The sequence below is a fragment of the Corynebacterium riegelii genome, assembly GCF_016728505.1.
GTDB classification, from domain to species: Bacteria; Actinomycetota; Actinomycetes; order Mycobacteriales; family Mycobacteriaceae; genus Corynebacterium; species Corynebacterium riegelii.
On sequence record NZ_CP068159.1, the window covers coordinates 115,344 to 172,275 of the forward strand.

Annotated in this window: 54 protein-coding genes, 7 tRNA genes, 3 rRNA genes and 1 pseudogene (2 of these 65 only partly in view); 16 read left to right on the forward strand and 49 right to left on the reverse strand. The window is 59.1% G+C overall.

Annotation, left to right across the window (positions count from 1 at the left end):
• Positions 1-508 carry the 3' portion of an isochorismatase family protein gene (locus tag I6I71_RS00570; protein ID WP_236587333.1) on the forward strand. The gene continues 29 nt to the left of window position 1, outside the view, so 508 of the gene's 537 nt are visible here — the last part of the coding sequence; its start codon lies beyond the left edge, outside the window; the stop codon is at positions 506-508.
• Here I6I71_RS00570 and I6I71_RS00575 read toward each other — a convergent pair.
• Positions 505-1,089 carry a DUF305 domain-containing protein gene (locus tag I6I71_RS00575; RefSeq protein WP_201821488.1) on the reverse strand — a complete coding sequence of 195 codons (585 nt, stop codon included), beginning with the start codon at positions 1,087-1,089 and terminating at the stop codon, positions 505-507. The two genes, I6I71_RS00570 and I6I71_RS00575, sit on opposite strands and share 4 nt — an antisense overlap.
• Positions 1,090-1,100: 11 nt before the next feature.
• Positions 1,101-1,376, reverse strand: a complete 276-nt coding sequence (locus I6I71_RS00580) for a DUF3618 domain-containing protein (protein WP_052203222.1) — start codon at positions 1,374-1,376, stop codon at positions 1,101-1,103.
• Positions 1,377-1,448: 72 nt separating this feature from the next.
• On the opposite strand from I6I71_RS00580, the gene bcp reads away from it, so the two are divergent.
• Positions 1,449-1,919 carry a thioredoxin-dependent thiol peroxidase gene (gene bcp / locus I6I71_RS00585; protein WP_201821490.1) on the forward strand — a complete coding sequence of 157 codons (471 nt, stop codon included), beginning with the start codon at positions 1,449-1,451 and terminating at the stop codon, positions 1,917-1,919.
• Between the two features lie 7 nt (positions 1,920-1,926).
• On the opposite strand, the gene I6I71_RS00590 is transcribed toward bcp, so the two are convergent.
• Positions 1,927-2,011 (reverse strand) — tRNA-Leu (locus I6I71_RS00590).
• A gap of 66 nt (positions 2,012-2,077) precedes the next feature.
• Between I6I71_RS00590 and I6I71_RS00595 the strand changes: the two genes are divergently transcribed.
• Together I6I71_RS00595 and I6I71_RS00600 are read left to right on the forward strand one after the other, a co-directional pair.
• Positions 2,078-2,515 (forward strand): hypothetical protein, encoded by a 438-nt coding sequence (locus I6I71_RS00595; RefSeq protein ID WP_101734837.1) that lies wholly within the window; start codon positions 2,078-2,080, stop codon positions 2,513-2,515.
• Positions 2,512-2,901 carry a DUF3817 domain-containing protein gene (locus tag I6I71_RS00600; protein WP_201821492.1) on the forward strand — a complete coding sequence of 130 codons (390 nt, stop codon included), beginning with the start codon at positions 2,512-2,514 and terminating at the stop codon, positions 2,899-2,901. Before I6I71_RS00595 ends, I6I71_RS00600 begins: the two co-directional genes overlap by 4 nt.
• Positions 2,902-3,287: 386 nt before the next feature.
• Here I6I71_RS00600 and rdgB read toward each other — a convergent pair whose 3' ends face one another.
• The 8 genes from rdgB to clpS are packed head-to-tail and all read right to left on the reverse strand — an operon-like array spanning position 3,288 to position 9,024.
• Positions 3,288-3,920 carry an RdgB/HAM1 family non-canonical purine NTP pyrophosphatase gene (gene rdgB / locus I6I71_RS00605; RefSeq protein WP_201821500.1) on the reverse strand — a complete coding sequence of 211 codons (633 nt, stop codon included), beginning with the start codon at positions 3,918-3,920 and terminating at the stop codon, positions 3,288-3,290.
• On the reverse strand, positions 3,917-4,654 hold the full coding sequence (rph, locus tag I6I71_RS00610) for a ribonuclease PH (RefSeq protein ID WP_201821502.1): 738 nt from the start codon (positions 4,652-4,654) through the stop codon (positions 3,917-3,919). Before rph ends, rdgB begins: the two co-directional genes overlap by 4 nt.
• Positions 4,655-4,669: 15 nt before the next feature.
• The gene (locus tag I6I71_RS00615) at positions 4,670-5,443 is read right to left on the reverse strand and encodes an MBL fold metallo-hydrolase (protein WP_052203215.1); all 774 of its coding nucleotides are present in this window, start codon (positions 5,441-5,443) and stop codon (positions 4,670-4,672) included.
• A 29-nt stretch (positions 5,444-5,472) separates the two neighbouring features.
• Positions 5,473-6,297 carry a glutamate racemase gene (murI, locus tag I6I71_RS00620; RefSeq protein ID WP_201821504.1) on the reverse strand — a complete coding sequence of 275 codons (825 nt, stop codon included), beginning with the start codon at positions 6,295-6,297 and terminating at the stop codon, positions 5,473-5,475.
• The gene (locus I6I71_RS00625; RefSeq protein WP_414017439.1) at positions 6,298-7,137 is read right to left on the reverse strand and encodes a rhomboid family intramembrane serine protease; all 840 of its coding nucleotides are present in this window, start codon (positions 7,135-7,137) and stop codon (positions 6,298-6,300) included.
• Between the two features lie 11 nt (positions 7,138-7,148).
• Positions 7,149-8,126, reverse strand: a complete 978-nt coding sequence (locus tag I6I71_RS00630; protein ID WP_201821506.1) for a P1 family peptidase — start codon at positions 8,124-8,126, stop codon at positions 7,149-7,151.
• Between the two features lie 16 nt (positions 8,127-8,142).
• A complete protein-coding gene (locus I6I71_RS00635; protein ID WP_052203212.1) occupies positions 8,143-8,682 on the reverse strand; it encodes a DUF2017 domain-containing protein in 540 nt (179 codons plus the stop codon).
• 3 nt (positions 8,683-8,685) lie between these two features.
• Entirely contained in the window at positions 8,686-9,024 is a 339-nt protein-coding gene (clpS, locus tag I6I71_RS00640; protein ID WP_101734831.1) for an ATP-dependent Clp protease adapter ClpS, read from the reverse strand.
• 133 nt (positions 9,025-9,157) lie between these two features.
• Between clpS and I6I71_RS00645 the strand changes: the two genes are divergently transcribed.
• Together I6I71_RS00645 and I6I71_RS00650 are read left to right on the forward strand one after the other, a co-directional pair.
• Positions 9,158-10,522 (forward strand): nicotinate phosphoribosyltransferase, encoded by a 1,365-nt coding sequence (locus I6I71_RS00645; protein WP_201821508.1) that lies wholly within the window; start codon positions 9,158-9,160, stop codon positions 10,520-10,522.
• 2 nt (positions 10,523-10,524) lie between these two features.
• Positions 10,525-12,501 carry an ATP-dependent DNA helicase gene (locus tag I6I71_RS00650; RefSeq protein WP_236587334.1) on the forward strand — a complete coding sequence of 659 codons (1,977 nt, stop codon included), beginning with the start codon at positions 10,525-10,527 and terminating at the stop codon, positions 12,499-12,501.
• Between the two features lie 4 nt (positions 12,502-12,505).
• On the opposite strand, the gene I6I71_RS00655 is transcribed toward I6I71_RS00650, so the two are convergent.
• From I6I71_RS00655 to nrdF, 4 genes are all read right to left on the reverse strand, one after another.
• Positions 12,506-13,237 (reverse strand): aminoacyl-tRNA hydrolase, encoded by a 732-nt coding sequence (locus tag I6I71_RS00655; protein WP_236587335.1) that lies wholly within the window; start codon positions 13,235-13,237, stop codon positions 12,506-12,508.
• The gene (gene serB, locus I6I71_RS00660; protein WP_052203207.1) at positions 13,234-14,487 is read right to left on the reverse strand and encodes a phosphoserine phosphatase SerB; all 1,254 of its coding nucleotides are present in this window, start codon (positions 14,485-14,487) and stop codon (positions 13,234-13,236) included. Before serB ends, I6I71_RS00655 begins: the two co-directional genes overlap by 4 nt.
• Positions 14,488-14,581: 94 nt before the next feature.
• The gene (gene ctaD, locus I6I71_RS00665) at positions 14,582-16,336 is read right to left on the reverse strand and encodes an aa3-type cytochrome oxidase subunit I (protein WP_052203206.1); all 1,755 of its coding nucleotides are present in this window, start codon (positions 16,334-16,336) and stop codon (positions 14,582-14,584) included.
• A gap of 267 nt (positions 16,337-16,603) precedes the next feature.
• A complete protein-coding gene (gene nrdF, locus I6I71_RS00670) occupies positions 16,604-17,626 on the reverse strand; it encodes a class 1b ribonucleoside-diphosphate reductase subunit beta (protein ID WP_052203205.1) in 1,023 nt (340 codons plus the stop codon).
• Positions 17,627-17,778: 152 nt separating this feature from the next.
• Here nrdF and I6I71_RS00675 point away from each other — a divergent pair, with 152 nt between their 5' ends.
• A complete protein-coding gene (locus I6I71_RS00675) occupies positions 17,779-18,492 on the forward strand; it encodes a FadR/GntR family transcriptional regulator (RefSeq protein ID WP_052203203.1) in 714 nt (237 codons plus the stop codon).
• Between the two features lie 174 nt (positions 18,493-18,666).
• Positions 18,667-19,881: an IS1249 family transposase gene (locus tag I6I71_RS00680; protein WP_201821510.1), complete on the forward strand. Its 1,215-nt coding sequence runs from the start codon at positions 18,667-18,669 to the stop codon at positions 19,879-19,881.
• Positions 19,882-20,029: 148 nt separating this feature from the next.
• On the opposite strand, the gene nrdE is transcribed toward I6I71_RS00680, so the two are convergent.
• From nrdE to ykgO, 4 genes are all read right to left on the reverse strand, one after another.
• A complete protein-coding gene (gene nrdE, locus I6I71_RS00685) occupies positions 20,030-22,192 on the reverse strand; it encodes a class 1b ribonucleoside-diphosphate reductase subunit alpha (RefSeq protein ID WP_201823068.1) in 2,163 nt (720 codons plus the stop codon).
• Between the two features lie 58 nt (positions 22,193-22,250).
• Positions 22,251-22,781 (reverse strand): class Ib ribonucleoside-diphosphate reductase assembly flavoprotein NrdI, encoded by a 531-nt coding sequence (gene nrdI, locus I6I71_RS00690; RefSeq protein WP_083278902.1) that lies wholly within the window; start codon positions 22,779-22,781, stop codon positions 22,251-22,253.
• 19 nt (positions 22,782-22,800) lie between these two features.
• Complete coding sequence (gene nrdH, locus I6I71_RS00695) at positions 22,801-23,034, reverse strand: glutaredoxin-like protein NrdH (RefSeq protein ID WP_052203200.1); 234 nt, start codon at positions 23,032-23,034, stop codon at positions 22,801-22,803.
• Positions 23,035-23,405: 371 nt separating this feature from the next.
• Positions 23,406-23,528 carry a type B 50S ribosomal protein L36 gene (ykgO, locus tag I6I71_RS00700; RefSeq protein WP_005288826.1) on the reverse strand — a complete coding sequence of 41 codons (123 nt, stop codon included), beginning with the start codon at positions 23,526-23,528 and terminating at the stop codon, positions 23,406-23,408.
• A 122-nt stretch (positions 23,529-23,650) separates the two neighbouring features.
• Between ykgO and nadE the strand changes: the two genes are divergently transcribed.
• Positions 23,651-24,481 (forward strand): ammonia-dependent NAD(+) synthetase, encoded by an 831-nt coding sequence (gene nadE, locus I6I71_RS00705; RefSeq protein WP_330910994.1) that lies wholly within the window; start codon positions 23,651-23,653, stop codon positions 24,479-24,481.
• On the opposite strand, the gene I6I71_RS00710 is transcribed toward nadE, so the two are convergent.
• The 5 genes from I6I71_RS00710 to I6I71_RS00730 all read right to left on the reverse strand — a co-directional run bounded on the left by I6I71_RS00710 (position 24,478) and on the right by I6I71_RS00730 (position 27,098).
• Positions 24,478-24,891, reverse strand: a complete 414-nt coding sequence (locus tag I6I71_RS00710; protein WP_052203198.1) for a PIN domain-containing protein — start codon at positions 24,889-24,891, stop codon at positions 24,478-24,480. The two genes, nadE and I6I71_RS00710, sit on opposite strands and share 4 nt — an antisense overlap.
• Positions 24,884-25,243, reverse strand: coding sequence for a type II toxin-antitoxin system Phd/YefM family antitoxin (locus tag I6I71_RS00715; RefSeq protein WP_052203192.1), 360 nt, complete (start codon positions 25,241-25,243; stop codon positions 24,884-24,886). The genes I6I71_RS00710 and I6I71_RS00715 overlap by 8 nt, the downstream gene beginning before the upstream one ends.
• A 70-nt stretch (positions 25,244-25,313) precedes the next feature.
• Entirely contained in the window at positions 25,314-26,075 is a 762-nt protein-coding gene (locus I6I71_RS00720) for a fructosamine kinase family protein (protein ID WP_070494247.1), read from the reverse strand.
• Positions 26,068-26,538 carry a methylated-DNA--[protein]-cysteine S-methyltransferase gene (locus I6I71_RS00725; protein WP_236587336.1) on the reverse strand — a complete coding sequence of 157 codons (471 nt, stop codon included), beginning with the start codon at positions 26,536-26,538 and terminating at the stop codon, positions 26,068-26,070. The genes I6I71_RS00720 and I6I71_RS00725 overlap by 8 nt, the downstream gene beginning before the upstream one ends.
• Positions 26,539-26,834: 296 nt before the next feature.
• The gene (locus I6I71_RS00730; RefSeq protein WP_201821519.1) at positions 26,835-27,098 is read right to left on the reverse strand and encodes a hypothetical protein; all 264 of its coding nucleotides are present in this window, start codon (positions 27,096-27,098) and stop codon (positions 26,835-26,837) included.
• Positions 27,099-27,650: 552 nt separating this feature from the next.
• On the opposite strand from I6I71_RS00730, the gene I6I71_RS00735 reads away from it, so the two are divergent.
• Positions 27,651-28,865 carry an IS1249 family transposase gene (locus tag I6I71_RS00735; RefSeq protein ID WP_201821510.1) on the forward strand — a complete coding sequence of 405 codons (1,215 nt, stop codon included), beginning with the start codon at positions 27,651-27,653 and terminating at the stop codon, positions 28,863-28,865.
• 169 nt (positions 28,866-29,034) lie between these two features.
• Here the strand turns inward: I6I71_RS00735 and I6I71_RS00740 are convergent.
• The 4 genes from I6I71_RS00740 to pgm form a co-directional block, all read right to left on the reverse strand.
• Positions 29,035-29,107 (reverse strand) — tRNA-Ala (locus I6I71_RS00740).
• A 137-nt stretch (positions 29,108-29,244) separates the two neighbouring features.
• Positions 29,245-29,985, reverse strand: coding sequence for a DsbA family protein (locus I6I71_RS00745; protein WP_201821521.1), 741 nt, complete (start codon positions 29,983-29,985; stop codon positions 29,245-29,247).
• Between the two features lie 44 nt (positions 29,986-30,029).
• Positions 30,030-30,491, reverse strand: a complete 462-nt coding sequence (locus I6I71_RS00750) for a MauE/DoxX family redox-associated membrane protein (RefSeq protein ID WP_330910982.1) — start codon at positions 30,489-30,491, stop codon at positions 30,030-30,032.
• Positions 30,492-30,501: 10 nt separating this feature from the next.
• Entirely contained in the window at positions 30,502-32,160 is a 1,659-nt protein-coding gene (gene pgm, locus I6I71_RS00755) for a phosphoglucomutase (alpha-D-glucose-1,6-bisphosphate-dependent) (RefSeq protein ID WP_201821523.1), read from the reverse strand.
• Positions 32,161-32,263: 103 nt separating this feature from the next.
• Between pgm and I6I71_RS00760 the strand changes: the two genes are divergently transcribed.
• Entirely contained in the window at positions 32,264-32,605 is a 342-nt protein-coding gene (locus I6I71_RS00760; protein WP_201821530.1) for a fluoride efflux transporter family protein, read from the forward strand.
• Positions 32,598-32,981 (forward strand): fluoride efflux transporter FluC, encoded by a 384-nt coding sequence (locus I6I71_RS00765; RefSeq protein WP_201821539.1) that lies wholly within the window; start codon positions 32,598-32,600, stop codon positions 32,979-32,981. The genes I6I71_RS00760 and I6I71_RS00765 overlap by 8 nt, the downstream gene beginning before the upstream one ends.
• Positions 32,982-32,999: 18 nt before the next feature.
• Here I6I71_RS00765 and I6I71_RS00770 read toward each other — a convergent pair whose 3' ends face one another.
• From I6I71_RS00770 to ramA, 7 genes are all read right to left on the reverse strand, one after another.
• A complete protein-coding gene (locus I6I71_RS00770) occupies positions 33,000-35,570 on the reverse strand; it encodes an ABC transporter permease (protein WP_201821541.1) in 2,571 nt (856 codons plus the stop codon).
• Complete coding sequence (locus I6I71_RS00775) at positions 35,570-36,295, reverse strand: ABC transporter ATP-binding protein (RefSeq protein ID WP_330910983.1); 726 nt, start codon at positions 36,293-36,295, stop codon at positions 35,570-35,572. Before I6I71_RS00775 ends, I6I71_RS00770 begins: the two co-directional genes overlap by 1 nt.
• 255 nt (positions 36,296-36,550) lie before the next feature.
• Positions 36,551-36,668 (reverse strand): 5S ribosomal RNA (gene rrf / locus I6I71_RS00780).
• A 115-nt stretch (positions 36,669-36,783) separates the two neighbouring features.
• Positions 36,784-39,865 (reverse strand): 23S ribosomal RNA (locus I6I71_RS00785).
• 413 nt (positions 39,866-40,278) lie between these two features.
• A 16S ribosomal RNA gene (locus tag I6I71_RS00790) occupies positions 40,279-41,789 on the reverse strand.
• The 16S, 23S and 5S rRNA genes sit together here, the layout of an rRNA operon.
• Positions 41,790-42,318: 529 nt before the next feature.
• Complete coding sequence (gene murA, locus I6I71_RS00795; RefSeq protein WP_201821544.1) at positions 42,319-43,590, reverse strand: UDP-N-acetylglucosamine 1-carboxyvinyltransferase; 1,272 nt, start codon at positions 43,588-43,590, stop codon at positions 42,319-42,321.
• Between the two features lie 14 nt (positions 43,591-43,604).
• On the reverse strand, positions 43,605-44,450 hold the full coding sequence (gene ramA / locus I6I71_RS00800; protein WP_414017440.1) for an acetate metabolism transcriptional regulator RamA: 846 nt from the start codon (positions 44,448-44,450) through the stop codon (positions 43,605-43,607).
• 196 nt (positions 44,451-44,646) lie between these two features.
• Between ramA and cysK the strand changes: the two genes are divergently transcribed.
• On the forward strand, positions 44,647-45,588 hold the full coding sequence (cysK, locus tag I6I71_RS00805; RefSeq protein ID WP_201821546.1) for a cysteine synthase A: 942 nt from the start codon (positions 44,647-44,649) through the stop codon (positions 45,586-45,588).
• 89 nt (positions 45,589-45,677) lie between these two features.
• A complete protein-coding gene (gene epsC, locus I6I71_RS00810; protein WP_201821548.1) occupies positions 45,678-46,268 on the forward strand; it encodes a serine O-acetyltransferase EpsC in 591 nt (196 codons plus the stop codon).
• A 71-nt stretch (positions 46,269-46,339) separates the two neighbouring features.
• Here epsC and I6I71_RS00815 read toward each other — a convergent pair whose 3' ends face one another.
• From I6I71_RS00815 to I6I71_RS00855, 9 genes and pseudogenes are all read right to left on the reverse strand, one after another.
• A complete protein-coding gene (locus tag I6I71_RS00815) occupies positions 46,340-46,627 on the reverse strand; it encodes a GNAT family N-acetyltransferase (RefSeq protein ID WP_201821550.1) in 288 nt (95 codons plus the stop codon).
• Between the two features lie 77 nt (positions 46,628-46,704).
• A tRNA-Phe gene (locus tag I6I71_RS00820) sits at positions 46,705-46,777 on the reverse strand.
• Positions 46,778-46,805: 28 nt separating this feature from the next.
• A tRNA-Asp gene (locus tag I6I71_RS00825) sits at positions 46,806-46,879 on the reverse strand.
• Positions 46,880-47,082: 203 nt separating this feature from the next.
• A tRNA-Asp gene (locus tag I6I71_RS00830) sits at positions 47,083-47,159 on the reverse strand.
• 1 nt (position 47,160) lies between these two features.
• A tRNA-Glu gene (locus I6I71_RS00835) sits at positions 47,161-47,233 on the reverse strand.
• Positions 47,234-47,301: 68 nt separating this feature from the next.
• Positions 47,302-47,715, reverse strand: coding sequence for a YccF domain-containing protein (locus I6I71_RS00840; protein ID WP_201821557.1), 414 nt, complete (start codon positions 47,713-47,715; stop codon positions 47,302-47,304).
• A 25-nt stretch (positions 47,716-47,740) separates the two neighbouring features.
• Positions 47,741-48,573, reverse strand: a pseudogene (zupT, locus tag I6I71_RS00845) (zinc transporter ZupT).
• An 87-nt stretch (positions 48,574-48,660) separates the two neighbouring features.
• A tRNA-Lys gene (locus I6I71_RS00850) sits at positions 48,661-48,733 on the reverse strand.
• Positions 48,734-48,830: 97 nt separating this feature from the next.
• Positions 48,831-50,333 (reverse strand): acetyl-CoA hydrolase/transferase family protein, encoded by a 1,503-nt coding sequence (locus I6I71_RS00855; protein ID WP_070494502.1) that lies wholly within the window; start codon positions 50,331-50,333, stop codon positions 48,831-48,833.
• Between the two features lie 166 nt (positions 50,334-50,499).
• On the opposite strand from I6I71_RS00855, the gene dusB reads away from it, so the two are divergent.
• Both dusB and I6I71_RS00865 read left to right on the forward strand, forming a co-directional pair.
• Positions 50,500-51,639, forward strand: a complete 1,140-nt coding sequence (dusB, locus tag I6I71_RS00860) for a tRNA dihydrouridine synthase DusB (protein ID WP_201821559.1) — start codon at positions 50,500-50,502, stop codon at positions 51,637-51,639.
• Positions 51,629-52,300, forward strand: a complete 672-nt coding sequence (locus tag I6I71_RS00865) for a phosphate signaling complex PhoU family protein (protein ID WP_201821561.1) — start codon at positions 51,629-51,631, stop codon at positions 52,298-52,300. Before dusB ends, I6I71_RS00865 begins: the two co-directional genes overlap by 11 nt.
• A gap of 56 nt (positions 52,301-52,356) precedes the next feature.
• Here the strand turns inward: I6I71_RS00865 and pstB are convergent, their stop codons facing one another.
• The 5 genes from pstB to mshD all read right to left on the reverse strand — a co-directional run.
• Positions 52,357-53,130, reverse strand: coding sequence for a phosphate ABC transporter ATP-binding protein PstB (gene pstB / locus I6I71_RS00870; RefSeq protein WP_052206230.1), 774 nt, complete (start codon positions 53,128-53,130; stop codon positions 52,357-52,359).
• A 37-nt stretch (positions 53,131-53,167) separates the two neighbouring features.
• Positions 53,168-54,109 (reverse strand): phosphate ABC transporter permease PstA, encoded by a 942-nt coding sequence (gene pstA / locus I6I71_RS00875; protein ID WP_201821563.1) that lies wholly within the window; start codon positions 54,107-54,109, stop codon positions 53,168-53,170.
• 18 nt (positions 54,110-54,127) lie between these two features.
• Positions 54,128-55,192, reverse strand: coding sequence for a phosphate ABC transporter permease subunit PstC (gene pstC / locus I6I71_RS00880; RefSeq protein ID WP_052206226.1), 1,065 nt, complete (start codon positions 55,190-55,192; stop codon positions 54,128-54,130).
• Positions 55,193-55,371: 179 nt separating this feature from the next.
• Positions 55,372-56,520: a phosphate ABC transporter substrate-binding protein PstS gene (gene pstS, locus I6I71_RS00885; RefSeq protein ID WP_201821566.1), complete on the reverse strand. Its 1,149-nt coding sequence runs from the start codon at positions 56,518-56,520 to the stop codon at positions 55,372-55,374.
• 189 nt (positions 56,521-56,709) lie between these two features.
• Positions 56,710-56,932, reverse strand: partial view of a mycothiol synthase gene (gene mshD, locus I6I71_RS00890; protein ID WP_201821568.1) — the final stretch only. It continues 596 nt past the right edge of the window; only the last 223 of its 819 coding nucleotides appear in the window; the start codon falls outside the window, past its right edge — the gene reads right to left on this strand; its stop codon occupies positions 56,710-56,712.

The window sequence follows — 56,932 nt, forward strand, 5'->3', positions numbered from 1 at the left end:
GGGCGACCAGGTAGCTGCGGGGATCGCGGAGCTTGTAGCGAACGCGAACAACGATGAGTATTCCCACATCCTTGCCACCCAGGATTGGCACATTGATCCGGGCTCACACTTTTCCGAGAACCCGGACTTTGTAGATACCTGGCCGGTCCACTGCGTCGCAGATTCAGAAGGGGCCGCGCTTCGTGCGCCGCTGGACGCGCACAGAGACAAGATTGACGCTTTCTTCCGCAAGGGGGCGTTTACGGCCGCCTATTCGGGCTTTGAGGGCCGTGTAGGCGATGTTGAGGCTGGCGCCCTACTCGCGGACTATTTGCGCGCTGAGGGCATTGACACCATCGACGTGGTTGGCATCGCCACCGATCACTGCGTTCGCGCCACGGTCCTGGACGGGCTGAAGGAAGGTTTCACCGTGCGGGTGCTGCCGGAGCTTTGCTCGCCTGTCGACGCCGCACGTGGCCAAGCCGCACTCACCGAGATGCAAGTGGCCGGCGCGGAAATCGTGGACTAACCGGCAGCTTGCAGCTGCTCCATCTCGCGCATCTCAGCGGTTTGCACCGCAATCATCTCTTTCGCCATCTTCTTCAGGGGGGCGTATCCGCCGTTGTCCACTTCGCCCTGCGTCATCGCGATGACCTCGGCATGGTGGTGGTGCATCATCTCAAGAAACGCTGCTCGAAGCTCATCGCCGGAAAGGTTGCGGAACGCTTCAAGCTGCGAGGGTATGAACATGCCGTTGGCAATGTGGTGGGAGTGAAGCTCCATGTCGTCTTCGATCCCCCACTCGTCGGCCCACGCGAGCATCTGCTCGTTCTCCCGCTCCTGGCCTTCCTTAATACGCTGCGCGAGGTCACGAACAGCCGGGTCTTCCACATCGGAGGCGAGCAACACATCGGACATTTCGATGGCCTGATCGTGGTGCGGGACCATCATGCCAATAAAGTGCACGTCAACGTCGTTCGGGGTGCCATCGCCGCCAGCGTCGCTGCGGAATCGGGGAGCAACAAACAACGCCGCCAGTACAAGCAGTGCGATTGCCAGGATGGCGATGACTGCGGTGTACGGGCGGCGCGGAGAATGGTTTTTGGTCATACCTGTTGATCTTAGCGTTGAGCCAACAGGCGCTGCAGCTCCTTGAGCTCGTTCTTGCGCTTGCGGCTGTTGAAGAACTTAATGCTCAGCAACGCGGCAACACCCACTGCGATGCCACCGATAACCTTCTGCACAGTCTCATCCTGCAGAAGGTTCTTCGCCTGGCCCTTTGCGTTGTCTGCAAGCGCAGAGGGGTTTGCGCGATCTGCCAACTCATCCAAAGTGCTGGCGAGCTGGGTGCGAGTACGAGCAAGCTCGCGCTCAATGTCGTTGATGTCACGTGCCACGGGTAGAACTCCAATCAAAACTTCTCAGTACTGCGAACCACACTAATAGAAAAACGTGTAAAACGGAGAGGCATGACTGAGCAGATTCGACTTGAAGCGGGCGACACCGCCCCAGCATTCACCCTGACCAATGACCGTGGCGAGGAAGTCTCGCTGGCTGATTACGCAGGAAAGCGCGTCATCGTCTACTTCTACCCCCGCGCCAACACTCCCGGCTGCACCACCGAGGCCTGCGATTTTACCAATGAGTGGTCCACCTTTGCGGATGCTGACGTGGCCGTTGTGGGCATCTCCCCCGACAAGCCGGAAGCACTGGCAAAGTTCCGCGCTGATCACGATCTGAAGGTGGAGCTGCTCTCCGACCCGTCGAAGGACGTGCTTCGCGCATGGGGCGCGTTTGGTGAGAAGAACAACTACGGCAAGATCGTCGAAGGTGTGATTCGCTCCACGTTCCTAGTTAACGACGGCAAAATCGAACAGTCCCAGTACAACGTCCGCGCCGCCGGCCACGTTGGCCGCATCCTGCGCGACTGGGGTATCTAGCCATAAGTGGTGCGCCCGGAGAGACTTGAACTCTCACGCCCTAAGGCACTGGAACCTAAATCCAGCGCGTCTGCCAATTCCGCCACGGGCGCATGCGTTAGACACTCTACACTGCTTGACCATTTTGCCCCGCACCGCACGGGGGTAAGGTGTGGGATATGAATGAACAACCAGAGCAACCGCGTCAACGTGTGCGCGTACGCGCCTGGCACATTCTCCTCCTGATCGCCGCGGTGATAACCACCATCTTGCTGGCCAACTGGCAGTGGCAGCGCTACCAATCCGGCACCGGCACCTTCCAGAACCTGGGATACGCCCTGCAGTGGCCGTTCTTCGGGGCGTTCTTTGTCTACGCGTATCGCACCGGAATCCGGATGGAGAACGAAAAGATCGACGCCATCAACGCTGGCAAAGCAATGGAAGACATGTATGAGGCCGATGTTGCCAAATACGGCGCAGACTCCTCCGCCGCTGGCCCAAAGGCGATTGATGAGTCCTTCTTGCCCGAACGCCCACACCTCGACATAGACGAGTACAACGAGTTGTTAACGCCACAGCGTCGACACCAACCAGACCCAGAGAAAGGCAATTCATGACGGAGCCCATTCAGGAGCCCACCCAGGAGTCTCTCCAGCAGCCCGCACAGCCTCGCATTCACCCGGAGCGTCAACGCCGCGTGCGCACTGCGCTGAACCTGTTTTCGGCAGCGGCTTGGCTCACCGGTGTGCTGCTGCTCTTGTTGGTGCTGCGCATGATCCTGGAGTACGGCTTCCACATGGATGTTGCAGCCCTGGCGTGGGTGGCACGCGTGCACGGTCTTGCGTACGTGCTGTTTTTGATGACGTCGCTAAACCTGGGCACCACCGCCCGCTGGCCAGCGGCAACCTGGGTGGTTACCGCCATTTCTGGCGTGGTGCCGTTCTTGTCGTTTGTGGTGGAAGCGAAGCGTCGTAAAGAAGTGAAGCAGACCTTCCAGCTTTAAGACGCAATACCGCAACGCCCGCCCCGCGAAACTGTGGGAGCGGGCGTTTTTCACTTCCGCATTCAGTCTTACGTACGGCCGGCCTTACGTACGGACAGCCTTATGTCCTGCGCGGCTTCCCCCTCCCCAGCGCGTCTTCCCCACTGCCGGAATGACCGGCCGGCGAACAGCGTCCAAACGCAGATATGCAGGGGAAGATATGCAGGTCTGCAGGTCACGGGATTTTTTCATTAAGGGGGCGCTTATTGAAAAAACGCTCTGACCATTGCTCCTGCATATCTTCCCCTGCATATTTGTTGAAAGCGGCCAGCCGGGCGCGGCGGACACGGCGAGCACGGCCAGTCGGCGCGGCGGTCGCGGCGGCGGGGACCAGCGCTAGGCCAGCCCTAGAGCAACGCCGCAATATGCGGTGCAAGCAGCCGCAACGCCTGCCCCCTGTGGGAGCGGGCGTTTTTCTCTTCCGCGGTCAGCTCTGCGGAGGAACGGCCGTCGGCGTCGTTAGGTGCAAACAGCGGGTCGTAGCCAAAGCCGTTCTCGCCACGCGGGGTGTACAGCAGCTGGCCCTCCCAGCGCCCTTCAGCGGTGAACTCCCGCAGCTCTTCGGCAGCACCGGCAGCAGCACCGGCACCAGAACCCGGCACCACCAGCGCACAGCAGGACACAAACGCCGCGGCACGCTGCTCGATGTCCTCCATCTGGGCGAGCAGGAGGCGGTTGTTCGCTTCATCATCGCCATGCGCACCCGACCAGCGCGCAGACAACACCCCCGGCATGCCACCCAGGGCATCCACGCTCAGACCGGAATCGTCCGCCACGCACGCATACCCTGTGGCACGTGCGCCCGCCCGGGCCTTGATCAAGGCATTCTCGGCGAAGGTGAGGCCGGTTTCGCGTGGTTCGGGGTAGGCGGTGACGTCAGCAAGCGAAAGAAGCTCCACACCACGAATATCCAGATCTTGAAGCACCTGGTCTAACTCGCGGAGCTTCTTCGCGTTCCCGGAGGCTACGAGCAGCTTCACAGGCCAAGCGCCTCTCGCTGCGCGCGGATCAGCTCGTTACAGCCCTTTTCTGCCACATCCAGCATCTGGTTGAGCTCGTCGCGGCCGAACAGGCCGTGTTCGCCGGTGCCCTGGATCTCCACGAAGTTGCCGCCTTCCTGCATCACCACATTCAGGTCAACCTCCGCGCGGGAGTCCTCGACGTAGGGGAGGTCGAGGCAGACGTGGCCGTCGATAATCCCGGCGCTGACTGCCGCAATCGGGGCCAGAAGCGGCTCGCCCGGAACCACCCCACGCTCTTTCAGCACGTTGATCGCATCCGCCAACGCCACATACGCGCCGGTAATGGATGCGGTGCGGGTACCACCGTCAGCCTGCAGCACGTCACAGTCAATCTGGATGGTGTTCTCCCCCAGCTGGCTCAGATCCACCGCAGCGCGCAGCGAACGTCCCACCAGACGGGAAATCTCGTGCGTGCGGCCCTTGACCTTGCCACGCATGGACTCACGCGGCATACGCTCATGCGTCGCGGCCGGCAGCATGGAGTACTCCGCAGTCAGCCACCCCTCGCCAGAATCCTTCTTAAAACGCGGCACGCCCTCTTCCACAGAAGCCGTACACATCACGCGAGTGTTACCAAACTCCACGAGCACGCTGCCCGCCGGGTTGGAGGTAAAACCGCGGGTGATGCGAACCGGACGCATTTCATCAAACGCGCGGCCATCCACGCGCGTAAACAAAGCTGGATCAGTCATGCGACCCAGCCTAACTCACACGGTGAATTCCGCCCCCGCCTCACCAAGCACAATCGGACCATCAAACTGCGTGCGAGCAGCCTCCAGGGTGGCCTGCTTATCACTCCACGGCTGGATGTGCACCAACACCAGCTTCTTCACCCCGGCTTCACGCGCAATGCGGCCGGCTTCCTCACCGGACAAGTGCATGCCCTCCGGCTGTCCCTCAGCCGAAGGCCCCCAGGCAGCCTCACACAAAAACAGGTCCGCACCCTGAGCTGCTTTGACTAGCGACGCCGTATAGCCGCTATCCCCCGAATACGTCAGCACTGCACCCGTGGCGTTGTCTTGGACACGCAACGCATGCGACTCTTCAGCGGGATGCTCCACCGCAAACGGCGTAATAGTCACGCCTTCGAATGTGACGGCTTGGTGCTCCTGCCACACACCAACATCAAACGTATCCGTGATGTCAGTTGGTTTATCCGGCCCATCAGCACCCAGTTGGCCAATAAAATCCGCGGTAAAACTCGGCCCATACATCCGGTTCTTCCCCACCGCCGGGCGCTCCGGGTGGTAACGACGCCACACCAACAACGACGCCGTGTCCGAGCAATGATCCGCATGCAAGTGAGAAAACGTCACGTGCGCTGCCGACGGATCAAAGCCCAGGTTACGAAGCCCAGCAAGCGCACCCGGCCCCAAATCCATCACGACGTCCGGGTTGCCCTCAGTGGACACCACGTACGAAGATCCGGGATTGCCCGGCGCGCCCAAGCTTCCAGAGCAACCGATGATGGTCAACTTCATGGATGACACTGTACTAGGTACGCATGACTTCAGCGCTGCACGGCATGAATACGCGGGCCCAAAATACGTTCCGCAAGTTGGTCGAATTTCTCCGGATCGCCGGTGGACTCAAACACGCGAGTCGGTGCGGCAGCGCGGCCTGCTCCCGTGCCGGCTTCGGCGAGCATGTCCTGCTCAGTCAGCACACGCAGCACGTCCTTGGAGGTTTCCTCGGCAGAGCTGACTAGCGTCACGCCGTCTCCAATAGCCAGCTGAATCACGCCAGACAGCAACGGGTAGTGCGTACACCCAAGCACAAGGGTGTCCACGCCGGCTGCCTGCAGCGGCTCAAGGTAGCCCTGCGCCACCCCAAGGATCTGGCGGCCGGAGGTGATGCCGCGCTCCACAAACTCCACAAACGCCGGGCACGCCGCGGCGGTGACCTCCACAGAGGGGTTAAGTGCAAACAGGTCCTGGTACACCCCGGAGGTGATCGTGGCCTGGGTACCAATCACACCGACCCTGCCGTTGCGGGTTGTGGCCATGGCGCGGCGCACCGCCGGCTGGATCACTTCGACGACGGGAACGTTGTAGCGCTCCCGCGCGTCATGCAGAAAGGCGGCCGTGGCCGTGTTGCAGGCGATCACCAGCATCTTGCAGCCGCGTTCTACAAGCTCGTCGCTGATGCGCTGGGCGTGCGCGCGTACATCTGCAAGCGGCTGCGGGCCGTACGGGGCGTGCGCGGTATCGCCGATGTAGATCATGGACTCATGCGGCAGCTGATCCATCACCGCGCGCGCAACGGTGAGTCCGCCAACGCCGGAGTCAAAGATCCCTATCGGGGCTTGCGCATCCACAGCATCCACTTGATTCACCTAACGCCTCTGGTTGCCAAACGGGTTCTGCTGAGACAACTGCTTCTCCAGTTGCTTGCGCTGGCGCTTCATCACCAGTGCTGGCGGGTCATCAGAGGTGATGATCATCGCAGCAACTGCACCACCAATCGCACCGAACAGGTGCGCCTGCCAGCTCACGCCCGGGTTGCCGGGGAACATACCCCACACCAAACCGGAGTACAGAAAACCAAGGGTGACGCCCAATACAATCTGCTGGCCGGAACGGTTAAAGAAGCCGCGCACAATCAGGTACGCCAGCCAGCCGTAGACAAGGCCGGATGCACCGACGTGGTTGGTGCCAATGCCGCCAAACAGCCACGTCCCAAGCCCACCGATAATCACCACAAAAGCTGTGACCTCCCAGAACACACGCTTGCCGGAGTAGCCCACAAGGTACGCGAAAATCGCACCCGGCACGGTGTTGCCCAAAATGTGGTCCAGACTGCCGTGCAGCAGCGGGGAGGTGAAGATAAACGGCAGTGACGGCACGTCCAACGGGTGAATACCCATGTAGAGCAAGTTTCCGCCGAAGACGATCGAGTTGATGATAAACACCACCCAGATGGACAGCACGTATAGCGCCGCAAAGCGCAGGCCTGTGCGGCGTTGCGCCCTGCGTTTGCTCTTCGGCTGGCCGAACTGTGGCCCAGGCTGGCCAGGCTGGCCGGGCTGCCCAGGCAGTCCAGGTTGGCCCTGGTAGAAGGCAGGCATCTGAGTTTCTGGGTGGCTAAACGGCCGCTGGAACGGTTTGCCGTAGCCGGGCTGGCCGGTGGGTCCGTAGCCCCAGCCGGGCGGGGTGTGGTGCTGGTTGTGATTCATCGTGGGCCAGCTTAGCTGGCTACCTCACGCCACGCCCGCACCCCATAGGCAGGCTCTGCGTGCATCACCGCATTCACAATTGCGGTTTCCACACACGTCGCGGCAGCTTCACCAAGAGCCATATGCTTCTCGACGTCCAATGCAGCGCCCACTCCAGCCCCCACACCATCGCCACCCACGGACACCGCAAACAACGTGTCTCCGTCTAGGGGTGAATGCGCCGGTCGCACGGCACGCGCGATGCCGTCATGGCCGGTCATGGCCAGCCGCTTCAGGTGCGCTTTGTCCAACGGCGCGTCTGTGGCAATCACCCCGATGGTGGTGTTGAGCTTCGGCGTTGGGCGCTTGAGCGCTGCAAACGCCTCGGTGTCCACGGCTGGTTTGGACGGGTCGCCGTAGAACAACCCGGTGTTCGGATCAATCACAGACCCAACCGGGTTGGCCACGATGAACGCGGCCACGGTGTACTCCCCAACTTTTTGCTGCGCAACACCGAAGCCGCCGCGCAGCACACCTGCGGTTGCGCCGCAGCCCGCACCCACGCTGCCGGAAACCCAGCCGCGGGCCAAGTCATCGTGCTGACTGTCTAGCGCAGCGCGCACAGCCGCCGCACCATCAGCAGCCACGGGGCGGTGCGCGGGATCGCCCACCACCAGATCAAAAATCACCGCCGCCGGCACGATAGGCACCACAGGTCCGTTGGGTACCTCATCACCAAACACCCGAAAACCCCGCCCGTGCTTTTCTAACTCCCCCATCGCCCCATCGGCAGCCGCCAGACCAAACGCAGAGCCGCCGCACAACAAAATCGCGCCGACCTTCTCCACCGTGTTGTACGGCTCCAACAGGTCAGTCTCACGCGTCCCCGGGCCACCGCCCCGGACGTCTACAGCCGCGCGCATACCCTCTGGATCCACGGGGACAATCGCTGTCACACCCGTATCGCCTAAGGATTGGTGGCCGATGGAAAGGGGCAACGAGACGTCCATAAGCAACAAGCCCTACCTAGTCCAACATGGCTTCCAGCAAGGAGTCCTGGCACACCGCCAACCAGTCCATCAGCAACTGGCGGTTCTCCTGGGCGCGCTCCGTGCCCGACGTATCCTCAGACACGTACAAACGCAGGTCATTGAGCGCAGCAACGAAACGTGGGGCGTCCTCCTGATCAATGGTCACCTCAACCCCACCAGTGGGGCCAAGTACCTCATTGACCACCTGCAGGTTCTCAAGCTTCGACTTAATAATGTCGTTCTCGTGCAGGCTGCGAAGCAGGCCGTTATCCCCGTCGAACTCCTGGTCCGCCTCCAACTCAAAGTCCGGCAGCAAACGCGCCAAACGTGGATCCTCCGGTGCTTCCGTATGGCCTGTGGAGACACCCATCATCTCCGCAAACTCATCCTTTGGGGCCGACTGGGCGCGCCCAATCAACGCCTCAGCAACCGTAGCCGTCAGGTTGCCAATCAACTCACGCTCAAGCGGGTCAAAACGGGTGGTGAACTTCACGCCAGAGCGCAACAACCCTTTCTTCCTACGCCATGCTTCCATGATCTACCCCGCCTGCTGCATGGTTGCCCACAAACCGTGCGTGTGCAGCTTCTTCACGTCGGTTTCTACCTTGTCCTTCTCGCCCGAAGACACCACGGCCTTGCCCTCGGTGTGTACCTGCATCATCAACTCGGTGGCACGCTTGCGGTCATAGCCCAACACGGTTTGGAACACGTAGGCCACGTAACTCATCAAATTCACCGGGTCATCCCAGACGATGCACATCCACGGCAGGTTCTCGCTCGTGGTCACCTCAACCTCAATCGCCTCATCAAGCTCGGGCGAAGCGAGCGGGGAGGATGCACGCACCGACTTCGGGTTCGTCGCATTGGAGTGTGTCATGGGTTTCATGGCTCCACAGCGTACCCGAGCGGTCACACAAACAGCGCCGCATGACCACTGCAAGGCCACCGTATGACCACCGCATGACCGCCGTGTGCTCGCTGTGTGCCTGCCGAGGGTAGCCTTGAATACCATGACCGAACAGACGCCGCAGCGTGTAAGCGATTACCGTAGCTCCACGTGCAATGAATCCACTGCGTTTCTTACAGACATGTATGAGCTGACCATGCTCGACGCCGCGCTGCAGGACGGCACCGCCTTCCGCCAGTGTGCGTTTGAGGTGTTCACCAGGCGCCTGCCAGCGGAGCGTCGCTACGGAGTGGTCGCTGGCACCGCGCGTGTGATCGACGCGATCACAAGCTTCCGTTTCACAGAAGAGCAGATCGCCTCTGCACCTTTCCTTTCGGACGAAGCGAAGCAGTACCTGCGCGATTACACCTTCACCGGCGATATTGATGGCTACCGTGAGGGCGATCTGTACTTCCCCTACTCCCCCATCCTGACGGTGCGCGGCACGTTCGCCGAGTGCGTCATTTTGGAAACCGTCATCTTGTCCATCTTCAACTCGGACTCTGCTGTTGCGTCTGCTGCTTCGCGCATGGTGTCTGCGGCGGACGGGAAGCCGATTATTGAGATGGGTTCGCGTCGCACCCACGAATTGGCTGCAGTCAGCGCGGCACGTGCAACCTACATCGCTGGCTTTGACGCAACGTCCAATATGGAGGCCTCCCACCGCTATGGCATCCCGGCCTCCGGCACGGCTGCCCACGCGTGGACGCTGCTGCACGTGGATGAAAACGGCCAGCCGGACGAAAAGGCAGCGTTCAAGGCACAAATTGACGCCGCCGGTGTGGATACCACGCTGCTTGTAGATACCTTCGACATCACCAAGGGCGTGGAACATGCCCTTGAAGTGGCGGGGACCAACTTGGGTGCGGTGCGTATTGACTCAGGCGATCTGGGCATCGTGTCACGCCGCGTACGCAAGCAGCTGGATGAGGCAGGCGCGTTTAACACCCGCATCATCGTCTCATCTGATCTGGATGAGTTCACCATTGCTGGGCTTCGTAGTGACCCGGTTGATGGCTTTGGCGTTGGCACGTCTGTAGTCACCGGCTCCGGCGCACCGACTGCTGGCCTGGTGTACAAGTTGGTGGAGGTTGAAGGCCACGCTGTGGCAAAGCGCTCCTCCGGCAAACGCACCTACGGCGGCGCGAAGATTGCGCTGCGTGCCTACCGTGCGTCTGGCGTTGCTGTCGGCGAGGTGATTCTGCCTTTGGGTTCAGACGTTGAGCGCAAGCCCAACCTGGACTACCAGGAGCTGACGGTGCCAATGATTCGCGGCGGCAAGGTTGTAGACGCAGACTTTGATCTGGAATCCGCACGTTCCCTGCACGCCCAGGCTCGTACGACCCTGCCGTGGGAAGGCCTGGCCCTTTCGCGCGGTGAGGCCGCGATCCCGACCAAGTTTGTCGGTTTCCCGGAGCCGGCCGAGTAAGCGTGGCTTCAGGCGAGAAGACGAGCGACCAGCCGCTGAGCCAAACCACCGAGGACCTGCTTGCCGCAGCGGTGGAAGCCATCGGCGGCGCTACACGTGAGGGCCAGCTGGCCATGGCGCAGGCGGTGACCCGTGCGTTTGATACACAGCGACACCTAGCCGTGCAGGCTGGCACTGGCACCGGTAAGTCCCTGGCGTACCTGGTGCCCGCGTTTTTGCACGCCCAGCGCACCGGCAGCACCGTGGTGGTGTCCACCGCGACGATTGCGCTGCAGCGCCAGCTGGTGGAGCGTGACCTGCCCCGGCTTGCCGACGCCCTGGAGCCGCTCATGGAGCGCCGCCCCACCTTTGCCATCCTCAAAGGCCGAAACAACTACGCCTGCCTGCATAAACTCGCCCTTGATAGCGACGCACCGGAAGCACTTATTGAGGAGGACAACCTCTCACGCATTGGCAAAGAGGTCAAGCGGGTGGCCGAGTGGGCACAGGAAACCGAGACCGGCGACCGCGATGATTTAAGCCCAGGTGTGAGCGATCTTGTGTGGCGCCAGGTGTCTGTCACCTCCGCGGAATGCCTGGGCGCAACCCGCTGCCCGCACGGGGAGTCATGCTTCGCGCAGCTTGCCCGCGAACAAGCCGGCAAGGTGGACGTGGTGGTGACCAACCACGCGATGCTGGCCATTGATGCTTTGTCTGATGTCAACATCCTTCCCGAGCACTCGGCGGTGGTGATCGATGAGGCCCACGAGCTCGACGGGCGTATCACTTCCGTTGCTACCAACGTGATCTCTGGTCGAGCCCTGACCTTAGCGGCGCGTCGCGCCGGCAAGCTCGGTGCGGACAAAGCTGTCCTCGAGGACGTGGTGGATGACGTCAACGCCGCTTTAGCCATTGAGGAGCCCGGGCGTTGGGAAACCATCACCCCACCGGCCCGCGCCGCGTTTGAGGGCCTTTCACGCGCCCTGTCGCGCACGCGCATGGCCATCGGGGATGCCCCACCCGGCGAGTCCGAGAATGACCCTGAGAAGTTCGCTGAGCGAGGCAACCTGAGAAACCACCTTGGGGAGCTCGAGGACGCTGTGGATCGCATCCTGTCCGTGTTTGATGAGGATGACCCCGCCAAGCACCGCGACGTGGTGTGGCTAACCCGCAACGAGCGCGACGATGATGCTGTGTCGGTCGCGCCGCTGTCAGTGGCTCCTTTGTTGAGCACCTCGCTTTTTAGCGCCACGCCTGTCGTCCTCACCTCCGCCACCTTGACCGTAGGCGGCAACTTCAACGCCATGGCGGCAGCGTGGGGGCTTCCCGAGGGCTCCTGGGACCACCTGGACGCTGGTACGCCGTTTAATCCGCGGAAGTCTGGCATCTTGTACACCGCCAAGCACTTGCCAACGCCTGGCCGCGAGGGGCTTTCACCACAGACGTTGGATGAGATAGCTGAGCTGATCACCGCAGCCGGTGGGCGCACACTCGCACTGTTTTCCTCCCGCAAGGCCGCTGAGCAAGCCGCTAAAGAAATGCGCAAGCGTTTACCCTTCGACATTTTCTTGCAAGGCGAGGACACCACCGGCGCATTGGTGGACAAGTTTGCCAAGTCCGAAAACTCGTGCCTGTTTGGCACGTTGACGTTGTGGCAAGGCGTGGATGTGCCCGGCTCTTCGTGCTCCTTGGTCCTCATTGACCGCATCCCGTTTCCCCGCCCCGACGACCCGCTGCTGCAGGCACGTGCGGCCGCCGCGGATGCCGCTGGCCGCAGCGGGTTCATGGAGGTTTCCGCCACGCACGCAGCGCTGCTGCTCGCCCAAGGCACAGGCCGGCTGTTGCGTTCCGTGCATGACAAGGGCGTTATCGCCGTGCTGGATAATCGCCTGGTGACGAAGCGCTACGGCTCGTTCCTACGCAAGTCGTTGCTGCCCTACTGGGAGACCACAGACCCGGATGTGGTGCGCGGCGCGTTGCGGCGCCTCGTTGCAAGCTAGCCAGCTAGCCAGCCGGCGGCACAGCCACCACCGTGGTGGAACCCGGTGCGACTTCCGTAAAGCCCGCGTCTTGCACCGGCACCGCGCCCGGCGTGTTGCAGACTCGCGCAAACTCGACGCCGTCCACTTCACGCACGTTGAGCGCGAACCCTTGCTCGGCCCACGCATGTGCGCTGTTTAGCGGCAGCGCCGCTGCGTAGAGCATGGCGGCGTGCCCCACCTGGGCGGCGGCCTTGCCCAGAGACATGTGCAGGGTGGAGTTGATGTAGATGGTGGGCACGTTGGCGTCGACAAGCAAAAGCTCCGACTGCTCTACATCGGTGCCCTTGATCTGCAGCTTAGAAATGGCATGGGGCACCTCCGCGACGCTGGAGGGCACGAACGCGCGCACCGACCCCACCGTCACGCCAGGTAGCGCCTGTACGTCATCCCAGGCCTTACCGCGGGCGCGGCGGGCAACTTTCCGGATGCGATGCCCGTACCAGCGCCCAAGGCCTTCCTGCCAAAAGCCCGGCTCACCCGCCCTGGTGTCCAAACAGACGGCAACAGTTGCTTTCGCCGCGTCCACCAGCACCTGGTTACGCGTTGGCGGATCCACCTTCGGCAGGTGAATCACCAGCTGCATCGCCTGGACGGTCGAAGGATCATCCGGGTCCTCGGTGCGCTGCCTGTAGTCCGTCCGGGTTTCCGCCAGCAGGCGATGCGCCGCGGCAAACGCCTCACTCGGCTGCGTCACAGCTGAGGCGGCTGGGAATCAACGCCGCTGGCCTCGTTGAAGGTGTCAATTTCTTCACGCGGGATACCCAGCATGTAAAGCACCTCATCCAAGAAGGGGTGGTTAACCGAAGCGTCCGCAACTTCCTTGAGCGCTGGCTTCGCATTAAACGCAATGCCAAGGCCCGCGCGCGAAAGCATGTCGATGTCATTGGCACCATCGCCCACGGCGACTGTCTGCGCCATGGTCAGCCCGGAATCCGCAGCGAAGACCTCAAGGAAATTCGCCTTCGCCTCACGGTCCACAACATCACCGATGACGCGGCCGGTCAGCTTGCCGTCCACAATCTCCAAGGTGTTGGCCCGAACGTAATCAAGCTCCAGCTCCTCGGCCAGATCCTCCAGCACCTGGATAAAGCCGCCGGAGACCACCGCAGTGCGATACCCCATCGAGTTCAACGTGCGAATGGTGGTGCGCGCACCCGGCGTCAGCTGGATCTCTGCAGCAACCTCATCGATCACGGAAGCGTCCAGGCCCGCCAACGTCTTCACACGCTCACGCAGCGACTCTTCGAAATCAAGCTCGCCCCGCATCGCACGCTCGGTCACGGCAGCAACCTCTGCTTCACGGCCGGCGTGCGCCGCGAGCATCTCAATGACCTCGCCGGTGATCAACGTGGAATCACAGTCAAAGCACACAAGACGCTTCGCCCGGCGGTGTAGCCCCGCGTGCTCCATAGCCAAGTCGATCCCCTGCTTAGCGGACAGCTCCGCCAGAGCCCTGCGGATCTTCTTTCCGTCGCCCGGAGTGTAATCCGGCACCGTAATGCGGAACTCCAGGCCGGTCAGCGGGTACTGCGCAATGCCGCGGATGACGTTGATGTTGGCGCCGAAAGATGCCAGGGCCGCACCCAAGCGTGAGACGTTCTCCGCCGTTAGCGGGTTACCCAAGGCAACAACAACGTGGGTGGATTTTTCGCGTGAGCCCTTCGCTACAGCCTCACCAGTTTCGATCGCGACGACCTGGCCAAAGTCAAACAGTGCACTGCGCAGATCACGCTCAAGGTCCGAAAGCACGTCTGGGTTCATGCCCACAAGGGCTGCAAGGTGGAGGCGTCCACGGAAGTTGGTCTGCTCCACATCCAGCAGCTGCACCTCATGGCTGGCGAGTGCCGCGAAGAACTCTGCGGACACGCCCGGCTTGTCCGGACCAGAGGTGCTAATGACGGCCCTTTTCAGACCTGTCTGTAGGGCAATTTCAAGAGGCTTCATAGCGCGGACACTAACACAATGAAGCCCCCCATCTGTCGATGAGGGGCTTCATTGTTGTAATCAGTCAGGTCGCGCGACGTATAGCGCAGCAGGCCTACTTCTCAGCGCCAACCGTGGCAGCTTGGCTTTCGCCCTTCCAGGTAGCCGGCGTGTCAGTGGAGTGGCCGGTGTGTGCCTCGCGGCGCAGGGTCTCCACCATGTGCGGGTAGTGCAGCTCGAAGGCCGGGCGCTCGGAGCGGATACGCGGCAGGGAGGTGAAGTTGTGGCGCGGCGGCGGGCAGGAGGTAGCCCACTCAAGGGAGTTGCCGTAGCCCCACGGATCGTCCACAGTGACGATCTCACCGTAGCGCCAGGACTTGAACACGTTCCAGATGAACGGCAGCATACCGATACCCAGGATCAGGGAGCCGACCGTGGAGATCTGGTTCAGCAGCGTGAAGCCGTCGGTGTCCAGGTAGTCAGCGTAGCGGCGCGGCATACCCATGTTGCCCAGCCAGTGCTGAACCAGGAAGGTTGCGTTGAAGCCGATGAAGACCAGCCAGAAGGAGATCTTACCCAGGCGCTCATCCAGCATGCGGCCCGTCATCTTCGGGAACCAGAAGTGGACACCAGCGATGGTGGAGAACACCACGGTACCGAAGAGGGTGTAGTGGAAGTGAGCAACCACGAAGTAAGAGTCATGCAGCTGGAAGTCCAGCGGCGGGGAAGCCAGCATAATACCGGTCAGACCACCGAAGAGGAAGGTGAACAGGAAGCCCATCGCCCACAGCATCGGGGAATCGAACGTGATGCGGCCGTTCCACATGGTGCCAACCCAGTTGAAGAACTTCACACCGGTCGGAACCGAGATCAGGAACGTCATGAACGAGAAGAACGGCAGCAGAACCGCACCGGTTGCGAACATGTGGTGTGCCCACACAGCCATGGACAGACCCGCAATAGCCAGGGTTGCAAAGACCAGGCCGATGTAGCCGAAGATCGGCTTACGGGAGAAGACCGGGATGACCTCAGAGATCACACCGAAGAACGGCAACGCCAGGACGTACACCTCAGGGTGGCCGAAGAACCAGAACAGGTGCTGCCACAGAATCGCACCACCGTTAGCGGTGTCGTAGATGTGGCCGCCCAGCAGACGGTCATACAGAACACCCAGAGCAGCAGCAAGCAGCAGCGGGAAGATCATCAGAGCGATGATCGAGGTGATGAACACCGTCCAGGTGAAGATCGGCATACGGAACATGGTCATGCCCGGAGCACGCATGGTCAGCACCGTGGTCAGCATGTTGATAGCGGAAGCAACGGTACCGATACCGGTTGCACCCACACCAACGATCCACAGGTTCGCGGACACAGACGGCGTGTGCGTTGCGTCAGCCAGCGGCATGTACATGGTCCAACCGAAGTCAGCAGCACCACCCGGGGTGAGGAAGCCAGCGAGGAACGCGACGATACCCACCTGGGTGATCCAGAAACCAAAGGAGTTCAGACGCGGGAACGCCACGTCCGGAGCACCAATCTGCAGCGGCAGAACGTAGTTAGCAAAACCCCAAACGATCGGGGTACCGAACGCCAACAGCATCACTGTGCCGTGCATGGTGAACAGCTGGTTGAACTGCTCATTGGACAGGAACTGCAGGCCCGGGCTAAACAGCTCAAGGCGCAGCAGCAAGGCCATCAGACCACCGAGGAAGAACCAGATGAAGGACATAATGATGTAGATAATGCCCAGTTCTTTGTGGTCCGTCGTGGTCATCATTTTGTAAAGCTTGGAACCACGACGGGCGTTACCCGTTGGTTCCGGACGAGTCGGCGGGACATAGTTGTCCAGCCTTGGCGCCACAGCGGTCATACGATCCTCCTGACTCGGGCTTTATGCAAAAAGCCACTTAAGGTACCGAATCATCGTAACGATTAGCACATGAAATTGCCAGCCATCACAGGCAAGCTATGCGGCTGAGTGTAGTCCCTCCCCGCCCCCAGCGGGCCGAATTGAACGTGACCCCGGCCATACCCCCAGCTCACCTTGAAACGAAAGACGCCGCGCGCAACCCTCCACAGCAATGCTCGGGGTTCACCCGATTGGGGGTTACACGCGACGTCGATAAGCAAAAGCTCTTTAAAAATCCCAGTCGTCGTCCTGGGTATCCTCCGCCTTACCAATGACATAGGACGAGCCAGAGCCCGAGAAGAAGTCATGGTTCTCGTCCGCATTTGGAGCAAGCGAAGCCAAAATAGCCGGCGACACCCGAGTCTCATCCGCCGGGAAGAGGCCCTCATAACCGAGGTTGTTCAGCGCCTTGTTCGCGTTGTAGCGCAGGAAGCGCTTCACGTCCTCAGTCCAGCCAAGCGGATCGTAGATGTCTTCGGTGTACTGGATCTCGTTCTCGTACAGGTCGTAGAGGATATCGAAGGCGTACTCCTTAAGTTCCTCCTGGCGCTCCGGGGACTCGTCGCGCAGGCCGACCTGGTACTTGTAACCAATGTAGTAACCGTGCACCGCCTCATCACGGATGATCAGGCGAATAATGTCCGCAGTATTGGTCAGCTTCGAGTGCACCGACCAGTTCAAGGGCAGGTAGAAACCAGAGTAGAAGAGGAACGACTCCAGCATAACGGAGGCGACCTTCTTCTTCATTGGGTCGTCGCCACGGTAGTAGGACTCGACAATCTTCGCCTTGCGCTGCACCTCTTTGTTTTCTTCCGTCCAGCGGAACGCGTCGTTAATCTGCGGGGTGGACGCCAGCGTCATGAAAATGTTCGAGTACGACTTCGCATGCACCGACTCCATGAACGCAATGTTCGTATAGACGGCCTCTTCGTGCAGCGTCTTCGCGTCCGGCAGCAGCGATACCGCGCCGACGGTGCCCTGCAGCGTATCCAACAGCGTCAGGTTTGCGAACACGCGCATCGTGGAAAGCTGCTCGTCATCATTGAGCGTGTTCCAGCTCGGAATGTCATTGGACACGGGAATCTTCTCCGGCAGCCAGAAGTTACCCGTGAGGCGATCCCACACCTCAAGGTCCTTCTCATCAGGGATTTCGTTCCAGTTAATCGCCTTCATCGGCTCCGGGTGGGCCGCGACATACGCGTCATAATCACCGTCTTGGACAACAGACTGCAGGTTTTCCTCTTGGCTCATGCAGCTCATCCTACCCCAGACAGCTCATGCAGAGCGCACCGCGTTTACAGAGATCAAACCCCCACTATTTGGGCGAAGAGAGATGATCATTAAACTATTAGGCGATCAATATCACCCGCAATATCACCCGTATGCGACGGAGGTTTGTTCCCATGTCAGTTGCACGAGAGACGACCGCAGAGCCGCTTCTTTCTGCAGTTCTTGACACACTTGGCGGAGAAATTGTCTCCGGCGCCAAGTCAGAGGGTGAAACTTTTACGCTCCAAGACATCTCCACCCGATTCGGCATCTCGCGGACGGTTGCGCGTGAAGCGATGCGCGCTTTGGAGCAGCTTGGGCTCGTTTCTTCTTCACGACGTGTGGGTATCCGCGTCCTTCCAGCCTCCCGCTGGGCAGTCTTCGACCGCTCCGTTATCGCATGGCGCCTAGCCAGCGACACGCAACGCGCCGGACAGATCACCTCGTTGGATGCAGTCCGCACCGCAGTCGAACCAATCGCCGCCAACTTGGCAGCCGGCAACGCCTCCCCCGAGCAGGCGGCCCGTCTTCACGAACTGGCCGTGAAACTAGTCGACTTAACCGAAGCCGGCCAGGGTAACTCCGACGAGTTCCTTGCAGCGGACAAGGAGTTCCACACCCTTTTGCTCCAAGCGTCGGGCAATGAAATGTTTGCCGCCCTGGCTGAGCCGATCATGAACGTGCTCGAAGGCCGTACCCGCTACGGCATCATGCCGGACGAACCAGAACTAGAAACGATGCGCGTACACGTGGATTTGGCTGAAAGCGTGGCTAAGCGAGATCCCCAAGGCGCCGAAGACGCGTCCCGTCGCCTGCTGACCGGCGTCAGCGGGTTTATGGAGATCTAACGGCTTAAGGGACATTTCGTGTGGATAAACCGATACGGATTCCCGGGTCAGCCTGGGATAATGCCGTGATCTTGATTTTGAATCGGTTCCAACAGCCCAATCGGTGAAATCAACACCGGATAGTCCTAGGTCTGTGATAGGGGGACTGCGGCTGGTGCGGTAAGGCCAATTCCTATGGCTAATAGGAATCGGCCGTCGTGTGACGTGTGCGGCCACGGACTGGTTAAGAACGGCAAAACCGCGGCAGGAACCCAACGCTGGCTATGTCCTGCGTGCAACGCTTCATCGATTAACACCCGGGCGCACACCAGCGAGATTCGACACTTCAAAATCTTTATCGACTGGATCCTTTCCGGGGAATCCGCAGACCACTTAGCCAAACGCCTTGGGGTGAGCAGACGGACTTTGACCCGGTGGTTCAAACTGCTGTGGTTTATCACCGTGCCCACGACTACAGACCCCTACCGTGTCTATGACCAAGTCTTTATCGACGGCACCTACTTTCACAAGAAATGCCTGCTGGTAGCCTGCACCGACACACACGTCATCGCCTGGCATTGGTGCCTGCGTGAAAGCTCGTATGAGTACCTAAAACTATTCGACAAAATCGCCCAACCACTCATCGTCACCACCGACGGGTCAGGCGGAGCACTTAAGGCACTGCGCATTAAATGGCCAGGCGTAGCCATCCAGCGCTGCTTAGTCCACGTCCAGCGCAACACGTTTGCCGACATCAGCCGCAACCCGATTCACCCCGCTCATAAAGCAATCCGCAAACTCGGCTACATGCTCGTCCAGATAGACAGCCTTGAAGATGCTGCACGCTTTACTGCTGCAGTCCACCACACCCGCATCACCTTTGCCGATTGGCTTAAACAACGCACCTACCGCAGTGCTATACCTGCAGGCCAAGTACCAAAATGGGTCAGCCCCAACCAGAAATGGTGGTACACCCACCGCAATGCACGCCGGGCATTAAAACGCTTAGAAAAACTCATTCATGACAGACACCTATTTACCTTCCTTACCCCGCCTGAAGGCGTTGTCATGCAGGACTTAAAAGCCACCACAAACCTGTTGGAAGGCGGCATCAACAAACAGCTCAAAGACCTAGCAGGAAACCATCGCGGCATGTTCGATGAGCATCAGCGCATCACCATGGACTGGTGGCTCTACGTCCATACCGAAGACCCGGTAGCGCCACTGGAGTTAGCTAAGCAACAAGACTTCGGACGCCAAGGAGAAAAAGCAGCACGCACCGCCTGGGCGAAAGAACAACTCAAACGACGCGGCCACCCAGACGGGCGACCAGCCACATATGACACCCACATCGACAACGAATGGAACCCCAGCTTAGGCATAAGAAAAGGCTGGGCAGGACGCCCCTAAATCCACACGAAATGTCCCTTAGTACGACACGCCGCAAATCCACACGAAATGTCCCTTAACCCGATCTAACCACGTTAAAAAAGGGGCCTGCGGAAAAACCGCAGGCCCCTTTCATTAGGAATCTAGGCACGCACTAGAGCATGCAGCACTAGAGCATGCAGGAGACGCAGCCCTCAACCTCCGTGCCTTCCAACGCCATCTGGCGCAGGCGAATGTAGTACAGGGTCTTAATACCCTTGCGCCATGCGTAGATCTGCGCGCGGTTGATGTCACGGGTGGTCACCGTGTCCTTGAAGAACAAGGTTAGCGACAGGCCCTGGTCGACGTATTTCGTGGCTTCGGCGTAGGTGTCAATGATCTTTTCGTAGCCAATCTCATACGCATCCTTGAAGTACTCCAAGTTCTCGTTGTCCATGTGCGGCGCCGGGTAGTAGACGCGGCCGATCTTGCCTTCCTTGCGGATCTCAATCTTGGAGGCAATCGGGTGGATCGAAGAGGTGGAGTTGTTGATGTAGGAGATCGAGCCGGTCGGCGGGATCGCCTGCAGGTAGCGGTTGTAAATACCGTCACGTGCAACGTCAGCCTTGAGCTGTGCCCACTCTTCCGCGGTCGGGACGGCGATGTCGGAAGCTTCAAACAGTGCCTTCACCTTGTCGGTCTTCGGCTGGAAGTCCTCCGGGTTGTAGCGGTCGAAGAATTCACCGCTGGCGTAATCGGACTTCTCAAAGTCCTTGAACGTCTCGCCCTTCTCCACAGCAATCTTGTGGGAGGCCTTGATGCACTCGTACATAACTGCAGCAAAGTATGCGTTGGTGAAGTCGAGGCCCTCCTCCGAGCCGTACTCGATGTGCTCACGGCCCAGGTAGCCATGCAGATTCATCTGGCCAAGGCCGATGGCATGGGAAGCGTCGTTGCCCTCGCGCACGCTCGGCACCGAGTCAATGGAGGTGAAATCCGCCACCGCGGTCAAGCCACGGATCGCGGTTTCGATCGTGCGGGAGAAGTTGTCCGAATCCATGGTCATCGCAATGTTCAGCGAGCCCAGGTTGCACGAAATGTCATGGCCGATCGTGTCGTAGGTCAGGTCATCGTTCAGTACCGACGCCGAGTTAACCTGCAGAATCTCCGAGCACAGGTTGGACATGTTGATGCGGCCGGTCTTGACCGGGTTCGCCTTGTTCGCCGTGTCCTCGAACAGGATGTACGGGTAGCCAGACTCGAACTGGATCTCCGCAATGGTTTGGAAGAACTGGCGGGCCTTGATCTTGGACTTGCGGATGCGTGGGTCCTCCACCATCTCCTCGTATTTCTCCGTAATGGAGATATCCGCGAACGGCACGCCGTAAACACGCTCAACGTCGTACGGGGAGAACAAGTACATGTCATCGTTGCGCTTCGCCAGCTCAAACGTCACGTCCGGAATAACAACGCCGAGCGACAGCGTCTTAATGCGGATCTTCTCATCTGCGTTTTCACGCTTGGTGTCCAAGAAGCGCATAATGTCCGGGTGGTGTGCATTCAAGTACACCGCACCCGCACCCTGGCGGGCACCCAGCTGGTTGGCGTAGGAGAAGGAGTCCTCCAGAAGCTTCATCACCGGGATAACACCGGAGGACTGGTTTTCAATGTGCTTGATCGGTGCACCGGACTCACGGATATTGGAAAGCAGCAGTGCCACGCCGCCGCCGCGCTTAGACAGCTGCAGGGAGGAGTTGATGGCGCGGCCAATGGACTCCATGTTGTCCTCAATACGCAGCAGGAAGCAGGAGACCAGCTCACCGCGCTGCGCCTTACCGGCGTTCAGGAAGGTCGGGGTTGCCGGCTGGAAACGGCCGGTCATAATCTCGTCCACCAGCGCGGTTGCTAGCTCCTCATTGCCAGCAGCGAGGAACAGCGCGGTCATAGACACACGGTCTTCAAAACGCTCGAGGTAACGGCGCCCATCGAACGTCTTCAGCGTGTAAGACGTGTAGTACTTATATGCACCTAGGAAGGACTTGAAGCGGAACTTGTAGGAGTACGCACGCTTGAACGTGTCCTTGACAAACTCCCACTCGTACTGATCAATAACGTGCGGCTCGTAGTACTTGTTTTCCACCAAGTACTTCATCTTCTCTTCCAAGTCATGGAAGTACACCGTGTTCTGGTTTACGTGCTGCAGGAAGAACTGGTTCGCAGCTTCGCGGTCCTTATCAAACTGGATCTGCCCATCCTCGTTGTAAAGATTGAGCAGCGCGTTCAACGCATGGTAATCAAGCTGGTCAGCCTGGGATGCAGGCTCCGGGACACTCTTGCCATGTGCGCCGGAAATTTCAGTGTTGGAGGTGGACACGGGCGTTGCCTTCCTTATTTAAATGAGTACGTGACTACTACGCGTGGGCGACGCGCTTCGCATATTTACGAGCATATTTTTCCCGCAAACGCGCGAGGCGCTCAGCATTTTCATCCTGCCTGCTTTCTTCAACAGGCGCATCTACTGGGCCAAGCCCCAAACGCTCAGCGTGTTTCACCAGCTGGCTTCGCACGCGAGTGACATCTTCAGGCGCCCCCATCAACTCAAAGCGATAGAGAAACGGCACCTTACATTTAGCGGAAATAACCTCTCCGGCTCGGCAAAAATCCTTGCCAAAGTTCGAGTTTCCGCCAGCGATAACCCCTCGGATGAATGAGCGGTTGTGCTGGTTGTTCAAGAAGCGAATGACTTGCGGCGGAACCGGGCGTGAATTCTCATGTGTGAGGGAAACCCCTCCCCCGTAGGTGGGACACACAAGAATGTAGGGTTCGTTGACCACAAGCGGTTCATCATTGCGATGCAGTGGGATCCGTTTTGCCGGTAGACCCACCTTCTCCACAAACCGTTTGGTGTTTTCGGTTGTGGATGAGAAGTAGACAAGAAGCATGCCTCTTCCCTGGCCTCCCTTATGCCGCTGCTGCTGCGAGGCCGCGGATACGCTCCGGGCGGAAGCCGGACCAATGGTCTCCATCCACCTCTACAACCGGAGCCTGCAGGTGACCAAGTGCCATCACGTAGTCACGGGCCTCATCATCCAGGGAGATGTCAACCAAGTTGTACTCCAACCCAGCCTTATCCAGGGCACGAGTGGTTGCGCGGCACTGCTGGCAAGCTGGCTTGGTGTAAACGGTGATAGACATTGGCCTTCTTCCTCTTTCCGTGCGGGTTTCCGCTGTCTTCGCGGACATGTTCCGCAACTGGCTAGAAGGCCCTGCGACAGTGCCTTCCCCGATTCTTTTTATGTTTCGCCGATCCCCTCGGCGGCACACCAGAAACACTATACCTTGGGGGAAAAATAGGCAACTGCCACTACATGTAGTAGTTACACTCATGGTATTCGCAGGATGAGGCATGGAAATTACCTACATGTAGTCCTTGGCATGGTGTTTTTGCTTACATCGATGGGATTAATTTTCCCTAAGACTTTTTCGCGGACTGATAACGCTGCCAAAAACGACAAATCCCGCCGCGACAAACGTCAGCAGCGGGATAAAGTCGAGGCGCGTAGCGCTTAGCCCTGGCGGGCCTTGAAGCGCGGGTCCTTCTTGTTAATGACGTAGACCTTGCCGTGGCGGCGCACAACCTGGGCGCCCGGCTTGTTCTTCAGCGACCGAAGCGACTTGCGGACCTTCATCGGGCGCTCCTTTCTGCTCAGATTCCTGCAATTAGCGACGCTCGGCGTGTTGCCGGGTCGCACAACGTCGTTAAATGTTACACGCGCCGGCCCCCGAAGCAAAACCTCTCCGTTTCCTCTTCATTACGATGAGGCTCATGCAATCCGAAATTATCGCCGCATTAGGCGTTGCCCCCACCATCGACCCGGCCGCAGAAATCGACCGTCGCGTGCAATTTCTCGCCGACTATCTCGAGGTCACCGGCACTAACGGCTTCGCCCTTGGCATCTCAGGGGGTCAGGATTCCACCCTTGCTGGCAGGCTTGCTCAGCTTGCAGTGCGCATGCGTATCGACGCCGGCGCCAACGCCACCTTCATCGCCGTCCGTCTCCCCCACGGCATCCAAGCCGACGAGGATGACGCACAGCTGGCGCTGGATTTCATCCAACCCGAAGAAACCGTGACTGTAAACATCAAGGATGCGACCACCGACATGTCCGATGCCGTTGCCAACGCGCTAGGCATTGAACAGCTGGGCGACTTTAACAAGGGCAACGTCAAGGCGCGGATGCGCATGATCGCCCAGTACGCAATTGCCGGCGAGCGCGGCCTGCTGGTCATCGGCAGTGACCACGCCGCAGAAAACGTCACCGGGTTCTTTACCAAGCATGGCGACGGTGCCGCCGACCTCATCCCACTTGCAGGCCTAACCAAACGCCAAGGCGCGGCGATGCTCAAGCACATGGGGGCAGATCCCCGCCTGTGGGAGAAGGTCCCCACCGCCGACCTAGAGGAAGACCGCCCCGCCCTTCCGGACGAGGAAGCACTGGGCATTACCTACGCCCACATCGACGACTACCTGGAGGGCAAGCAGATCCCGGCGGCAGCACAGCAGCGCCTTGAGCACCTCTGGCGCATCGGCCAACACAAACGCCACCTTCCCCCGGGCCCGAACGACACCTGGTGGCGCTAACGCAGCTCTCCGTAGGGGTGAATCACCGTCGCACCCATGGACGCTGCAGCCAGCGCCTGTTTGCGATCCGCCGTAACAAACGGACAGGTCACCCCCAATGACTGCAACCTCGCCCAGGTCCCCACATGCAGAGAATCCAATGTTTTAACCTCACCACTAATAGCAACAGCTGCTGCGATAACCGCATCATCCACGTTGACAAGCGAGACCCTGGATTCCAATTCACGGACATATCCCAAGCCGTAATTCATTCGATGTGCAAAACGGGCAAGTTCCACACGCAGGATGGCCGAACTCACCATTGCACGTCCACGCAGCGTAGTCAGTGCCCACCGGCTATGCGCCTCCTCACCCGTCATCGCAACGAGCACGGAAGTATCCACATATACGAGAGCTTCCGTCTTACCCATCGGATGCATCCCGCAGATTCACCATTACTCGCTCCAGACGTTCCTCACCGCGCTCATCTTCGAGCCATTCCTCCAGAGAAAACTCAAACTGTCTGGGCTTCCAGCCCTCTTCGAAGGGGCGACCCCTCTGAGCGAGGAGTCCGAGTTCTTCAAGTCGGTCCAAACCTGCCTTCTGACTCACCGGGTGTATTTCCGCGATCGGCACTCCCCTATCTGTCACAGTCAACGTCGATCCCTCCTTCATCACACGGTCAATCACCGCACGCGTTTTCTGGTTCAGCTCCCGCATGGAGACGGTCGTGGTGCCTGCCCGTTCAGTCAGCAGCTCCTGCAGACGAACCTCAATTCCCATGCGACACCTCCCTTATGTAATACATGTATTACATTGCAGGGTAGCTGCCGTTCAGACCTCAGTCAACCCCCTAACCAACCACGCGTAGGGTCTCTTCCGCCGCCCGTACCAGCGTAGATCCGTAAGACGGCCCGTGCGTCCACGCGTGTACCGCAAGTGGGTGCAGTTGGTGCACGGCTATGCGACGCCGCCAGTCACACCCAAGCTCTCCGCCTGCGGCGAGGTAGCCGTCCACGATGGCGTCGAAAAGCGGGGCTCCAAAGAGCTCCAACATGGCGATGTCTGTCAGCGGATGCCCGCCGTGCGCCGCCGGATCAATAAAGCGCGGCCCGGTTGAGGACCACAGCAGGTTGCCCGACCACAGATCACCGTGGATGCGCGCAAGGGGCGCGTCCTCATCCTCTGCAAGCAGCGCGTCGCACGCCTGCCGCACAACGTCCAAACCACTCGACGGGAGGTGCCCCACCCGGTGTGCGTGCTCCGCAAACGGCAGCACGCGCTGCTCCACATAGAACTTCGCCCACCGCGTCGTGGGCACACACGACTGCTCACGGGTGCCAATGAAGTTCGGCCCGTCCCAGCCATCTGCCGGCGCACCGAATGCGGCTGCACCCATGACGTGAATCGCTGCAAGTTCTCGGCCAGCGGCCCGGGCTGCTTCCACTGTTGGGCGGGCGGAATCGACTTTTTCGATGATGAGGGTGTTCGCGGCGTCGTTAAGCAGAAGCACCCTGACCACCGCTTGGGAGCCCTCCCGCAACCAGCGAAGATACGCCGCCTCAGCCGCCGCAGCCCCGGGTGCGCTGCCATGCTTGATAAACGTGTCAGACATTGATCCCCTCCAAAGCCAGTAGGAAACGTTTCGCGCGTTCACCGCCGCGGTAGCCGCCGAGGGAACCATCAGCGCGCAGCACCCGGTGGCACGGGATGAACAGCGGCAGCGGGTTCGTCGCGCACGCACTGCCGGCGGCGCGCACCGCCTTCGGGCTACCTGCGGCGTGGGCAAGCTCCGCATAGGTCACCGTCTCCCCGTAGGGCACCTGTGACAACGTGTGCAGCGCCCGCGCACGAAACAGCGTGAGACCGTCCAGATCCAGCGGCACGGTGAACTCACTGCGTGTGCCCGCGAAGTACTCCTCAAGCTGCCGGGCCGCGGGAGTGCGGGCCTCCTGCGCGTGCACAGGGTGCTCAAACGCATCACCAGGCAGCAATACCTTGGTTACACCCCGCGCAGATTCCACCAGGCCAAGACGGCCGATTGGCGTATCCATCTCATACAGCCGCAACTCATACATGCGACCCAAGGTACTGGCCCGGAGGAGGCCAAAGCGACCACTGGAGCATTCACTGGAGCATTTTCACTAGCAGACATTGAAAAACGCCCTCCGTTCCCCCAGGTCACATGTCGCTACATTCGGCCATTTTTGCGTTATCTGCTAGTGGGTTTTGCAGCGTCAGCCTGCACGGCAAACATGCGTACCCACGGGCGTACACTGTTCTTCATATTGATGTCTCCTTAAATCACGAAAACCCACCGGCAGGTGGGCATGAAAAAACCCACCACGTTGGTGGTGGGTAAAAGTGTGTTGGTCTAGCTGGGGATACTGATTAATCGGGTTCCGGGAGATTCTATCCACGCGGTAGTCTCTTTCCAATGGACCATGTTTTTCTCTACGATCTCTCCAGAATCTTTAAAAATTAGGAACGATGGAGTTCCCTCTGGTTGTTCGTCATTGGTCATGAAGAAATATGCCTTAGAGTCCTCATACGCTTCGTTGAGAAAACATTCTTCAGGATAACCAGAAAAGTCAATCACTTTTCGGAATGCATCACGAACGTTGTCGAGCCTTGCCACCTTCTTCTCCTGTCACGACACGGACAACACCAACCGTAGGTTTATAGCCGTCTATTCTAACCCATCGTATTGAACCAGGTAGCGCCTTTTCTGAGGTTGTCACGGATGACGGAACTCTTGCGGAACTCGTCGATGACGGTTGCGTCATAGTCGTCCGAGGTGTTGAGCTTTGCTTGCTCAAGGGTTCAGCCTGGGTGCGCTCAAGGTCGGTCATCTTCTCCCGGTCGATTGCGCCCAGCCGTTCCTAAAGTTCGTCGCGCGCGGGTCCCGGCGGCAAACATGCGCACCCACGGGCGTACACCACGGTTCTTCATACCTATTGCTCCCTGCATGCGAAAACTCACCAGCAGGTGGGCGTGAAAACCCACAACGGTTTTGTGGCTTAAGGGACATTTCGTGTGGATAAACCGATACGGATTCCCGGGTCAGCCTGGGATAATGCCGTGATCTTGATTTTGAATCGGTTCCAACAGCCCAATCGGTGAAATCAACACCGGATAGTCCTAGGTCTGTGATAGGGGGACTGCGGCTGGTGCGGTAAGGCCAATTCCTATGGCTAATAGGAATCGGCCGTCGTGTGACGTGTGCGGCCACGGACTGGTTAAGAACGGCAAAACCGCGGCAGGAACCCAACGCTGGCTATGTCCTGCGTGCAACGCTTCATCGATTAACACCCGGGCGCACACCAGCGAGATTCGACACTTCAAAATCTTTATCGACTGGATCCTTTCCGGGGAATCCGCAGACCACTTAGCCAAACGCCTTGGGGTGAGCAGACGGACTTTGACCCGGTGGTTCAAACTGCTGTGGTTTATCACCGTGCCCACGACTACAGACCCCTACCGTGTCTATGACCAAGTCTTTATCGACGGCACCTACTTTCACAAGAAATGCCTGCTGGTAGCCTGCACCGACACACACGTCATCGCCTGGCATTGGTGCCTGCGTGAAAGCTCGTATGAGTACCTAAAACTATTCGACAAAATCGCCCAACCACTCATCGTCACCACCGACGGGTCAGGCGGAGCACTTAAGGCACTGCGCATTAAATGGCCAGGCGTAGCCATCCAGCGCTGCTTAGTCCACGTCCAGCGCAACACGTTTGCCGACATCAGCCGCAACCCGATTCACCCCGCTCATAAAGCAATCCGCAAACTCGGCTACATGCTCGTCCAGATAGACAGCCTTGAAGATGCTGCACGCTTTACTGCTGCAGTCCACCACACCCGCATCACCTTTGCCGATTGGCTTAAACAACGCACCTACCGCAGTGCTATACCTGCAGGCCAAGTACCAAAATGGGTCAGCCCCAACCAGAAATGGTGGTACACCCACCGCAATGCACGCCGGGCATTAAAACGCTTAGAAAAACTCATTCATGACAGACACCTATTTACCTTCCTTACCCCGCCTGAAGGCGTTGTCATGCAGGACTTAAAAGCCACCACAAACCTGTTGGAAGGCGGCATCAACAAACAGCTCAAAGACCTAGCAGGAAACCATCGCGGCATGTTCGATGAGCATCAGCGCATCACCATGGACTGGTGGCTCTACGTCCATACCGAAGACCCGGTAGCGCCACTGGAGTTAGCTAAGCAACAAGACTTCGGACGCCAAGGAGAAAAAGCAGCACGCACCGCCTGGGCGAAAGAACAACTCAAACGACGCGGCCACCCAGACGGGCGACCAGCCACATATGACACCCACATCGACAACGAATGGAACCCCAGCTTAGGCATAAGAAAAGGCTGGGCAGGACGCCCCTAAATCCACACGAAATGTCCCTTAGTACGACACGCCGCAAATCCACACGAAATGTCCCTTAACCCGGTTTTGTGGCTTAAGCCCACCAAGCACGGCTTAAGCCCACCAAGCACAAAACCCACAAAACAAACAAAAACCGCCCCACCCAACCAGGTGAGACGGTTTCATCTTGTGGAGCTAACGGGATTCGAACCCGTGACCCCCACACTGCCAGTGTGGTGCGCTACCAACTGCGCCATAGCCCCGTTCTAACGGAATTGCCCTGCCGCTTCCCAGCGCTTACGCCCAAGAACCAGCGGAACAACTCCGATTAATATAGCAGCGTCCCAAACAGCAACAAAATCGCTACTCAGAACGCCGTTAAATACGACATCTGTGCCGGTTACTTGGACTCGGTCAGGACCTCAACCCAGGTCTTGCCCTCGTCGGAAACGCCGTCGACGTCCTGGCCCTCAAACCTGACGCGTGGCGTATAGGGATCCTCACCAGTGTCAGTCCGCTGCACATTCAGGTTGTCCATGCCCATCTTCTGTGCGGCTTCAACAAACGTGCTTTCACGAATGTCAGCCACTGCTTCCTCGGAAGCACCGTAGTCCTTCGCCAGGTCAGCCAGCTTGTCCGGGTTGGACTTGCTGATCATCTGCGCCTGGTTCAAGAACAGGTAATCACGCAGGGTAAAGGCGGTATCCAGCTCACCGTGGCTGATCAGTGCGAGTACTGCCGCAAGCGAGTTGGTGGAATGGCTCACTGCGCCGCGGTCCAGGAACACCATGGGGCGAAGTTCGACGTTGATGGAGCCGTCGCGAAGCGCCTGCAGCATTTCCGCATCGGTTTCCTCATGCAGCTCAGCACAGAATCCACAGGAGAAGTCTTCATACAGCTGGCCAGTCGGCGCGTCGGAGTTTGCACCCTTAAGGTGAATTACATCTTCACCATCGGCCCACTCGACGGTGATGCCGGTCATATCGGCCATCTGCGCTTCGCGCATTTCTTCGCGCGCCTTGTTGCCGTTGAAAATGATCAGGCCAAATACCAGCGCCGCAATTGCAATGACGGCTACTACGGCCCAGATGAAGGCAGAGCCGCCTTTGCTGTTGGGGTTCTGCACTTTCCGCGTGGTCAAGGTTCAGTTCTCCTCATGAGTCAAAAATTTGGTCGCCGCAAATTCTACGGGTAAATCGCTAACTTCTTAAATGGGCGATAGATCATGAACGCCGTGGCAATCATGAATCCAATGTCTCGTGCGATGGCCCACAGAACGTCCTCGGGCTGCGGCCGGCGCTCGCCGGGCGTAAAGCAGCCGCAGTCAATCACCATACCGCGCGCATGCACAGTCCACAGGCCAATCACAAACATGACTAGCACCGCCATGGAAACCCACCCGGCCGCACGGATCTTGATACCCAGCAGCAGGAACAGGCCCCCGGCAAGCTCAAGCGGGCCAATGACGTGGGCCAGCAGGTTGGACCAGTAGGGGGTGAAGATCTCGTAGGCTTCAATCGATTGGGTCACCTGCATGTGGTGTCCCAGCTTGGTCGCTCCTGCCACAATCCACATCGCCGCCAAGCCAAACCTGGCCAGTGCTGCCAGAACATCAAGGGCTTTTTGCTTATCGACGCCTACGCTCACCCCCAAAACCCTACTTCCCCAACACCTCCGAAACAATTGCAACCGCCTCGTCCTGCACCCGCTTCAAGTGCTCCTGCCCGTGGAAGGATTCGGCGTAGATCTTGTACTTGTCCTCAGTGCCGGAGGGGCGTGCCGCAAACCATGCGTTTTCGGTGGTCACCTTCAGCCCGCCGATGGCGGCGTTGTTGCCCGGCGCGTTGGTCAGCTTCGCCGTAATCGGCTCGCCTGCCAGCTCCGTTGCCGGAACCTGCTCGGGTGACAGGGCCTTGAGGGTGGCTTTTTGTTCGCGGTTGGCAGGGGCGTCGATACGCGCGTAGGCAGGCGCCCCGAACTGGGCTTCCAGCTCGCGGTAGCGCACCGACGGGGTCTTGCCGGTCACCGCCGTGATTTCAGAGGCCAACAAGTCCAGGATGATGCCGTCCTTATCGGTGGACCACACCGTGCCGTTCTTACGCAAGAAGGAGGCACCTGCGGATTCTTCGCCGCCGAAGCCGACGCTGCCGTCGATAAGACCAGGCACAAACCACTTAAACCCAACCGGTACCTCAACCAGGGTGCGGCCAAGCGATGCCACAACCCGGTCGATCATGGAGGACGACACCAACGTCTTACCCACCGCCGTGTCCTGCGCCCAGCCGTCGCGGTGGCTAAACAGGTACTCAATGGCCACAGCCAGGTAGTGGTTCGGGTTCATCAGACCCGCGTCCGGGGTGACAATGCCGTGGCGGTCCGCATCCGCATCATTACCAGTAGCAATGTCGAACTTTTCGCGGTTGTGAACCAAGGACGCCATGGAGTTCGGGCTGGAGCAGTCCATGCGGATCTGGCCATCCGTATCCAAAGTCATAAACCGCCAGGTGGCGTCCACGTTCGGGTTCACTACCTCAAGGTTAAGCCCGTAAGCTTCTGCGATAGCGCCCCAGTAGTCCACGCTGGCGCCACCCATCGGGTCCGCGCCGATGTGCAGGCCGGATTCCCGGATTGCGGCCATATCCACCACGTTGTCTAGGTCCGCGACGTAGTTACCCATAAAGTCAAAACGCTGCGCGCGTTCATCCAACACCCCGCTGACCGGGACGCGCTTCACGCCCTCCAGACCGCGGCCCAAGTACTCGTTGGCACGGGCGGCGATCCAGTCAGTCGCATCCGTGCCAGCCGGTCCACCGCTTGGCGGGTTGTATTTGAAACCGCCATCGCGCGGCGGGTTGTGGGACGGGGTGATCACGATACCGTCGGCACGCTTCGGGTCCGTCCCCGTCACCCCGCCGGCGAGCCCAGCATTATGCGACAGAATCGCGTGCGAGACGGCAGGAGTTGGGGTGTAGCGCCCCGCAGCGTCTACAAGCACAGGCACCTCATTAGCAATGAGAACCTCAAGCGCGGAAACCATCGCCGGCTCCGACAGCGCGTGCGTATCCCGGCCAATGTAGACCGGCCCGCCGATGTTCTCCTGGCTGCGGTAATCCACAATCGCCTGAGTCGTAGCCAGAATGTGCGCCTCATTAAACGCATTGTCCAGGCTGGATCCACGGTGACCGGACGTACCAAACGCCACCTGCTGGCCCACATCCTGCGGGTCAATCTCACGTGTGTAGTAAGCGGTGACCAGCTCTGCAATATCAATCAGGTCTTCGGGCAGTGCGATCTGACCGGCGCGTTCATGGGCCATAGTGTGTACTCCTTCTCATGCATCAAGGGTGTTCAACATCCATCTTGACGCGTTAGCGGAGTTTCTGCCAGAGATCCTGGCTCGGGAACTAGCATTGCCGGTTATGCAGACCGATCAACTTTCCACTGGGCTTCTTGTGGGCCTTGGCGCAGCACTCGGTGCGAGCCTACGCCATATGGTGACCCTCTACGCAGGCAGCGGCGATACAAGCGCGATCATTGCCATGCTTGTGGTCAACATGCTCGGCTGTGCGGCCATGGGCTATTTCAATCCAGGCCCGTTCTGGGGCACAGGCTTTTTGGGCGGGTTCACCAGCTACTCCATCGTGGCAGCCACCGCGCTGGAGTTCACCATGCTCGGCGCGTTGACCTACATGCTGATCACGTTCACCGCGTGCATTGCCTCCTGGCTGGCCGGAGATGCTCTGAGGGGGCGTCATGCTTAGCAACCTGATCAGTCCAGCGCTGTTTTCTCTACTGTTGACCCTGGCTGCCGTGGCCGTCGGTGGGTTCTTCGGCGGTATCGCCCGCTGGGCGCTGTCGCATATCCCGCACCCACGCGCCGGTACGTTTACTGCCAACATTGCCGCCTGCACCGTGCTGGGCTTTTCCATGGCGCTGCCCGTAGCCTGGCAGATTGGGCTGGGCGCAGGCTTTGCCGGAGCAATGTCCACCTGGTCCACGCTGGCTAAGGAGCTGGGCACGTTATATAAGCAGCGCCAGTGGCGCGAGTTTGCCAAGTACGCTGCAGCCACCGCTGCCGTGGGCATCGTCGCCTTTGGCATGGGCATGATGTGGGGCCGCCGCGGCTTCGGCGCTTAACCAGCGCCCAACCAGCGTTTAGTCAGCAATAGCGTCAAGCGGCGGCGTCTTCGCCGCACGCGTCGCCGGCCACAGTGCCGCCAAAATACCCACAACAATGCTGCCGGCCAGCATGGTCCACACCATATCCCACGGGACAACGATGTGCTCAAGGCCTTGATCTGCAAGCACGGTCAGGAACGTCCACCCGAGCCCCAAGCCCAGACCCACACCAAGGACTGCGCCGAAGAACGCCATCTGCACCGATTCCAGGATGATCATGGTGCGCACCTGGCGGCGGTGCGTGCCCACGGCACGCAGCATGCCAATTTCTTGCCTGCGCTCAATTACCGACAACGTCAGGGTGTTCACAATGCCCAGCACCGCAATCACCACTGCCAAAGACAGCAGGGCGTAAAGGATGAACAGCATCTGATCAATCAGGTCCAGCACTTCGCCGGAGAGGTCGTCCTTTGACTGCACTTGGACCACAATGTCGTGCTTGACCTCGGCCTCAAGGTTGGCGCGGAGCTGCTCGGTTCTTACGCTGCCGTCGCCTTTCACGCCCATCATCATGATGCTGCCGCTGCCGGGTGCCACCTGCTGAGCAAGATCCGCACTGGCAACCGCGGCAAGGAAGATCGAGGACTCATCAAAAATGCCGCCCACCGTCGCTTCCACCACGTTGGTGGAAATTCCCGGTGCTGCCACGGTCACCGTGTCGCCGACTTCCCAGCCGCGCTCTTGCGCCCAGGCAAGCGGCGCGATCACGGTATTGCCCTCCAACTTGGAAGAACCAGCAACCACGTTCATGCTGGTCAAATCCCCTGGGTCCCCGTAGAGCACGGAGGTCGTGCCGAATTGGCCAACCTGGTTGGCGTATTTGCCGTCCAGTGTCAGCGGCACCTCGGTGTAGGCGGCAACGGCACCCACACCTTCAACCTCCGGGATACGCTCCATCAGGTCATTCGGGATGGGGAACGCACCAAGCATCGGGCCAGCCAGCACATAGTCGGCGCTGACTTCATTTTCCGCAACGGTATCCACCGACTGCTTCATGGATGCGCCCAACATACCGATCATGGTCACCAGCGCAATGCCCAGCATCAGAGCAAACGCCGTTGCAGACGTACGCCGCGGATTGCGGCGCGTGTTTGTAGACGCCAACTTCCCTGCCGTACCAAACGGCGCCCCAATCACACGCCCCAGCGGCGGCACAATCGGCAAGCTCATCGCCGGGCCGGCCAAAAACACGCCCGCGATGACTGCCACGGCTGCGATACCGACGAGTTTGGCGCGGTTGGCGGTTGTGGCGTCGGCAAGCATCAGCGCGACAACGCCCGCCGCAATACCTGCAACAATCATGAGTGTGCCCCACACCGTGCGCGTGGTCAGCGGCTGGGGTGCGGCGGATTCGCTGGCGCGCATTGCCGCTACCGGCTCCACGCGTCCGGCCCGCACCGCCGGCGCCCACGCGGAAATCATGGTGACAATCACGCCCACCACAATCGGCACCGCCACCGCCTGCGTGGACAGACCAATCCCTCCTGCTGGCAGCGCCATGCCGTAGCGCTCCATGCCGAAACGGATCGCCGCCACCAGGCCCGCGCCGGCCGCCACGCCAAGTGCCGAGCCAAGCAGGCCAACCAACAGCGCCTCCACAGCAACAGAGCGGGTCACCTGGCTTTTCGACGCCCCAAGCGCCCTCAACAGCGCAAACTCCTTCGTTCGCTGCGCCACAATCATGGAGAACGTATTGGCAATCAAAAACGTGCCAACCAGCAGCCCCACAAGCCCAAACGCAATCAGGAAGTAGGAGACAAACGACAGTGCCTCGCGCACCTGCTCGCTCGCCTTCTCCGCCGCCGCCTCACCGGTGCTCACTTCAAGATCCGGGTGTGCTTGCGCAATCGTGTCACGAAGCGCCTCGGCGTCTACCGACTCATCTGCGGCCAGCTTCAGCGTGGGCACGTACCCCTCGGTGACATACAAGTCCAGGTAGTCAGCTTCAGGGATCAGGAAGCGTAACGACGTCCCCTGCGTCCTACCATCCTCATACAGCCCAACCACACGCACCGTGTTGCGCCCGTTGTTGTCCACCACGATGATCTCTTCACCCACCGCGACACCGTAGTGCTGCGCACCGTTGGCGTTAAGCACGGCTTCGGCTGGGGTGGCGTGGGGGTTGGGCACGTGGCCGTCGATAAGCGAAAAGCCCTCTCCCACTGCCTGGTCGGGACCGTAATGCACCCCGACCAGCGCCATGCCCTGGCGGGTCTGGATGGCCTCCTCATCATCGCGAGCGGCAACCACCACCGTCGTATCCGCGGCATTGGCACGCGCGACTCCGGCAGTATTTCGGATCGCATCCGCCTCCTCCGCGGGAATCGCACCCTTGCCCTCAGCAGGCTCGACCACAACATCAGAGCCCTCGTAGGCGGTGTTGACCGCCGAGTCGAAAGTACGCTCCAACATGTTGGTAAACATCATGGAACCTGCGATAAACGCCGTGCCCAGCACCACCGCCAGGACTGTTAACGCAAGCCGAAGCTTATGCGCGCCAATGTTGCGCAGCGACACCTTCGCCAACGCCGAACGCGAACCCGCCATCAGCCCTCAATCCCAGCCATGATCTGCAAAATCCCATCCATCGTTGGATCCTGCAGCTCTTGAACAATCTGGCCATCACGCAGAAACACCACACGATCCGCATAAGACGCCGCTTTCGCGTCATGCGTGACAATAACCACCGTCTGGCAATCATGATCCACCGCGTGCCTCAGAATGCTCAGCACCTCTTTACCCGAGTTGGAGTCCAGGTTGCCGGTCGGCTCATCACCAAAGATGATCTCCGGCTTACTCACCAGGGCACGTGCACATGCCACGCGCTGCTGCTGGCCGCCGGAGAGCTCACTCGGGCGGTGACTCAGCCTGTTTGTCAGGCCCAGACGCTGCGTAATTTCATCAAACCAAGCCTTATCAACCTTCCTGCCGGCAATATCCGTTGGCAGCGTGATGTTCTCCGCAGCCGTAAGCGTGGGCACCAAGTTGAAGGACTGGAAGATAAAGCCCAAGCGGTCTCGCCTGAGCTCGGTAATTTGCTTGTCGCTTAGCGACGCCAACGCCGTCCCCCCAATCCACACCTCCCCCGAAGTAAACGCATCCAGCCCAGCCATGGTGTGCATGAGCGTGGATTTGCCAGAGCCCGACGGCCCCATGATCGCCGTAAAGGCCCCGCGCTCAAACTCAACATTGACGTGATCCAGGGCAGCAATAGTTGTATCTCCCTGGCCGTATGTCTTTACCAGGTCAACAGCGCGTGCAGCAGCTTCCATGCCTGCAACGCTACCGTGCTGCTTGTGCGGGCAAAAACCGTTGCGCATTCCATCGTCCAGGCCCCGAACCACAAAGCAGGGCTGCTGCTAGTCGATACGTTGTTTCCGGCCGTGTGTCTCTACATTCGACCTGGGGTTTTGTAGGGGTGTTTTCGTTATCGTCTAGCAGGATTCGGGGGGCACAAACACACAAAAAGCAGCCCGTCTGCCACGTGTGTGGCAGGCGGGCTGCTTAATCATGTTTTGAAGTTGTTGGGTCGGCGGTAACCTACTCTCCCACACCCTCCCGAGTGCAGTACCATCAGCGCGGGCAGGCTTAGCTTCCGGGTTCGGAATGGGACCGGGCGTTTCCCTGCCGCTATCAACCACCGACACATCTTGGGGGCCATGTAATGGCGTTCCACTGCCTGTTGTGTACAGGGGGTGGTGTGTCAGATACCGGAAAGTGGACGCGACAGTCACTGTTACATTCAGTGTTTGTGTTGTGTTGTTGTTTGTGTTGGTGGATTAGTACCAGTCACCTCATCACATTGCTGTGTTTCCAGTTCTGGCCTATCAACCCCATAGTCTATAGGGCACCTATAATGAAACCTCATCTTAAAACAGGCTTCCCGCTTAGATGCTTTCAGCGGTTATCCCTTCCGTACGTAGCCAACCAGCGATGCTCCTGGCGGAACAACTGGCACACTAGAGGTACGTCCGTCCCGGTCCTCTCGTACTAGGGACAGCCTTCTTCAAGTTTCAACGCGCGCGGCGGATAGAGACCGAACTGTCTCACGACGTTCTGAACCCAGCTCGCGTGCCGCTTTAATGGGCGAACAGCCCAACCCTTGGGACCTACTCCAGCCCCAGGATGCGACGAGCCGACATCGAGGTGCCAAACCATCCCGTCGATATGGACTCTTGGGGAAGATCAGCCTGTTATCCCCGGGGTACCTTTTATCCGTTGAGCGACACCACATCCACAAGTAGGTGCCGGATCACTAGTCCCGACTTTCGTCCCTGCTCGACTTGTAAGTCTCGCAGTCAAGCTCCCTTGTGCACTTACACTCTAAACACCTGATTGCCAACCAGGCTGAGGGAACCTTTGGGCGCCTCCGTTACATTTTGGGAGGCAACCGCCCCAGTTAAACTACCCACCAGGCACTGTCCCCAACCCAGATCATGGGCCAAGGTTCAGGTATCCACTACGGTCAGAGTGGTATTTCAACAACGACTCCACAACCACTGGCGTAGCTGCATCAACGTCTCCCACCTATCCTACACAAACCGCACCGAACACCAATACCAAGCTGTAGTGAAGGTCCCGGGGTCTTTTCGTCCTGCCGCGCGAAACGAGCATCTTTACTCGTATTGCAATTTCACCGGGCCTGTGGTTGAGACAGCAGGGGAGTCGTTACGCCATTCGTGCAGGTCGGAACTTACCCGACAAGGAATTTCGCTACCTTAGGATGGTTATAGTTACCACCGCCGTTTACTGGGGCTTAAATTCTCCGCTTCGGACTTACGTCCTAACAGGTCCTCTTAACCTTCCAGCACCGGGCAGGCGTCAGTCCGTATACATCAACTTAACCGTCTTCGCACGGACCTGTGTTTTTGATAAACAGTCGCTCCCCTCTCTTCTCTGCGACCCACACCAGCACACTAACCGCATGTGTTAGCTACCGGTTTGGGTCCCCCTTCTCCCGAAGTTACGGGGGCATTTTGCCGAGTTCCTTAACCACAGTTCACCCGCTCGCCTTAGTATGCTCTACCTGACTACCTGTGTCGGTTTCGGGTACGGGCCGTCTACACACATCGCTAGAGGCTTTTCTCGGCAGCACAGGATCACCACCATCACCCATATATGGGCTACGCATCACGCCTTGCACATATAACAACCGGATTTGCCATGTTGTCGTGCTGCACGCTTGCACCAGAATCCAATAACTGGCGTGGCTACCACTCTGCGTCACCCCATCACTTACCTACAACAAATCAGGCCCCACGCATCACCACCAACCACACACCACAAGGGTGCGTATATCAGTAGCTTTGGGTGGTTAGTATCATTGCTTCAGCATTGGTCGCGTGTAGGCGGGTACGGGAATATCAACCCGTTGACCATCGACTACGCCTGTCGGCCTCGCCTTAGGACCCGACTCACCCTGGGAAGACGAACTTGACCCAGGAACCCTTCGTCATTCGGCGGATACGATTCTCACGTATCATTCGTTACTCATGCCTGCATTCTCACTCGCGTGCAGTCCACACCCCCTTACGGTAATGCTTCACCCCACACACGACGCTCCCCTACCCATAGTAAAAACTATGCCGCGGCTTCGGCGGTGTACTTGAGCCCCACTGAATTGTCGGCGCGGAACCACTCGACCAGTGAGCTATTACGCACTCTTTCAAGGGTGGCTGCTTCTAAGCCAACCTCCTGGCTGTCTTCGCGATCCTACATCCTTTTCCACTTAGTACACCCTTAGGGGCCTTAACCGGCGATCTGGGCTGTTTCCCTCTCGACTATGAAGCTTATCCCCCACAGTCTCACTGCTATACACCACTTTTAACCGGCATTCGGAGTTTGGCTGACATTGCTAAGATGATAGTCCCGCTCAACCAACCAGTAGCTCTACCTCCAGCAAGCTTGTATAACGCTGCACCTAAATGCATTTCGGGGAGAACCAGCTATCACGGAGTTTGATTGGCCTTTCACCCCTACCCACAGCTCATCCCCTCAGTTTTCAACCTAAGTGGGTTCGCGCCTCCACAACCTCTTACAGCTGCTTCACACTGGCCATGGGTAGATCACCCCGCTTCGGGTCCAGGACATGCCACTAACAACACCCATTTCGGATTCGCTTTCGCTACGACTACCCCACACGTGGGTTAACCTCGCGACATGCCGCTGACTCGCAGGCTCATTCTTCAAAAGGCACGCCATCACACAAAAGATGTGCTCTGACGGATTGTAAGCGCACGGTTTCAGGAACTCTTTCACTCCCCTCCCGGGGTACTTTTCACCATTCCCTCACGGTACTATCCACTATCGGTCACACTGAGTATTTAGGCTTACCGGGTGGTCCCGGCAGATTCACAGCAGATTTCACGGGCCCGCTGCTACTCGGGGAAAAACACATACACCCAACATGATCATGCCTTCGCGTACAGGACTCATCACCTTCTCCGGTGCACCATCCCAGGCGCTTCCGCTGACACAACCACATCAAGCAAGTCACTGACAGATAACTTACGATGCGCCCCACAACCCCACATGCGCAACCCCTGCCAGGTATCACACACACATGGTTTAGCCTCATCCGCGTTCGCTCGCCACTACTAACGGAATCACAATTGTTTTCTTCTCCTGCGGGTACTGAGATGTTTCACTTCCCCGCGTTCACCCCCATACAGGCTATAGATTCACCTGCAGGTAACACCACATAACTGGTGCCAGGTTTCCCCATTCGGACATCCTCGGATCAACGCTTAGTTGGCAACTCCCCGAGGCTTAACGCAGCCTCACACGTCCTTCATCGGCTCAGCATGCCAAGGCATCCACCGTACGCCCTTAATCACAAACAACGATTCACATACTAAAGAACAAACAAAAAACAGAAAAAACAGAAAAACAAACACACACCCAAACACCAACCTAAAAGGCCAGCATCCAGATGCATGATGCTCGCGTCCACTCTCCAGTTCTCACACACCACACCCACACACCAACACACCACCCAAACCAGGTGACACATCAGCATGAGGCAGTTAGGAACACACACATTCGTGTTGCCCCAGACACCCAACAGCATGCCAACACATACAAACGCTTGTAGAAAATGATTACTGTGCGATACCCCGATATTGCGTTCCACACCACCTTCTGGTGTGGGGTATGCATCCACCCGGATTCTTTAAAACAAAACAGTGGCAGTCACACACTCGGCGACATCAACCACCAACACCCACAACTGTGGGTTAAACATAAAGCTCCTTAGAAAGGAGGTGATCCAGCCGCACCTTCCGGTACGGCTACCTTGTTACGACTTCGTCCCAATCGCCGATCCCACCTTCGACAGCTCCTTTTGACAGGCCACTGGCTTCGGGTGTTACCAACTTTCATGACGTGACGGGCGGTGTGTACAAGGCCCGGGAACGTATTCACCGCAGCGTTGCTGATCTGCGATTACTAGCGACTCCGACTTCATGGGGTCGAGTTGCAGACCCCAATCCGAACTAAGGCCGGCTTTCAGCGATTCGCGTCCCCTCACGAGGTAGCTGCGCGTTGTACCGACCATTGTAGCATGTGTGAAGCCCTGGACATAAGGGGCATGATGATTTGACGTCATCCCCACCTTCCTCCGAGTTAACCCCGGCAGTTTCTCATAAGTCCCCACCATCACGTGCTGGCAACATAAGACAAGGGTTGCGCTCGTTGCGGGACTTAACCCAACATCTCACGACACGAGCTGACGACAACCATGCACCACCTGTACACCAGCCACAAGGGAAACTACATCTCTGCAGCGATCCGGTGTATGTCAAGCCCAGGTAAGGTTCTTCGCGTTGCATCGAATTAATCCACATGCTCCGCCGCTTGTGCGGGCCCCCGTCAATTCCTTTGAGTTTTAGCCTTGCGGCCGTACTCCCCAGGCGGGGCGCTTAATGCGTTAGCTACGGCACGAACCCCGTGGAAGGGACTCACACCTAGCGCCCACCGTTTACGGCATGGACTACCAGGGTATCTAATCCTGTTCGCTCCCCATGCTTTCGCTCCTCAGCGTCAGTTACTGCCCAGAGACCTGCCTTCGCCATCGGTGTTCCTCCTGATATCTGCGCATTTCACCGCTACACCAGGAATTCCAGTCTCCCCTACAGCACTCAAGTTATGCCCGTATCGCCTGCAGTCCCACAGTTAAGCCGTGGACTTCCACAAACGACGCGACAAACCACCTACGAGCTCTTTACGCCCAGTAATTCCGGACAACGCTCGCACCCTACGTATTACCGCGGCTGCTGGCACGTAGTTAGCCGGTGCTTCTTCTCCAAATACCGTCAAAATTCGTCTTTGGCGAAAGGAGTTTACAACCCGAAGGCCGTCATCCCCCACGCGGCGTCGCTGCATCAGGCTTCCGCCCATTGTGCAATATTCCCCACTGCTGCCTCCCGTAGGAGTCTGGGCCGTATCTCAGTCCCAATGTGGCCGTACACCCTCTCAGGCCGGCTACCCGTCGACGCCTTGGTAGGCCATTACCCCACCAACAAGCTGATAGGCCGCGAGCTCATCCCACACCGAAAAAACTTTCCACCACAACAACTACGCCATGGTCCTATCCGGTATTAGACCCAGTTTCCCAGGCTTATCCCGAAGTGCAGGGCAGATCACCCACGTGTTACTCACCCGTTCGCCACTCGAGTACCCAAGCAAGCTTGGGCCTTTCCGTTCGACTTGCATGTGTTAAGCACGCCGCCAGCGTTCATCCTGAGCCAGGATCAAACTCTCCACAAAAACGTTTCAGCAGAAACAGGCCGTGAAAAGCCCAATACCTAACCAAAAACAAACCAACCAACACAACACACCAAAAAGCATGCAATGTCAGCCTGGCTTAAAAAATCCTTGAATTACTTTCGTTTCTTGGCCATCCGACGAGGAAAAACACCAAGAAACAACATTTTCAGCAAAACATCACCATGTGACGCACCGAAACAGACAATGCCACCATCCAAGATTCATGACACCACCAACCGGCACACACCACAACACGTGGCACACACAACAACATTCCACAAACAAAATGCATTGGCACACTATCGAGTTCTCAAACAACACACGCACACCCATCAACCCACCACAACAGTGAGCATCAAAAGAAGCGGAGTCCCAGCGATCGTTTTCCTGCCCGCCACACAAACCAGAGAACCAATCTGCTCTCCAGCGGGGCGTTGTCGGTCTCGCTGACTGGAACTAAGTTACACACACCCACAACACAACACAAATCCGCAGGTAAACCTACATAAACGCAACGCTATAAGTAACGCTATAACGCGTGCTTACTGTCGCTTACGCGCTCAATCTTCGCCCCTAGGGCAGAAAGCTGCTCAACAAAGGACGGGTAACCGCGGTCAATGTGATAGACGTCGTGCACCACGGTCTGACCCTCTGCCACAAGGCCGGCCAGGACAAGGCCCGCACCTGCGCGGATGTCGGAAGACCACACGTCGGTAGAGCTCAAACGCTCCACGCCGCGGATGACTACGTGGTGGCCGTCCACGTTTGCGTCAGCACCAAGGCGCAGCATTTCATCCACAAAGCGGAAGCGGGCTTCGAAGACGTTCTCGGTGATCACGGATACGCCGTCGGCAATAGCTGCAATCGCAATGGCCATGGGCTGCAAGTCTGTAGGAAACCCGGGAAACGGCAGGGTCTGATAATCCACTGCTTTCGGACGCTGGTCCATGCGCACGCGGAAGCCGTTGTCATAGGTCTCCACATCCGCGCCGGCAAGCTTCAGCTTGGACAGCGCCAAGTGCAGGTGGCGCGGCGCAATCCCGGTTACCGTAATGTCACCCTGCGTAATGGCCGCGGCATAGGCCCAGGTGCCTGCCACAATGCGGTCCCCCACCACGGTGTGCTCGATGGGTGCAAGCTTATCCACGCCACGTATCACCAACGTCGACGTCCCCGCCCCCTCAATCTGCGCACCCATTTCATTGAGCATCTCGCATAGGTCCACAATCTCCGGCTCACGCGCCGCGTTATCCAGCACGGTCTCGCCCTTTACCAAGACAGAGGCGGTGAGGATGTTTTCCGTGGCGCCAACAGATGGGAAGTCCAGACTGATCTTCGCGCCAACAAGCTCGCTGGCTTCCGCAACAACCGCACCATGTTCAATGCGCGTGGTTGCACCAAGCTTTTCCAGGCCGGTCTGGTGCATGTCGAGTGGGCGCGAGCCAATAGCGTCGCCACCCGGAAGCGCAACGCGCGCCTCGTGGCAGCGAGCAACAAGTGGGCCCAGCACGGCAACGGAGGCGCGGAACTGCCGCACCGCATCAAAGTCAGCGTTCGGGGAGATCTGAGCCGGGGTGGTGATGTGCACGGTCTGACCGTTGATAAGAACTTCGCAGCCCAAGCCCTCAAGGACCTGCGCCATCAGGGGCACATCCAGGATTTCCGGGCAGTTGTGCAGGGTTGTTGTGCCCTCTGCAAGCAGTGCTGCCGCCATGAGCTTCAGCACACTATTTTTGGCGCCGTCAACCTTGACAACGCCTTCGAGCCGAGTGCCGCCAGTGACTAAAAATCGTTCCTTCACGGCACTAAGCGTACCTACGGCAATGCGCCGATGCGGCGGGCGGCGTTGACCGCCTCGTACCGTGTGTGCGCGCCAAGCTTGCGCATCACGCTGCGCAGGTACGACTTCACGGTCTCCGGGCCAATACCCATTTCTTCTGCCGCTTCAACGTTGGTGTGGCCAAGTGCCACACAGGACAAAACGTCCAGCTCACGTGCGGAAAGCTTGGTGGTCTGCTTGACACGAACCGGGGAAACCATCTGGTCACACAGCTGCTCAAGCTCTTTGCGCAGCGCCTCATCATCAACGCGGTTGGCCAGCATGCGCAGCTTCGAGTGGGTGGCACGCACCTGCTCCCATTCAGCACCGTTCATGACGCGGCCCTGCTTGGCAGAAGCCTTACCACCGTCTTGACGACGCAAAGCCGAATTCACCGCCAAGTCCTGCTCAAGCGTGCGGGCAGTCAGGGTGACCTCTTCGATCACCTTGTCACCCAAGCGCACGGTGGAGTGGACACCAACGTAAAGCACGCCGCGGATCTCACGTTGGACGATCACAGGCACGGCCACAACCGAGTGCAGGCCTTCCTCCTGGATCTGCTTGTCATACTCGTGCGAGATGACGTTGGCGCGCATGTAGTCCGAAACGCCCACTGCTCGACGGGTGGCAACGACGCGTCCGCCCACGCCAGCACCTTGATCAATCACCAGGTTCTGCAGCGCCGGGGTGCGCAGGCCGATCCACTGCGTGACTTGCACGCGGTTATCTGCAAGCAAGGTGCCGTACATCGCTACCGGAATTCCGGTGGCCGTCTTCAGGGCGGTCAGTGCAGCACGGATTGAGTCATCGTCGTCTTTGACCCGTTGGTCATCCACAGTCATGCGCATGATGATAACCCCTAAGCGGGGGTAGCCAAATTTCGCCCCTTGGGAGCTGAGCGTGTGGCGGGTGGGGGCGTTGGGAATGGCGTCGATAAGCAGACTGCTCTGTCTGACGAATAAAAACTAGCCGGTCTACTTTAAAGGTGTATACTGCCAACAGCAGAAAACGAATACAGCAAATACAAGGAGAAACACCATGGCAAAGATTGCAAACAACGTGCTCGAACTCATCGGCGGCACCCCGCTGGTCGAGCTCAACAGCATCACCGAAGCACACGGCGCGAAAGCTCGCGTGCTGGCAAAGCTGGAGTTCTACAACCCGGCAAACTCGGTGAAAGACCGGATTGGCAAGGCCATCGTTGAGGCTGCCGAGGCTTCCGGCGAGCTCAAGCCGGGCGGCACCATCGTTGAGGCAACCTCCGGCAACACCGGTATCGCACTCGCGCTGGCAGGTGCGGCAAAGGGCTACAAGGTTGTCCTGACCATGCCGGAAACCATGTCCACGGAGCGTCGCGTGCTGCTGCGTGCATACGGCGCAGAAATCGTGCTCACCCCGGGCGCTGCCGGCATGAAGGGTGCCGTGGAGAAGGCCAACGAGATTGTGGCGGAGCGCGACAACGCCATCCTGGCTCGCCAGTTTGAAAACGAGGCGAACCCGCTGATCCACTACAACACCACCGGCCCGGAGATCTGGAGCGACACCGACGGTGAAGTTGACATCATCGTTGCAGGTGTAGGCACCGGCGGCACCATCTCCGGTAGCGCCAAGTACCTAAAGGAGCAGAAAGCAGACGTCAAGGCTGTGGCAGTTGAGCCGGCCGCTTCCCCGCTGCTGTCCAAGGGCGAGGCTGGCCCGCACAAGATCCAGGGCCTGGGCGCAAACTTTGTGCCGGGCACGCTGGATCGTGGCGTGCTAGATGAGATCATCGCCGTGACCAACGAGGACGCCGTTGCCACCTCTCGCGAGCTGGCAGTGAAGGACGCTGTGCTCGGCGGCATCTCCGCAGGCGCAAACGTGAAGGCAGCCCTTGAGCTGGCCGCGCGCGAGGAGAACGCCGGCAAGACCATCGTTGTGATCATCCCGGACTTCGGCGAGCGCTACGTCTCCACCGTCCTGTACGAGGACATCCGCGACTAGGAGCTTTTCGCTTGACGACGCCCAACGCCCCCGCCTCCCATGAATCCAACACCACGGGACGCGGGGGTTACGCATGTAAGCTGCCTTCTATGCTGTTGGAGATCATCGCGACTGTCCGTGAGGATTTGGCGAATGCCCGGGACCACGACCCCGCGGCACGAGGCGACGTAGAGAACGCAATTGTGTACTCCGGCCTGCACGCAATCTGGGTGCACCGCCTCTGTCACGCGATGTGGAAACGCGGCTGGAAAGCGCCCGCCAGGATTCTGTCGCAGGCAAACCGATTCTTCACCGGTATTGAGATCCACCCCGGCGCCACCATTGGCAGGCGGTTTTTCATTGACCACGGGATGGGCATTGTGATTGGCGAAACCGCCGAGATTGGTAACGGCGTGATGCTCTACCACGGCGTCACCCTCGGCGGCCAGGTGCTTACGCAGACGAAGCGCCACCCGACGATTTGTGACAACGTGACGATCGGCGCCGGCGCCAAGGTGCTCGGCCCCGTCGTTATTGGCGAAGGCTCCGCTGTAGGCGCGAACGCCGTAGTTACCAAGGACGTGCCGCCGCACTCCATCGCTGTGGGCATCCCCGCGAAGATCCGCCCCAAGAACCCGGGCGAGAAAACCCACTTGGTTGACCCGGACTGCTACGTCGACCCGGGCCACTACACGATCTAGCCGTGCTTGCGCTGGTCTAGGCGCTGGTCTAGGCGCTGGTCTAGGCAGTGCTGGTTTAGGCCAGCGCTGGTTTAGGCCAGCAGGTCTTGATAGTCCGCGTTCTGGTCGATGAACTTCGCCACCGCGGAGCACGCTGGGTCGACCTTCATGCCATCCGCACGCGCTTGATCGAGCGCGTACTGAATCAGCGGGCGTGAGAGCCCCTGGCCGCGGAATTTGGGATCTACCACCGTGTGCGGCAGCACTCGCACATCGCCGCGGTCTGCGTAGCTTGCAAAGCCGGCGACCTCATCACCGATGGTGAGCTCGTACTGGCCCGCGGCTTCGTTCTTGGAAAGCTGGTAGTCGTTGTTAGCCATAGTCACACCCTACAGACAAAACGAATACACCCCTCCCCGCGGTATCACTACCAGCAAGGAGGGGTGTATTTGAGATGTGGCCAGAGCCAGGATCGAACTGGCGACCCCACACTTTTCAGGCGTGTGCTCTACCAACTGAGCTATCTGGCCAGAACTACTCGTTTCCCAAGCAATTCAGCGACCCTGACGGGACTTGAACCCGCGACCTCCGCCGTGACAGGGCGGCGCGCTAACCAACTGCGCCACAGGGCCTTATTTATTTGTTTCTGTGCTGTTGCACGAGTTGATACCTTACACAGACTACGCGACAAGCCACAAATCAGCAGGTAGTTATATGTTTTTAGTGGTTTTGCTTGCCGATAGTGTGCGGACATGTAGCCGCCACAGCGTCGAATACGGCACCCAGGCCCATATCTACGTACGCAAAGCGCCCCGAGGAAAACCTCGGGGCGCTATGGCGACCCTGACGGGACTTGAACCCGCGACCTCCGCCGTGACAGGGCGGCGCGCTAACCAACTGCGCCACAGGGCCGTACCCCCAACGGGATTCGAACCCGTGTTGCCGCCGTGAAAGGGCGGAGTCCTAGGCCTCTAGACGATGGGGGCGCTGAAAAGACAGCCCGCTCATCATAAATCAGCTCATGGATACAAAACAAACGAGCAGCTAGAGCACGTTATCCAACTACCGGCGCGTAGCGCGCACGATCATCATTGGAATCCACCACCTGTGCGCCAAACGGGAAGCAGGTGACCGGGATCAACTTCAGGTTTGCCCACGCCAGCGGCAGGCCAATAATGGTGACAGCCTGCGCCGCGGCGGTAACAATATGCCCAATAGACAGCCAAAGCCCCGCCACAATGAACCAGATGACATTGCCTAACATCCCGAGGGCGCCGACGTTGCCTTGGATCACTTCTCGGCCGAACGGCCAAATCACATAGTCTGCGATGCGGAATGACGCCAGGCCGAACGGAATAGTCACAATGAGCAGACATGCCACAATGCCCGCCAGAATGTAGCCGATAAACAGCCAGATACCGGCAGTAAACAGCCAAATTACGTTCAGGATAAATCGCAGTAGACCCATGTGGGAAGTATAGGCCTTCGAGGCGCTACCCCGGCAGGATCAGCAGACTTGCGGCCATGACTGCCATGCCCGCAACCGTGCCGTACATCGCGGCGTGATGCTTGCCGGTGGCAATCGCCGTGGGCAGCAGTTTGTCCAGACTGACAAAGACCATCCAGACTGACAAAGACCATGATGCCCGCAATCGCAGCAAACGTAATCCCTAGCGTTTGCGGGCCCAGGTAAGGCTGCAGCAGTAGGAAACCAATCAAGGCACCAAGCGGTTCCGCCAGACCGGAGAGCGTGGCCCAGCCGAAGGCTTTCCAACGCGAACCGGTCGCCTCACGCATCGGCACCGCTACCGCCACACCTTCTGGAATGTTGTGGATCGCAATAGCGATTGCCAATGGCGCCGCTAGCGCAGGATCTGACAGTGCTACTGCAAAGGTGGCAAATCCTTCCGGGAAATTGTGGATGGCAATGGCAGCCGCCGCCACAAGGCCAACGTTTCGCATTCGCGCCCGCGAAATCCCGCCGACGCTCAGGTGGTGGGGCTCTTCGTGAGGGTTGATTTCTTCGGGCACGCAGCGGTCTATAAGCGCAATCAACGCAAGCCCGCCGAAAAACGCAATGACACCCCAAAGCTCAGCACGAGCATTTCCGGCCCCTTCAAGCCCAGCGATGCCTTCTGGGAGCAGTTCTACAAAGGAGATGTAGATCATGACACCGGCAGAAAAGCCCAACGCGGAAGCAAGGAACGCCGCTCCTGGGGGCACGCTTGAGCACCACTACAAGGCCGCCCAGGCCGGTAGCAAGCCCGGCCAGCAGCGAGATACCAAGCGCAAGCAGAACTGCGCTGGAGGATGCATCAATGCCCATGCGAAAAACCTAGCAAAGCAAAAGCCCCGAGCACACGACAAACCCCCAGGTACGCAAAATGCCCCGGCGTTAACCGGGGCATCACGGTGGGCCCTGCGGGGCTCGAACCCGCGACCTGCGGATTAAAAGTCCGTAGCTCTACCAGCTGAGCTAAAGGCCCGACGCGGATATCCTAGCGCCCCGCCGGCGCATGCCGGTAATCGGGGCGCGGACTACCCGCGGATGCTGTGGGTCAGGAACACATCAGGAACGCAGTCCTACTTCAGCATCGTGCCCGTCTCTTCAATGCGGGTGTGGAAGTCGAAAGCGTGGCGCAGGTCGTGCGGCGTTGCCTGGTACTTGCACTTGGATGCCAGCTCGACGTACTCCTCCAGCAGCGGACGGTAGGTCGGGTGCGCAATCGAGATCATCTTTGCCACGCGGTCACGCGGTGCCAGGCCACGCAGGTCGGCCACACCGTACTCGGTGATGAACACCATTGCGTCGTGCTCCGTGTGGTCCACGTGGGAGACCATCGGCACGATTGCAGAAATCGCGCCGTCCTTAGCCACAGACGGGGAGATGAACGAGGAGATGTAGGCGTTACGGGTGAAGTCACCGGAGCCGCCCAGCGCGTTCATCAGACGGGAGCCGTTGATGTGGGTGGAGTTGGCGTTGCCGTAGATGTCCGCCTCGATCATGCCGTTAGACGCGATCAGGCCCGTGCGGCGGATGACCTCCGGGTGGTTGGAGATGGACTGCGGGCGCAGGATGATGGACTCGCGGTAGCGCGACGCCTCATTGTTCATCTTCTCTGCGTATTCCGGCGACAGGGAGAACGACGTTGCGGAGGCAACGGTCATCTTGCCTGCGTCAATCAGGTCAACCATGCCGTCCTGGATGACCTCGGTGTATGCCTGGATGTTCTCAAACTTGGAGTCCATCAGGCCCGCCATCACGGCGTTCGGGACGTTGCCCACGCCGGACTGCATCACGTAGCCGTCGTAAGTAAGGCGGCCAGCCTTCACCTCGTTCTCCAGGAAGTCGAGGAAGTTGCCAGCGATCTGCTCGGAAACCTCATCCGGCGCCTTGAACGGGGCGTTGCGGTCCGGGTCATTGGTTTCAATGACGGCAACAACCTTCTCCGGATCAATCTCAATGTAGGTGGTACCGATACGGTCACCAGCCTTCACAATCGGGATCGGAATACGGTTCGGCAGCGCCGGCACGGTCCAGATGTCGTGCATGCCCTCAAGTTCCTCGGACTGCCAGGAGTTGACCTCAATGATGATCTTCTTGGCGGCGTTGAGGAACTCAACGGAGTTACCCACGGAGGAAGACGGGACAATGTTGCCCTCTTCAGTAATGCGGACGGCCTCAACAATTGCCAGGTCAACCTCACCGAAGAAGCCCTGCTCCACCATCATGCCGGAGTGGGACAGGTGGATGTCCTGGAACTTCATCTCGCCCGCGTTGATCTTGTTACGCATCTGCGGGTCAGACTGGTACGGCATGCGGTAGCGCAGCGCGTTTGCCTCAGCCAGCACGCCGTCGCACTCCGGTGCCGTGGAAGCGCCCGTGTACAGGTCAATGGAGAAGTCCTGGCCCTTGGCGTGCGCTGCCTTGGCCTTCTCTGCGATTGCTGCCGGCATGGCCTTGGGGTAGCCAGCGCCGGTAAAGCCGGAGGTACCAACCTTGTCGCCGTGGTTGACAAACTGAACTGCCTCTTCGGCAGTCATGACCTTGTCACGCAGTTTTGCATAGGCGATGCGATCGCTCATGTGATCCCTCTCTCTTCATAAGTACCGGTTACTCACCCCGGCGCGGTGCCGGAAATAACCGATTAGTTACAGTGCGTCCCTATTGTGACCTATAACGCACCGGACGAACGTCGAAAAGCAAAAAGTCCTACCCCCGAAAGTGTGAGTCATGGGAAAATGGACAGCTATGCGTATAGGGGAAATTGAGACAAACTCCCCCGTCATCCTTGCTCCGATGGCGGGGGTGACAAACATGCCGTTTCGCGTGTTGTGCCGCGAAATTGAGCAGGAGCTCACCGGCACAGCATCCGGACTCTACGTCTGTGAGATGATCACCGCGCGCGCAATGGTGGAACGCAACGAAAAGACGATGCACATGACCACCTTCGCCGACGTGGAGCGCCCTCGCTCCATGCAGCTATACACCGTGGACCCGAAATACACGTACGAAGCGGTGCGGATGATTGTGGACGAAGATATTGCAGACCACATTGACATGAACTTCGGCTGCCCAGTACCCAAGGTGACCCGGCGCGGAGGGGGTTCGGCGATCCCCTACAAGCGCAGGCTGTACGGCAACATCGTGCGCGCCGCGGTGGCCGCAACCGAAGGCACCGATATCCCGGTGACGGTGAAGTTCCGCATCGGGATTGATGATGACCACCACACGCACCTCGATGCCGGCCGTATCGCCGCCGAGGAAGGCGCTGCGGCTGTTGCTCTGCACGCACGTACCGCGGCCCAGCGCTACTCCGGCAACGCACAGTGGGATGAGATTGCACGCCTGGTGGAGCATATGGACGGCACCGACGTGCCGGTGATTGGCAACGGCGACATTTTCGCCGCCGAAGACGCGGCGCGCATGATGGCACAAACCGGCTGCCATGGCGTTGAGGTTGGCCGCGGCTGCCTGGGCCGCCCCTGGCTGTTTGCGCAGCTTGGCGCCCAGCTGCGCGGCGAGGACGTACCACCAGAGCCCACGCTGGGACAAGTAGCACGCATTATTTACCGCCACGCAGAACTGCTAGCCCAGCACGATGGTGAAGACCACGCGTGTCGTGACATTCGCAAGCACACCGGCTGGTACCTGCGCGGTTTCCCGGTGGGCGGAGAGTTTCGTAAGCAGCTTGCACAAGTCACGTCGCTGACACAGCTTCAGGCGTTGTTGGACACGATTGCTGATTCCACAGAGCTAGCCGACAATGCTGATGATGCGCGCGGCCGCCAGGGCTCGCCCTCCAAGGTCGCGTTGCCTGAGGGGTGGTTGGATGATCCGGAAGATGAGACAGTTCCGGAAGGAGCGGAGATAGAAAACAATGGTGGATAGCACAGGCTTCGGGCGTGACCCGGTGCCGCTGCGCTTGGTGTACCGCGATGAACTGCGCAACTACACCGAGGACATGGTCGCGATGGCCAAGCTTGCTCGGGAGAGCATGCGCCACGCCTCGCAGGCCTTGGCGGATCAGGATCTTGAGGCTGCCGAAGGCGCGATGACGGAGTCCGATGCGCTGGGGGATATCCACCGCAGGTGTGAAGACCGCGCGTTGCAGCTCCTTGCGCGTGAAACCCCGGTGGCTACGGAGCTGCGCCAGGTGCTTGCGTACATCCATGTTGGCCAGGATCTGATGCGCATGAGTTCGCTGGCCAAATCTGTGTCCAAAATCGCACGCCAGTACCACCCCTCCCCCACACTGCCCGCAGAAATAGTTCCGCTGGTGATGGATATGGCCCAGGCCGCCGACACCATGGCCGAGCGGGTCTGCGCCATGATTACGGATGGCACACAGGAGCTTTCGCTTGACGACGCTGACGATGTCATCGACACCATCTCCGCCGAACTCACCGACGCCGCAAAAAGCGAAGCGTGGCAGTACACAAACTGCCACGCTGTTGATACCGCGCTGATTTCTCGCTTCTACGAGCGTTTTGCTGACCACTGTGTCAGCATCGCCCGCCAACTGACGTTCATCGCCACCGCCGAGCGGTAGCTAGGGGTAAAACCCTAGCTACGCACCCTAGCTGCGAAAGGGTTTCGCTGGAGCATTTAGCCGAAGCGGCCGGCGATGTAGTCTTCGGTTTCCTTCTGGTCCGGGTTCTCGAAGATCTTGGTGGTGTCGTTGAACTCCACCAGGTGGCCCGGTCGGCCGGTTGCCTCCAGGGAGAAGAACGCCGTCTTGTCAGACACACGCGCAGCCTGCTGCATGTTGTGGGTCACGATCACGATGGTGAAGTCTTCCTTCAGCTCGTGGATCAGATCCTCAACGGCCAGGGTGGAGATGGGGTCGAGGGCGGAGCACGGCTCGTCCATAAGCAGGACCTCCGGGCGGACCGCAATCGCGCGAGCGATGCACAGACGCTGCTGCTGACCACCGGAAAGGCCGCCACCCGGCTTGTCCAGGCGGTCCTTGACCTCGTCCCACAGGTTCGCGCCACGCAGGGACTGCTCGGCAACCTCGTCGAGCTTCTTCTTGTTCTTCTCACCAGACAGGGTCAGGCCGGCAACCACGTTGTCACGGATGGACATGGTGGGAAACGGGTTGGCCTTCTGGAACACCATGCCGATGGTGTTGCGCACGGACACTGGGTCGACGCCCTTGCCGTAGATATTGTGGCCGTCCAAAAGGATCTCGCCCTTCACCGAGGCACCGGGGATGACCTCGTGCATGCGGTTGATGGTGCGCAGCACGGTGGACTTACCGCAGCCCGACGGGCCGATGAACGCGGTCACGGCCTGGGCCGGAATCTCCATGTTCACGTTCTGCACGGCGTGGAAGTCGCCGTAGTAAATGTTGACGTCTTTCAACGAAAGCTTGGACATCAGTATTTCTCCTGTAATTCGAAGGTGTTACGGCGGGTTACTTCTTCTTCACCGAGTACTTGGCTGCGATGAAGCGGGCGAGCAGGTTCAGTGCAACAACGATGATCACCAGGGTCAGCGCCGCACTCCACAGGCGTTCATTCGCCGGACCGGTGGCGCCGGTCTTCCACATGTCAAGCATGAACAGCGGCAGCGAGGACTGCGGCTGGTTGAACATGTGGGTCAGGTTCATCGCCGGGTTGGAACCCACAAGAATCAGCACTGGGGCGGACTCGCCCATGACGCGTGCAATTGCCAGCATGATGCCGGTGACAATGCCGGACAGCGCAGTTGGCAGCACAATGCGTGCGATGGTCTTCCACTTCGGCACACCCAGCGCGTAGGAAGCCTCACGCAGATCCATCGGAACCACGCGCAGCATCTCCTCAGTGTTGCGCACAACAACCGGGATCATGAGCAGGATCAGCGACAAGGACACGGCGAAGCCCGAACGCTGCTGGCCCAGGATGGTGATCCACAACGCGTAGATGAACAGCGCCGCAACAATAGACGGCACGCCGGAAAGGATATCCACCATGAAGGTGGTCAACTTGCCCAGCCTGTTGCCGTTGGAGTACTCCACCAGGTAGATCGCGGTGAACACACCCACCGGGATGGAGAACACGGAAGCAACGAAGGTTTGCAGCAGCGTACCGGCAATTGCGTGGGCTGCGCCGCCGCCTTCCTTGGAAGCGCGGACACCGACCATGTCCTGGGTCCACCAGGCTGGGTCAACAACGACCTTCCAGCCGTTAATAAGCACGGTGAACAGCACCCACAGCAGCGGGATCAGCGCCAGGATCATGCAGAACCACATGACGCCACCCATGATGGAGTTGGTGGTCTTACGCCCGCTGGAGATGTGGGTGAACGGCGTCGGGTTTGCCGACGTGCTCGGCGCGCCTGCGCTGGGATTCTGGCTTGAGATAGCGGTAGACATTATCTTTGTTTCTCCTGCCTACTTGCTCTTGTTCACAATCGCGCGAGCGATCGAGTTGACAATGAATGTGAGGATGAACAGCACCAAACCAGCGGCGATATAGGCGCCAGCACTGATCGGGTTGTTGAACTCCGCTGCGGCGTTTGCAATTGCGGTAGCAAAGGTAGTGCCGCCGTCAAAGAGCGAACCGCGGTAGTCGTTCGCAGGTGCGACCACCATGTACAGCGCCATGGTCTCACCCAGTGCACGGCCCAGGCCCAGCATGGCACCGGCGATGAAGCCGGACCAGCCGAACGGGATGACTGTCATACGGATCACTTCCCAGCGGGTAGCGCCCAGCGCCAGGGCGGACTCGATCTGGCCTGGAGGGGTCTGCACGAACACCTCGCGGGCGGTTGCCGCGATGATTGGCAGAATCATGATCGCCAGCACAATGCCACCGGTAAGCACGTTGCGCGCCGTGGAGAACGGCGGGGAGTTTTGGTAGGTGGCAAAGAGGAAGAAGTCGCCGCCCCAGCTGTTGATCCAGTCGTAAAACTTGCCCAGCTTCGGGCCAAGCACCTGCGCACCCCACAGACCGAACACGATCGAAGGAACAGCGGCAAGCATGTCCACCAGCGTGCCCAGCGGGCGCACCAGGGACTTCGGCGCATAGTTGGACAAGAACAGTGCAATACCAAGCGCGATCGGCATCGCAAGAATCAGCGCGATCAGCGAAATGGTCAGCGTGGAGAAGAACAGGTTCGGGATACCGAACTGCATGTTCTCCAAGTCGGAGGTGCTCCACGGTCCGCCGTAAGTGAAGAACCCAAGCACACCGCCTTCATTACGGGACAGTGGTGGAATTGCCTGGCGAAGCAGGAAGAGACCAACCGCTGCCACCAACACCGTGATCAGGGTTGCGGAGATCGTGGAGAGAAATTCAAACACTCGGTCACCGGGACGCTTCGCGCCAGCGCCACGGCCGGACGTTGTGATAGCAGATGCATTCGCGTCCTGCTGGTCATCGCCCTGCATAACGGGAGTTGCGGTGGAGCGCTGCACTACCGGATCAGTGTTTGGTGACAGGTCATTGTCAGCCATAATTCGCAGTTCCTTTAGTTGGATGAGAACAAAAGCCTATGGGGCGCGGTTGCCGCGCCGAGTAGAAACTTCCTGCATAGGTACGCCCCCCAATCGACGAATGTCGTGGGGGGCGCACTCGCCATCCGCGCTACTAGCGCGGTGAGCAGACGGTCAAAGACTGCACGCTTTGACTCGTCTTACTGGATTGCGTTGACAGCCTCACGCAGACGCTCAGCGTGAGCACCGGTGACCGGGATGAAGCCCTCAGCCTCCAGCTCATCGTCCTGGTGGTCCAGTGCCAGGTTCAGGAAGTCCTTGATCTGGTTGGAGGTTGCCTCGTCGTAGCCAGCGGAGCAGACGATCTCGTAGGTGGTCAGGATCAGCGGGTAGGAGTCAGCCGCATCGGAAGCGAAGAGCTTATCCGCGTCAACCACCATGTTGTGGCCTTCGGTCTTGAACTCCATGTTGGCCAGAGCGTTGCCAACGGTGTCCTTGTTCAGCTCAACCGGGCCGTGGCCGAAGTCGATGTTTGCCTTGTTGTCAGCGAAGCCAGCCTCAACGTAGGTGATTGCACCGTTGGTTGCGTTAACCTCCTGTGCCACACCGGTGGAGCCGTTAGCGCCGGTGCCAACTTCCTGCGGGAAGGCCTTGCCCTCGCCGGTCCACTTGCCGTCAGAAGCGGCAGCCAGGAACTTCTGGAAGTTGTCGGAGGTGCCGGACTCGTCAGAGCGGAAGAACACCTGGATCGGCAGATCCGGCAGGGTTGCGTCCGGGTTGGACTCAGCCAGAGCCGGGTCGTTCCAGTTGGTGATGGTGCCCTGGAAGATGTCAACAATGTTGTCAATGGTCAGGTTCAGCTCATCAACACCGTCGATGTTGTAGGCAATTGCAACCGGGCCGATAACGAACGGCAGGTGCCACGCCTCGTTGCCACCGCAGCGTGCGGCAGCTTTCTCAACCTGCTCGTCCTTCAGCGGGGAGTCAGAGCCAGCGAACTTCACCTGGTTTGCAATGAAGTTCTTCTGGCCAGCACCGGAGCCGGACGGGTTGTATGCCAGGTTGGCGCCCGGAACTTCCTTGGCGTAGATCTCGCCGAAGTAGTCCATTGCCTTCTGCTGGGAGGAAGCGCCCTCAGCAACCAGTGCACCGGTCTCGCCGGACAGTACGTAGTCGCCAGCAGCTGCGGTCTCAGAGCTCTCAGCCTGGGTCTCGGCAGCCGAAGACTCAGCAGCGGTCTCGGTAGCAGCGGTGTCGGTGTCGTCGGAGCTGTTGCAAGCAACGAGGGAGACAGAGGAAACTGCAACGACGCCAGCGATTGCGGCGGTGCGCTTGATGTTGCGGATCACGGGATAACCTTTCAGGTCATTGGTAGCTCGTTCAAAGAGAATCGGCGCGGGCTGTACGCCTTCGGCACACAGCGCCTCCGATTACTCACAGCTGCTAAACGTAGAACCTCATGGTTAACCGAGGGTTGCGTGCCAAGTGAACAATCAGTGAACACGCGCTCCTCGCAAACATATCCGCAGCGTATCGGCCTATTTCTGGTACATCACATGTGATTCAGCAATTGTGAAACCAGCCTGAGAATATCGCTTCACAGCAGGCTCATTATCGGCCTCAACATAGAGGATGACCTGCGTAGATCCACCCTCCAAGAGGGACTCCAACCCCAACTGCAAAAGCGGTACCCCCAACCCCTCCCCCCGATGGGCTGAAGACAGGCCAATCACATACACCTCGCCGACGTTTCCGGGGTGG

Coding starts and splice junctions, on each gene's coding strand:
- I6I71_RS00575 (WP_201821488.1), bottom strand. CDS start 1,089: ATGACCAAAAACCATTCTCCGCGCCGCCCGTACACCGCAGTCATCGCC.
- bcp (WP_201821490.1), top strand. CDS start 1,449: ATGACTGAGCAGATTCGACTTGAAGCGGGCGACACCGCCCCAGCATTC.
- I6I71_RS00595 (WP_101734837.1), top strand. CDS start 2,078: ATGAATGAACAACCAGAGCAACCGCGTCAACGTGTGCGCGTACGCGCC.
- I6I71_RS00600 (WP_201821492.1), top strand. CDS start 2,512: ATGACGGAGCCCATTCAGGAGCCCACCCAGGAGTCTCTCCAGCAGCCC.
- rph (WP_201821502.1), bottom strand. CDS start 4,654: ATGACTGATCCAGCTTTGTTTACGCGCGTGGATGGCCGCGCGTTTGAT.
- I6I71_RS00615 (WP_052203215.1), bottom strand. CDS start 5,443: ATGAAGTTGACCATCATCGGTTGCTCTGGAAGCTTGGGCGCGCCGGGC.
- I6I71_RS00625 (WP_414017439.1), bottom strand. CDS start 7,137: ATGAATCACAACCAGCACCACACCCCGCCCGGCTGGGGCTACGGACCC.
- I6I71_RS00630 (WP_201821506.1), bottom strand. CDS start 8,126: ATGGACGTCTCGTTGCCCCTTTCCATCGGCCACCAATCCTTAGGCGAT.
- I6I71_RS00635 (WP_052203212.1), bottom strand. CDS start 8,682: ATGGAAGCATGGCGTAGGAAGAAAGGGTTGTTGCGCTCTGGCGTGAAG.
- clpS (WP_101734831.1), bottom strand. CDS start 9,024: ATGACACACTCCAATGCGACGAACCCGAAGTCGGTGCGTGCATCCTCC.
- I6I71_RS00645 (WP_201821508.1), top strand. CDS start 9,158: ATGACCGAACAGACGCCGCAGCGTGTAAGCGATTACCGTAGCTCCACG.
- serB (WP_052203207.1), bottom strand. CDS start 14,487: ATGAAGCCTCTTGAAATTGCCCTACAGACAGGTCTGAAAAGGGCCGTC.
- ctaD (WP_052203206.1), bottom strand. CDS start 16,336: ATGACCGCTGTGGCGCCAAGGCTGGACAACTATGTCCCGCCGACTCGT.
- nrdF (WP_052203205.1), bottom strand. CDS start 17,626: ATGAGCCAAGAGGAAAACCTGCAGTCTGTTGTCCAAGACGGTGATTAT.
- I6I71_RS00675 (WP_052203203.1), top strand. CDS start 17,779: ATGTCAGTTGCACGAGAGACGACCGCAGAGCCGCTTCTTTCTGCAGTT.
- I6I71_RS00680 (WP_201821510.1), top strand. CDS start 18,667: ATGGCTAATAGGAATCGGCCGTCGTGTGACGTGTGCGGCCACGGACTG.
- nrdI (WP_083278902.1), bottom strand. CDS start 22,781: ATGCTTCTTGTCTACTTCTCATCCACAACCGAAAACACCAAACGGTTT.
- nrdH (WP_052203200.1), bottom strand. CDS start 23,034: ATGTCTATCACCGTTTACACCAAGCCAGCTTGCCAGCAGTGCCGCGCA.
- ykgO (WP_005288826.1), bottom strand. CDS start 23,528: ATGAAGGTCCGCAAGTCGCTTCGGTCGCTGAAGAACAAGCCGGGCGCC.
- I6I71_RS00710 (WP_052203198.1), bottom strand. CDS start 24,891: ATGGGTAAGACGGAAGCTCTCGTATATGTGGATACTTCCGTGCTCGTT.
- I6I71_RS00715 (WP_052203192.1), bottom strand. CDS start 25,243: ATGGGAATTGAGGTTCGTCTGCAGGAGCTGCTGACTGAACGGGCAGGC.
- I6I71_RS00720 (WP_070494247.1), bottom strand. CDS start 26,075: ATGTCTGACACGTTTATCAAGCATGGCAGCGCACCCGGGGCTGCGGCG.
- I6I71_RS00725 (WP_236587336.1), bottom strand. CDS start 26,538: ATGTATGAGTTGCGGCTGTATGAGATGGATACGCCAATCGGCCGTCTT.
- I6I71_RS00735 (WP_201821510.1), top strand. CDS start 27,651: ATGGCTAATAGGAATCGGCCGTCGTGTGACGTGTGCGGCCACGGACTG.
- pgm (WP_201821523.1), bottom strand. CDS start 32,160: ATGGCCCATGAACGCGCCGGTCAGATCGCACTGCCCGAAGACCTGATT.
- I6I71_RS00760 (WP_201821530.1), top strand. CDS start 32,264: ATGCAGACCGATCAACTTTCCACTGGGCTTCTTGTGGGCCTTGGCGCA.
- I6I71_RS00765 (WP_201821539.1), top strand. CDS start 32,598: ATGCTTAGCAACCTGATCAGTCCAGCGCTGTTTTCTCTACTGTTGACC.
- I6I71_RS00770 (WP_201821541.1), bottom strand. CDS start 35,570: ATGGCGGGTTCGCGTTCGGCGTTGGCGAAGGTGTCGCTGCGCAACATT.
- I6I71_RS00775 (WP_330910983.1), bottom strand. CDS start 36,295: ATGGAAGCTGCTGCACGCGCTGTTGACCTGGTAAAGACATACGGCCAG.
- ramA (WP_414017440.1), bottom strand. CDS start 44,450: ATGACTGTGGATGACCAACGGGTCAAAGACGACGATGACTCAATCCGT.
- cysK (WP_201821546.1), top strand. CDS start 44,647: ATGGCAAAGATTGCAAACAACGTGCTCGAACTCATCGGCGGCACCCCG.
- epsC (WP_201821548.1), top strand. CDS start 45,678: ATGCTGTTGGAGATCATCGCGACTGTCCGTGAGGATTTGGCGAATGCC.
- I6I71_RS00815 (WP_201821550.1), bottom strand. CDS start 46,627: ATGGCTAACAACGACTACCAGCTTTCCAAGAACGAAGCCGCGGGCCAG.
- I6I71_RS00840 (WP_201821557.1), bottom strand. CDS start 47,715: ATGGGTCTACTGCGATTTATCCTGAACGTAATTTGGCTGTTTACTGCC.
- I6I71_RS00855 (WP_070494502.1), bottom strand. CDS start 50,333: ATGAGCGATCGCATCGCCTATGCAAAACTGCGTGACAAGGTCATGACT.
- dusB (WP_201821559.1), top strand. CDS start 50,500: ATGCGTATAGGGGAAATTGAGACAAACTCCCCCGTCATCCTTGCTCCG.
- I6I71_RS00865 (WP_201821561.1), top strand. CDS start 51,629: ATGGTGGATAGCACAGGCTTCGGGCGTGACCCGGTGCCGCTGCGCTTG.
- pstB (WP_052206230.1), bottom strand. CDS start 53,130: ATGTCCAAGCTTTCGTTGAAAGACGTCAACATTTACTACGGCGACTTC.
- pstA (WP_201821563.1), bottom strand. CDS start 54,109: ATGTCTACCGCTATCTCAAGCCAGAATCCCAGCGCAGGCGCGCCGAGC.
- pstC (WP_052206226.1), bottom strand. CDS start 55,192: ATGGCTGACAATGACCTGTCACCAAACACTGATCCGGTAGTGCAGCGC.